At 40.0% G+C, this 57,377-nt stretch carries 61 protein-coding genes and 1 riboswitch (2 of these 62 cut by a window edge); of the genes, 39 read left to right on the top strand and 22 right to left on the bottom strand.

Annotated features, from left to right (window positions below; genetic code table 11):
• From J2S17_RS18160 to J2S17_RS18140, 5 genes are all read left to right on the top strand, one after another.
• On the top strand, positions 1-55 hold the 3' portion of the coding sequence (locus tag J2S17_RS18160) for a CitMHS family transporter (protein WP_307477188.1). It extends 1,268 nt beyond the left edge of the window; 55 of the gene's 1,323 nt are visible here — the last part of the coding sequence; its start codon lies beyond the left edge, outside the window; the stop codon is at positions 53-55.
• A 131-nt stretch (positions 56-186) separates the two neighbouring features.
• A riboswitch (Lysine riboswitch) is annotated at positions 187-371 on the top strand.
• Positions 372-500: 129 nt separating this feature from the next.
• Entirely contained in the window at positions 501-1,343 is an 843-nt protein-coding gene (locus J2S17_RS18155) for a transporter substrate-binding domain-containing protein (protein WP_307477187.1), read from the top strand.
• Positions 1,344-1,403: 60 nt separating this feature from the next.
• Positions 1,404-2,165: an amino acid ABC transporter permease gene (locus J2S17_RS18150; protein ID WP_307477186.1), complete on the top strand. Its 762-nt coding sequence runs from the start codon at positions 1,404-1,406 to the stop codon at positions 2,163-2,165.
• A 21-nt stretch (positions 2,166-2,186) separates the two neighbouring features.
• A complete protein-coding gene (locus J2S17_RS18145) occupies positions 2,187-2,924 on the top strand; it encodes an amino acid ABC transporter ATP-binding protein (RefSeq protein WP_307477185.1) in 738 nt (245 codons plus the stop codon).
• A 401-nt stretch (positions 2,925-3,325) separates the two neighbouring features.
• Positions 3,326-3,490, top strand: a complete 165-nt coding sequence (locus tag J2S17_RS18140; protein ID WP_307477184.1) for a hypothetical protein — start codon at positions 3,326-3,328, stop codon at positions 3,488-3,490.
• 151 nt (positions 3,491-3,641) lie between these two features.
• On the opposite strand, the gene J2S17_RS18135 is transcribed toward J2S17_RS18140, so the two are convergent.
• Positions 3,642-4,850: an iron-containing alcohol dehydrogenase family protein gene (locus J2S17_RS18135; RefSeq protein WP_307477183.1), complete on the bottom strand. Its 1,209-nt coding sequence runs from the start codon at positions 4,848-4,850 to the stop codon at positions 3,642-3,644.
• 240 nt (positions 4,851-5,090) lie between these two features.
• On the opposite strand from J2S17_RS18135, the gene J2S17_RS18130 reads away from it, so the two are divergent.
• From J2S17_RS18130 to J2S17_RS18110, 5 genes are all read left to right on the top strand, one after another.
• Positions 5,091-5,663, top strand: coding sequence for a bifunctional transcriptional activator/DNA repair enzyme AdaA (locus J2S17_RS18130; protein WP_307477182.1), 573 nt, complete (start codon positions 5,091-5,093; stop codon positions 5,661-5,663).
• The gene (locus J2S17_RS18125; protein ID WP_307477181.1) at positions 5,660-6,595 is read left to right on the top strand and encodes a DNA-3-methyladenine glycosylase family protein; all 936 of its coding nucleotides are present in this window, start codon (positions 5,660-5,662) and stop codon (positions 6,593-6,595) included. The genes J2S17_RS18130 and J2S17_RS18125 overlap by 4 nt, the downstream gene beginning before the upstream one ends.
• A complete protein-coding gene (locus tag J2S17_RS18120; RefSeq protein WP_307477180.1) occupies positions 6,570-7,046 on the top strand; it encodes a methylated-DNA--[protein]-cysteine S-methyltransferase in 477 nt (158 codons plus the stop codon). Before J2S17_RS18125 ends, J2S17_RS18120 begins: the two co-directional genes overlap by 26 nt.
• 102 nt (positions 7,047-7,148) lie before the next feature.
• Entirely contained in the window at positions 7,149-7,718 is a 570-nt protein-coding gene (locus J2S17_RS18115) for a nitroreductase family protein (protein WP_307477179.1), read from the top strand.
• 72 nt (positions 7,719-7,790) lie between these two features.
• On the top strand, positions 7,791-8,420 hold the full coding sequence (locus J2S17_RS18110) for a LysE family translocator (RefSeq protein WP_307477178.1): 630 nt from the start codon (positions 7,791-7,793) through the stop codon (positions 8,418-8,420).
• A gap of 237 nt (positions 8,421-8,657) precedes the next feature.
• Here the strand turns inward: J2S17_RS18110 and J2S17_RS18105 are convergent, their stop codons facing one another.
• The 6 genes from J2S17_RS18105 to J2S17_RS18080 form a co-directional block, all read right to left on the bottom strand.
• Positions 8,658-8,951, bottom strand: a complete 294-nt coding sequence (locus J2S17_RS18105) for a hypothetical protein (RefSeq protein WP_307477177.1) — start codon at positions 8,949-8,951, stop codon at positions 8,658-8,660.
• Between the two features lie 105 nt (positions 8,952-9,056).
• Positions 9,057-11,000, bottom strand: a complete 1,944-nt coding sequence (locus tag J2S17_RS18100; RefSeq protein WP_307477176.1) for an FtsX-like permease family protein — start codon at positions 10,998-11,000, stop codon at positions 9,057-9,059.
• Complete coding sequence (locus J2S17_RS18095; RefSeq protein ID WP_307477175.1) at positions 10,990-11,751, bottom strand: ABC transporter ATP-binding protein; 762 nt, start codon at positions 11,749-11,751, stop codon at positions 10,990-10,992. The genes J2S17_RS18100 and J2S17_RS18095 overlap by 11 nt, the downstream gene beginning before the upstream one ends.
• Positions 11,752-11,852: 101 nt before the next feature.
• Entirely contained in the window at positions 11,853-12,857 is a 1,005-nt protein-coding gene (locus J2S17_RS18090; protein WP_307477174.1) for a sensor histidine kinase, read from the bottom strand.
• Between the two features lie 4 nt (positions 12,858-12,861).
• Positions 12,862-13,545 (bottom strand): response regulator transcription factor, encoded by a 684-nt coding sequence (locus J2S17_RS18085; protein WP_307477173.1) that lies wholly within the window; start codon positions 13,543-13,545, stop codon positions 12,862-12,864.
• Between the two features lie 184 nt (positions 13,546-13,729).
• Positions 13,730-14,068: a heme oxygenase gene (locus tag J2S17_RS18080; protein WP_307477172.1), complete on the bottom strand. Its 339-nt coding sequence runs from the start codon at positions 14,066-14,068 to the stop codon at positions 13,730-13,732.
• Between the two features lie 277 nt (positions 14,069-14,345).
• Between J2S17_RS18080 and J2S17_RS18075 the strand changes: the two genes are divergently transcribed.
• On the top strand, positions 14,346-15,053 hold the full coding sequence (locus tag J2S17_RS18075) for a GntR family transcriptional regulator (protein ID WP_307477197.1): 708 nt from the start codon (positions 14,346-14,348) through the stop codon (positions 15,051-15,053).
• Positions 15,054-15,109: 56 nt separating this feature from the next.
• On the opposite strand, the gene J2S17_RS18070 is transcribed toward J2S17_RS18075, so the two are convergent.
• From J2S17_RS18070 to J2S17_RS18060, 3 genes are read right to left on the bottom strand one after another with little or no spacing between them, the layout of a single operon-like run.
• Positions 15,110-16,177, bottom strand: coding sequence for a Ger(x)C family spore germination protein (locus tag J2S17_RS18070; protein WP_307477171.1), 1,068 nt, complete (start codon positions 16,175-16,177; stop codon positions 15,110-15,112).
• Entirely contained in the window at positions 16,174-17,244 is a 1,071-nt protein-coding gene (locus J2S17_RS18065; RefSeq protein ID WP_307477170.1) for a GerAB/ArcD/ProY family transporter, read from the bottom strand. The genes J2S17_RS18070 and J2S17_RS18065 overlap by 4 nt, the downstream gene beginning before the upstream one ends.
• Positions 17,234-18,538: a spore germination protein gene (locus J2S17_RS18060; protein WP_307477169.1), complete on the bottom strand. Its 1,305-nt coding sequence runs from the start codon at positions 18,536-18,538 to the stop codon at positions 17,234-17,236. Before J2S17_RS18060 ends, J2S17_RS18065 begins: the two co-directional genes overlap by 11 nt.
• Positions 18,539-18,845: 307 nt before the next feature.
• Here J2S17_RS18060 and phnG point away from each other — a divergent pair, with 307 nt between their 5' ends.
• From phnG to J2S17_RS18000, 12 genes are all read left to right on the top strand, one after another.
• Complete coding sequence (gene phnG / locus J2S17_RS18055) at positions 18,846-19,268, top strand: phosphonate C-P lyase system protein PhnG (protein ID WP_307477168.1); 423 nt, start codon at positions 18,846-18,848, stop codon at positions 19,266-19,268.
• 22 nt (positions 19,269-19,290) lie between these two features.
• Positions 19,291-19,890: a phosphonate C-P lyase system protein PhnH gene (phnH, locus tag J2S17_RS18050; protein WP_307477167.1), complete on the top strand. Its 600-nt coding sequence runs from the start codon at positions 19,291-19,293 to the stop codon at positions 19,888-19,890.
• Complete coding sequence (locus J2S17_RS18045; protein WP_307477166.1) at positions 19,891-21,000, top strand: carbon-phosphorus lyase complex subunit PhnI; 1,110 nt, start codon at positions 19,891-19,893, stop codon at positions 20,998-21,000.
• Positions 20,997-21,863, top strand: coding sequence for an alpha-D-ribose 1-methylphosphonate 5-phosphate C-P-lyase PhnJ (locus J2S17_RS18040; RefSeq protein ID WP_307477165.1), 867 nt, complete (start codon positions 20,997-20,999; stop codon positions 21,861-21,863). The genes J2S17_RS18045 and J2S17_RS18040 overlap by 4 nt, the downstream gene beginning before the upstream one ends.
• Positions 21,856-22,695 (top strand): ATP-binding cassette domain-containing protein, encoded by an 840-nt coding sequence (locus tag J2S17_RS18035; protein ID WP_307477164.1) that lies wholly within the window; start codon positions 21,856-21,858, stop codon positions 22,693-22,695. Before J2S17_RS18040 ends, J2S17_RS18035 begins: the two co-directional genes overlap by 8 nt.
• A 13-nt stretch (positions 22,696-22,708) precedes the next feature.
• Positions 22,709-23,914: a phosphonate metabolism protein PhnM gene (phnM, locus tag J2S17_RS18030; protein ID WP_307477163.1), complete on the top strand. Its 1,206-nt coding sequence runs from the start codon at positions 22,709-22,711 to the stop codon at positions 23,912-23,914.
• On the top strand, positions 23,911-24,621 hold the full coding sequence (locus J2S17_RS18025; protein ID WP_307477162.1) for a phosphonate C-P lyase system protein PhnL: 711 nt from the start codon (positions 23,911-23,913) through the stop codon (positions 24,619-24,621). The genes phnM and J2S17_RS18025 overlap by 4 nt, the downstream gene beginning before the upstream one ends.
• Complete coding sequence (locus tag J2S17_RS18020; RefSeq protein ID WP_307477161.1) at positions 24,618-25,445, top strand: PHP domain-containing protein; 828 nt, start codon at positions 24,618-24,620, stop codon at positions 25,443-25,445. Before J2S17_RS18025 ends, J2S17_RS18020 begins: the two co-directional genes overlap by 4 nt.
• A 116-nt stretch (positions 25,446-25,561) precedes the next feature.
• Positions 25,562-26,596: a PhnD/SsuA/transferrin family substrate-binding protein gene (locus tag J2S17_RS18015; RefSeq protein ID WP_307477160.1), complete on the top strand. Its 1,035-nt coding sequence runs from the start codon at positions 25,562-25,564 to the stop codon at positions 26,594-26,596.
• A 32-nt stretch (positions 26,597-26,628) separates the two neighbouring features.
• Positions 26,629-27,393, top strand: a complete 765-nt coding sequence (gene phnC / locus J2S17_RS18010) for a phosphonate ABC transporter ATP-binding protein (protein ID WP_307477159.1) — start codon at positions 26,629-26,631, stop codon at positions 27,391-27,393.
• Positions 27,394-27,405: 12 nt separating this feature from the next.
• Complete coding sequence (locus J2S17_RS18005) at positions 27,406-28,191, top strand: ABC transporter permease subunit (RefSeq protein ID WP_307477158.1); 786 nt, start codon at positions 27,406-27,408, stop codon at positions 28,189-28,191.
• Positions 28,191-29,024, top strand: a complete 834-nt coding sequence (locus J2S17_RS18000; protein WP_307477157.1) for an ABC transporter permease subunit — start codon at positions 28,191-28,193, stop codon at positions 29,022-29,024. The genes J2S17_RS18005 and J2S17_RS18000 overlap by 1 nt, the downstream gene beginning before the upstream one ends.
• A gap of 283 nt (positions 29,025-29,307) precedes the next feature.
• Here J2S17_RS18000 and J2S17_RS17995 read toward each other — a convergent pair whose 3' ends face one another.
• Complete coding sequence (locus J2S17_RS17995; protein ID WP_307477156.1) at positions 29,308-30,477, bottom strand: MFS transporter; 1,170 nt, start codon at positions 30,475-30,477, stop codon at positions 29,308-29,310.
• Between the two features lie 331 nt (positions 30,478-30,808).
• On the opposite strand from J2S17_RS17995, the gene J2S17_RS17990 reads away from it, so the two are divergent.
• Both J2S17_RS17990 and J2S17_RS17985 read left to right on the top strand, forming a co-directional pair.
• Positions 30,809-32,098: an MFS transporter gene (locus J2S17_RS17990; protein WP_307477155.1), complete on the top strand. Its 1,290-nt coding sequence runs from the start codon at positions 30,809-30,811 to the stop codon at positions 32,096-32,098.
• 54 nt (positions 32,099-32,152) lie between these two features.
• On the top strand, positions 32,153-33,142 hold the full coding sequence (locus J2S17_RS17985; protein ID WP_307477154.1) for an ornithine cyclodeaminase family protein: 990 nt from the start codon (positions 32,153-32,155) through the stop codon (positions 33,140-33,142).
• Between the two features lie 221 nt (positions 33,143-33,363).
• Here the strand turns inward: J2S17_RS17985 and J2S17_RS17980 are convergent, their stop codons facing one another.
• Positions 33,364-34,851 carry a peptide MFS transporter gene (locus tag J2S17_RS17980; protein ID WP_307477153.1) on the bottom strand — a complete coding sequence of 496 codons (1,488 nt, stop codon included), beginning with the start codon at positions 34,849-34,851 and terminating at the stop codon, positions 33,364-33,366.
• A 603-nt stretch (positions 34,852-35,454) separates the two neighbouring features.
• On the opposite strand from J2S17_RS17980, the gene J2S17_RS17975 reads away from it, so the two are divergent.
• The 6 genes from J2S17_RS17975 to J2S17_RS17950 all read left to right on the top strand — a co-directional run bounded on the left by J2S17_RS17975 (position 35,455) and on the right by J2S17_RS17950 (position 41,237).
• A complete protein-coding gene (locus tag J2S17_RS17975) occupies positions 35,455-36,630 on the top strand; it encodes a ParM/StbA family protein (RefSeq protein WP_307477152.1) in 1,176 nt (391 codons plus the stop codon).
• A gap of 11 nt (positions 36,631-36,641) precedes the next feature.
• Positions 36,642-37,235 (top strand): hypothetical protein, encoded by a 594-nt coding sequence (locus tag J2S17_RS17970; protein ID WP_307477151.1) that lies wholly within the window; start codon positions 36,642-36,644, stop codon positions 37,233-37,235.
• Between the two features lie 357 nt (positions 37,236-37,592).
• The gene (locus J2S17_RS17965; protein WP_307477150.1) at positions 37,593-38,492 is read left to right on the top strand and encodes an NAD(P)/FAD-dependent oxidoreductase; all 900 of its coding nucleotides are present in this window, start codon (positions 37,593-37,595) and stop codon (positions 38,490-38,492) included.
• 77 nt (positions 38,493-38,569) lie between these two features.
• Complete coding sequence (locus J2S17_RS17960; RefSeq protein WP_307477149.1) at positions 38,570-40,231, top strand: glycoside hydrolase family 13 protein; 1,662 nt, start codon at positions 38,570-38,572, stop codon at positions 40,229-40,231.
• A 40-nt stretch (positions 40,232-40,271) separates the two neighbouring features.
• Positions 40,272-40,754 carry a Cys-tRNA(Pro) deacylase gene (ybaK, locus tag J2S17_RS17955; RefSeq protein ID WP_307477148.1) on the top strand — a complete coding sequence of 161 codons (483 nt, stop codon included), beginning with the start codon at positions 40,272-40,274 and terminating at the stop codon, positions 40,752-40,754.
• 129 nt (positions 40,755-40,883) lie between these two features.
• Positions 40,884-41,237, top strand: a complete 354-nt coding sequence (locus J2S17_RS17950) for a hypothetical protein (RefSeq protein ID WP_307477147.1) — start codon at positions 40,884-40,886, stop codon at positions 41,235-41,237.
• A gap of 84 nt (positions 41,238-41,321) precedes the next feature.
• Here the strand turns inward: J2S17_RS17950 and J2S17_RS17945 are convergent, their stop codons facing one another.
• Positions 41,322-42,641 (bottom strand): YjiH family protein, encoded by a 1,320-nt coding sequence (locus tag J2S17_RS17945; protein WP_307477196.1) that lies wholly within the window; start codon positions 42,639-42,641, stop codon positions 41,322-41,324.
• Between the two features lie 235 nt (positions 42,642-42,876).
• On the opposite strand from J2S17_RS17945, the gene J2S17_RS17940 reads away from it, so the two are divergent.
• From J2S17_RS17940 to J2S17_RS17925, 4 genes are all read left to right on the top strand, one after another.
• Positions 42,877-43,680: an ABC transporter permease gene (locus J2S17_RS17940; protein WP_307477146.1), complete on the top strand. Its 804-nt coding sequence runs from the start codon at positions 42,877-42,879 to the stop codon at positions 43,678-43,680.
• A 12-nt stretch (positions 43,681-43,692) separates the two neighbouring features.
• Complete coding sequence (locus tag J2S17_RS17935; RefSeq protein ID WP_307477145.1) at positions 43,693-44,490, top strand: ABC transporter permease; 798 nt, start codon at positions 43,693-43,695, stop codon at positions 44,488-44,490.
• Between the two features lie 17 nt (positions 44,491-44,507).
• Positions 44,508-45,515 (top strand): ABC transporter ATP-binding protein, encoded by a 1,008-nt coding sequence (locus J2S17_RS17930; protein WP_307477144.1) that lies wholly within the window; start codon positions 44,508-44,510, stop codon positions 45,513-45,515.
• 103 nt (positions 45,516-45,618) lie between these two features.
• Entirely contained in the window at positions 45,619-45,843 is a 225-nt protein-coding gene (locus tag J2S17_RS17925; protein WP_307477143.1) for a hypothetical protein, read from the top strand.
• Positions 45,844-45,893: 50 nt separating this feature from the next.
• Here the strand turns inward: J2S17_RS17925 and J2S17_RS17920 are convergent, their stop codons facing one another.
• Entirely contained in the window at positions 45,894-47,660 is a 1,767-nt protein-coding gene (locus tag J2S17_RS17920; RefSeq protein WP_307477142.1) for an ABC transporter ATP-binding protein, read from the bottom strand.
• Positions 47,620-48,426, bottom strand: a complete 807-nt coding sequence (locus tag J2S17_RS17915; RefSeq protein WP_307477141.1) for a MerR family transcriptional regulator — start codon at positions 48,424-48,426, stop codon at positions 47,620-47,622. Before J2S17_RS17915 ends, J2S17_RS17920 begins: the two co-directional genes overlap by 41 nt.
• Positions 48,427-48,639: 213 nt before the next feature.
• On the opposite strand from J2S17_RS17915, the gene J2S17_RS17910 reads away from it, so the two are divergent.
• Positions 48,640-49,233: a dienelactone hydrolase family protein gene (locus J2S17_RS17910; protein WP_307477140.1), complete on the top strand. Its 594-nt coding sequence runs from the start codon at positions 48,640-48,642 to the stop codon at positions 49,231-49,233.
• 152 nt (positions 49,234-49,385) lie between these two features.
• Here J2S17_RS17910 and J2S17_RS17905 read toward each other — a convergent pair whose 3' ends face one another.
• Complete coding sequence (locus J2S17_RS17905; protein ID WP_307477139.1) at positions 49,386-50,705, bottom strand: short-chain fatty acid transporter; 1,320 nt, start codon at positions 50,703-50,705, stop codon at positions 49,386-49,388.
• A gap of 88 nt (positions 50,706-50,793) precedes the next feature.
• Here J2S17_RS17905 and J2S17_RS17900 point away from each other — a divergent pair, with 88 nt between their 5' ends.
• Both J2S17_RS17900 and J2S17_RS17895 read left to right on the top strand, forming a co-directional pair.
• Complete coding sequence (locus J2S17_RS17900) at positions 50,794-51,450, top strand: DNA alkylation repair protein (protein WP_307477138.1); 657 nt, start codon at positions 50,794-50,796, stop codon at positions 51,448-51,450.
• 17 nt (positions 51,451-51,467) lie between these two features.
• Positions 51,468-52,562 carry a PQQ-dependent sugar dehydrogenase gene (locus tag J2S17_RS17895; protein ID WP_307477137.1) on the top strand — a complete coding sequence of 365 codons (1,095 nt, stop codon included), beginning with the start codon at positions 51,468-51,470 and terminating at the stop codon, positions 52,560-52,562.
• Positions 52,563-52,585: 23 nt separating this feature from the next.
• Here J2S17_RS17895 and J2S17_RS17890 read toward each other — a convergent pair whose 3' ends face one another.
• Genes J2S17_RS17890 through ccmA form a run of 3 tightly spaced genes read right to left on the bottom strand, consistent with a single transcriptional unit; the run spans position 52,586 to position 55,068 of the window.
• Positions 52,586-53,254, bottom strand: coding sequence for a TetR/AcrR family transcriptional regulator (locus tag J2S17_RS17890; RefSeq protein WP_307477136.1), 669 nt, complete (start codon positions 53,252-53,254; stop codon positions 52,586-52,588).
• A 55-nt stretch (positions 53,255-53,309) separates the two neighbouring features.
• Positions 53,310-54,341, bottom strand: a complete 1,032-nt coding sequence (locus J2S17_RS17885; protein WP_307477135.1) for an ABC transporter permease — start codon at positions 54,339-54,341, stop codon at positions 53,310-53,312.
• 1 nt (position 54,342) lies between these two features.
• Positions 54,343-55,068 (bottom strand): heme ABC exporter ATP-binding protein CcmA, encoded by a 726-nt coding sequence (gene ccmA, locus J2S17_RS17880; protein ID WP_307477134.1) that lies wholly within the window; start codon positions 55,066-55,068, stop codon positions 54,343-54,345.
• 187 nt (positions 55,069-55,255) lie between these two features.
• On the opposite strand from ccmA, the gene J2S17_RS17875 reads away from it, so the two are divergent.
• Complete coding sequence (locus tag J2S17_RS17875; RefSeq protein ID WP_307477133.1) at positions 55,256-55,780, top strand: SRPBCC family protein; 525 nt, start codon at positions 55,256-55,258, stop codon at positions 55,778-55,780.
• Between the two features lie 184 nt (positions 55,781-55,964).
• Here the strand turns inward: J2S17_RS17875 and bshB2 are convergent, their stop codons facing one another.
• The 3 genes from bshB2 to pdxK form a co-directional block, all read right to left on the bottom strand.
• On the bottom strand, positions 55,965-56,630 hold the full coding sequence (bshB2, locus tag J2S17_RS17870) for a bacillithiol biosynthesis deacetylase BshB2 (RefSeq protein WP_307477132.1): 666 nt from the start codon (positions 56,628-56,630) through the stop codon (positions 55,965-55,967).
• 23 nt (positions 56,631-56,653) lie between these two features.
• Positions 56,654-57,001, bottom strand: a complete 348-nt coding sequence (locus tag J2S17_RS17865) for a YojF family protein (RefSeq protein ID WP_307477131.1) — start codon at positions 56,999-57,001, stop codon at positions 56,654-56,656.
• Positions 57,002-57,249: 248 nt separating this feature from the next.
• Positions 57,250-57,377, bottom strand: the 3' portion of a protein-coding gene (pdxK, locus tag J2S17_RS17860; protein WP_307477130.1) for a pyridoxine/pyridoxal/pyridoxamine kinase. The gene runs 703 nt beyond the window's last position; only the last 128 of its 831 coding nucleotides appear in the window; the start codon falls outside the window, past its right edge; it ends in the stop codon at positions 57,250-57,252.

The following is a 57,377-nucleotide window of genomic DNA, read 5'->3' as shown; positions in this document are numbered from 1 at the left end:
GTGGGGACTTAGTATTGTTCTCGTTCTTACTGCTGTGTTAATTGGTGTTATTTAACAAGTTAGAATAATCCCTGTATTCTTCTTGGATATAAGAAGATTGAACTAAAACGTTTGCATTCTATATTGACAGATTGATTCATAGTATTGTAGCCTTATAGGTATAACTGAATAGAACCTCACTTTTTCTGGTGAGGTAGAGGCGCGGTATTTAATAGTCTTTAGTGGAGCTTTAAGGAGTGATGATGCTAAGGAGAAGGAAATGTCGCCGAAATATGTAATATTCCTTATCTATTGCATATTGGGTCTGCAGTTAAGAACTGCAGGACTGTCTCAATAAACTGCCCGGTTTATTGAGGGGAACTATCTCAAGCATGGGAAGAAGTAGAGGATTTAGGCTAACTTATAAGTAATAGACCTGAGTTCATCTCAGGTCTTTTTTGTATAATTTTATTTATTTTGAATAATCTTATAAATAAGAAGAATACTAGGGGGAAAATCATATGAAAAAAGGATTATCGATGTTTGCAGTAGTTACATTGGCATCCAGTTTATTTTTAGCTGCATGCGGGACAAGCGATTCAGCCGGGTCAGGAGACTCATCCGGTGAAAGTGATCAATTTAGAATAGGTCTTGAAGCAGGGTATGCACCATTTAACTGGACTCAAATGGATGATGCAAACGCAGGAGTGAAGATTGACGGAAATGCAGAATTCGCCGGCGGATACGATGTAGAGATCGCGAAGAAAATTGCTGAGGGGCTAGGCAAAGAATTAGTTATTGTCAAAACAGAGTGGGACGGTCTTGTACCATCATTAAACTCTGATAAAATTGATGCCATTGTTGCGGGAATGTCACCAACAGCAGAACGTAAAGAATCAATCGATTTCTCAGACAACTATTACAAATCTGACTTGGTCATGGTAGTTAAAAAAGGTGGAGACTTTGAAAATGCCACTTCCATTCAAGATTTCAATGGAGCAAAAGTGACGGCACAATTAAATACCTTCCACTATTCAGTGATTGAGCAGATCGACGGAGTATCGCAACAACCAGCAATGGATAGCTTCCCAGCTATGCGTGTGGCATTAGAATCAGGCATCATTGATGGCTATGTGTCAGAACGCCCTGAAGGTGTCAGTGCTTCAGCTGCCAATGAAAACTTTACAATGGTAGAATTCACAAAAGGATTTGAAACATCCGAAGATGATACAGCGATTGCTGTCGGCCTGAAAAAAGATAGCGATTTGACAGAGAAAATAAATGAAATTTTAGCAGGTATCTCAGAAGAAGAGCGAATCGAAATTATGGATGCTGCCATTGAGAATCAGCCAGCAGCAGAGTAATAATCGATGAGCCGGCTGCATGTCTATGTAGTCGGCTTTATTGTTTAAGGAGGAATAACAATGACCTTAGAATGGATCTTTAGGATCGTTGAACAATATTGGCCAATGTTCTTGCGAGGAGCGGGAGTGACTCTTCTCATCGCCTTGATAGGTACAGTTTTAGGAGGACTCATTGGTTTACTGGCAGGTATCGTTCGAACCATTCCTACTCCAGAGCGCGGATTAAAAAAGATAGGTCTAAAATTAATTAATATTGTTCTATCGATATATATTGAATTTTTCCGCGGCACGCCGATGATTGTGCAAGCAATGGTTATTTTTTATGGTGCGGCATTAGCCTTTGGATATCATATGAATCCGATTATTGCAGGTGTTGTGATTGTATCGATTAACACAGGTGCCTATATGGCGGAAATTGTTCGCGGTGGGATAATTTCAGTGGATAAGGGTCAATACGAAGCTTCACAGGCCATAGGCATGAATCATATTCAAACAATGATGAATGTGGTTTTACCACAAGTCATCCGCAATATCCTGCCGGCAACAGGCAATCAGTTTATTATCAATATCAAAGATACAGCAGTATTAAGTGTCATCTCTATCTCGGAATTATTCTTCGTCACCAAAACGATTGCCGGAAATAACTATCGATATTTTGAAGCCTTCTTCGTCGTGTGTATCCTCTACTTTATCATGACATACACGATCACGCTTATCTTACGTTATGTTGAAAGAAGATTAGATGGTCCTGATAACTATGTAATTGCGGCCAATCCAATGGATACAGCAGAAGACATTAAACGGAAAACTCAAGGGATGTAGCTGTGAATGGAGGGAATATGAATGGAAGCAGTAATTGATATTCAAGGTTTAAGTAAATCCTTTGGCAGCCATGAAGTATTAAAGGATATTAATTTTTCAGTGGATAAAGGGGAAGTTGTAACGATCATCGGTTCCTCTGGCTCAGGTAAATCGACGCTACTCCGTTGTGTCAATTTATTGGAAAAGCCCAGCGGCGGTAAAATCATTTTTAACGGAGAAAATATACTAGATAATAAGCATGATGTTCATCAATACCGCCGAAACCTAGGAATGGTTTTTCAGCAATTTAATTTATTCAATAATCATAATGTGCTGGGAAATTGTGTAGTTGGACAAATGAAAGTCTTAAAGCGTTCAAAGGAAGAAGCCGAAAAAATCGCTTTAAAATATTTGAAAGTTGTCGGTATGGACTCATTCGTAAATGCGAAGCCAAGACAGCTTTCCGGGGGACAGAAGCAACGGGTTGCCATTGCCAGAGCCCTTTCTATGGAGCCTGATGTCATGCTATTCGATGAACCGACTTCTGCACTTGATCCAGAAATGGTAGGCGAAGTACTAAGAGTCATGAAGGAGCTTGCTGGAACAGGGCTCACGATGATGATCGTCACACACGAAATGGAATTTGCCAAAGAAGTATCCGATCGTGTAGTCTTCATGGATAAAGGTGTTATTGCAGAAGAAGGTCCACCGGAGCGGATATTCAACGAGCCAACCCAAGAACGGACGAAGGAATTCTTGAAGAGAACATTAAAGCAATAATTGAAGGAAGCTATCAGCTGGGCTGTTAGCTTTTTTTGATTATTTAGGGTTCTGTGGTGAAACAGCGAAAACGCCGATAAAGTGAAGAAATCGCTGATAAAACGAAATTATCGCCGATATATTGAAAAAATCGCCGATAAAATAGGAAAATCGGCGATATATCAAAAAGGATGGCAATTGGATCGTGTGATTACTAAATAACAGAGGCAATATAAGAAGAAAAAGCGAAAACGCCGATAAAGTGAAGAAATCGCTGATAAAACGAAATTATCGCCGATATATTGAAAAAATCGCCGATAAAATAGGAAAATCGGCGATATCTCAAAAAGGATGGCAATTGGATCGTGTGATTACTAAAAAACAGAGGCAATATAAGAAGATAAAGCGAAGTCGCCGATAAAGTGAAGAAAACGCTGATAAAACGAAATTATCGCCGATATATTGAAAAAATCGCCGATAAAATGGGAAAATCGGCGATATATCAAAAGGGGTGGCAATTGGATCGTGTGATTACTAAAAAACAGAGGCAATATGAAGAAGAAAAAGCGAGAACGCCGATAAAGTGAAGAAAACGCTGATAAAATGAAATTATCGCCGATAAAACAAAAAAAACGCTGAAAAAAATAGAAGAGTCGCCGATATATCAGAATTTATTCCCTATCTTCCCCACAAACAAAAAAACTGTCGAACGCATCGACAGTCTACAGATACTTAAAATTAATTATAAACCTTAGCAGTCTTCATGGCAGGCAAAACCTTTTGATAAATCTTTACAATATCCTCTTTTACGGCTTTTTTAGGGTTGTTGTGCACCGTGCCATGATCATTCATGGCATCTTCAGCAAGCTGTTCAATTTGCTCTTCAGAGAAACCTCTATCCAAATAGCCAAATGAATCAGGAATATCGATAGATTGCAGGAATTCTTGGACAAGCGGGATAAGCGCTTTAGCAGCTTGATTGACGCTTTCAAAATGTAGTTCAGGATCAAGCATTCTTGCAATGTCTGCATATCTTTGAGGTGTGGCAGAGAGATTATGTTCAATGATGTGAGGTAAAAGAATCGCGTTAGCTAAACCATGAGGAACGTTATAGCGTGCTGACATCGGATGAGAGAGAGAATGGACGAGTCCTAGGCCGCCTAGGCTGAATGACATGCCAGCAAATGTGCTTGCCAAATGTACTTGTGCACGTGCTTCAAGATTTCCATCATGTCCATAAGTTTGTGGGAGATTATCCCAAATCATGCGAATCGCTTGAAGGGCAAGTGCATCGGTAAATGGATTGGCAGGTAATGATACATAGGATTCAACCGCATGAACGAAAGCATCCGAACCAGTGGCTGCTACATGCTGTCTAGGAAGCCCAAGAGTAAGAGATGGATCTACAAATACGCTTTTTGGAATGAGATAAGGTGAAGCAAGCACAAGTTTTCTTCCTGCATCTGTATCGGTTATAACGCTTGCAATCGTCACTTCTGATCCCGTACCAATAGTTGTTGGTATCGCAAATAGGAGTGGGAGGATATCTTCAATTGGTTTACCACCTAGACTATAACTTAGTACAAAGCCAGGATGTGTTGCCGCTACTGCCAGTGCTTTTGCATAATCCATCGCACTGCCGCCGCCAAGAGCAACAATCATATCAGCCTGCTCATGCTTAAAGCTTTCAACGCCTGTCATGACTGAATTAGCTGGCGGATTCGGAAGCACGTCAGAAAATACAGCGTAATCAATGCCAGCCTCATCCAAAGAAGATGTAACATTTTCCACTACTCCTGAATCAATTAATCCCTTATCAGTAATAATAAAAGCTTTCTTCTTTCCTGCCTTCTTAATACTGTTTGCCAGCTCTTGCTGAACAATTTGAAAGCCAAATTTCAAATCTGTATCAAGCTTTAAACTAAATGGCGTATTGATTAATGACATTACATACCACTCCCCTTTATTAAAATTTTTCGTACACTTCTAAAGTTAAACGCTTACATGGGAGTATCCTTCCTTTTCAAAAAACTTTTTAAAAATTAATATGAATGTAATCTATGATTATTTAAGATAGATAAAGTGCCAGACCATAACAACAAGAAAAAGGACGAATGAAAAACGGTGATATTGATAAAATGGTTGGTAAGCATGTGAAATAATGTGAGTAGAGAGGACCTGAGAATAATGGCTGATGTAAACCTTTCATTTGATGAAATGTGGGATAGAATCATTGCTTGCGACCGTTCATATGATGGGTTGTTTTTCACTGCAGTGAAAACGACTAAAATATTTTGCAGACCATCGTGCCGATCGCGAAAACCAAAGAAGGTTAATGTAGAATTCTATTTTGAAATGAATGAAGCGGAACAACGAGGCTACCGGCCATGTAAGAGGTGCCAGCCTGAGGTAGAACATTCTCCTAATGTCAGTCTTGTCAAAAGTGTAAAAGCATTTTTGATTAACCATTATAAGCAAAAGCTTATCTTGCAGGATATGGCTGATCACGTAGGTGTAAGCCCTCATTATCTTGACCGTCTCTTCAAAAAAGAAACGAAAGAAACACCGCGATCCTATTTAGAAAGAATAAGAGTGAATAAAGCCATTCAGCTCCTTATAACCACAGAAAGGACCAATCTGGAGATTTGCTATGACGTGGGATTTCAAAGTCCATCTAATTTTTATAAGGTGTTCCGGAGCTTAAAGAATTGCTCTCCAAGTGAATTCCGCAGGCAAAACAAGAATGGAGTATTGGAATGAACAGATATGGTAAGGATGGTGGCACAGTGATCGAATTAGCCGTTCCTTTGGAATTCAGCTTCACTGAGTGTTTAATATTTTTAGAACGATCGGATCAAGAACTGCTTCATCAAACGAGGCAGGGCTATTTATATAAACTGATAAAAATTGGGCAGGAATTAGTCTTACTTAAAATAGGAAGTACGGGTACATCTCTACAAATTGAATTCCCAATAAAGACTCCTTCAAAAGACGCACAAGCCACAGCAATAAAGTACGTAAAAGAGTGGTTTGATTTAGATAAAAATCTTAGGGCTTTTTATGAAACGGCTTCAAAGGATAAAATGTTAAAGAAAGTCGCAGAGGAATATGCCGGTTTGCGAGTGGTGGGCATCCCTGATCTATTTGAGGCTATTACTTGGGCCATAATGGGTCAGCAAATCAATTTGAAATTTGCTTACACTTTAAAACAGAGATTTGTTCAGGAATATGGAGAGCATGTTGATTATGATGGACAGAGCTTTTGGCTTTTCCCTGAATATGAAACGATCGCCGACCTTAGTGTAGAGCATTTAAGAAAGCTGCAGTTTACTACCAGGAAGGCGGAATATATAATTGGAATCGCCCACTCAATGAGGTCAGGTTCTTTATCTAAGAATAAGCTGATACAGATGGAGTCTATTGAGAAGATTCATCGCGGCTTAACCAGCTTAAGGGGAATAGGCGATTGGACAGCAGATTATGTGTTGATGAAATGCTTCCGCCATCAAGACGCCTTTCCTATTGCAGATGTAGGGCTTCATCTTGCTATGCAAAAACAATTAGGGCTTGACCGCAAACCAGCAATAGAGGAAATTAAAGATAGATCAAAAGATTGGATAGGGTGGAGAGGATATGCCACCTTTTATTTATGGAGGTCTTTATACGATGAGTCTAATAAAAGCAGATTATAAATCCCCGGTGGGTATGTTGGAAATTGAAGGGTCAGAAGAAGCAATCTGTTCCATTCTTTTTACGGACCGAGAAATCGTAGAAAATCAATTGACAGAAGATGCACCACAGGTGATGAAAGATTGTATTCAGCAGCTTGATGAATATTTTAAAGGGGAACGTCAGGAGTTTTCATTGCCATATGTACTAAATGGCACTGCATTTCAACAATCCGTGTGGCAAGCATTAACAGAAATTCCTTATGGACAAACAGGATCATATAAAGATATTGCAACAGCCATTAGCAATGAGAGGGCTGTGAGGGCAGTAGGCAGTGCAAACGGGAAAAATAAATTAACTATCATCATACCTTGTCACCGTATTATTGGCACGAATGGTACGTTAACAGGCTATGCAGGTGGCTTGGATAGAAAGAAGTGGCTGTTGGCCCATGAAGGTAAATTTAAAGGGTAAAAAGGAAGCACCTATTCTTTTTTCATAGTATAATATAGCCGTAATGAACCTCAAGAGAGTCAGTGAGACCATTATAAAAATGTACGATAAAGGATGATTGCAATGGGATTTGATTCAAACAGTATTGATGAACTAATCAAAAGTCGTCGTTCAATTAAAAAGTTTAAGCCCGATCCTGTCAGTGTAGATGAAATTGTTGAACTGTTGGAGGTAGCCAAATGGGCACCTAATCATAAGTTGACAGAGCCATGGCGCTTTTTACTATATAGTGGAGATGGTAAGGAGAAATTCATCCAAGCATATAGCCAATCACAAGCATTGAAGGATGGAAGCATACCTGATAAAGCAGAGAAGAAATCAGAATATTTCCGCTCCATTCCTTTGCATCTAGTTGTAGTGATGCCAGAGGATCCGCGTCAGAAAACTTGGGATGAAGATTATGGAGCAGTTAGTGCCCTCATTCAAAATTTCCAGCTTGCTGCATGGGCGCGTGGAATTGGGATGATATGGCGTACAAATGATTGGATTTACAATCCAGTATTTCGTGATGCCATCGGTGTGAAGCCGGGTGAAAAAGTAATAGCTACGCTAATGATTGGTTATGCGGAACATGTACCTGAAGCAAAATCACGTACATCGATTATGGATAAGTTAAAAATTATAAGTGAATAAGTGGGAGAAGAGCTGATTTAAAATGATTAGCTCTTTTCTTTAAACCAATATTGAACCAGGGTGGTGGATGAGATGTTTGGAATTACTAGCTTTTGGCTATTTGTACTGACGTCATTATTAATGAACATGACCCCTGGAACAGATACGATGTATATTGTCAGCAGGAGTATTTCTCAAGGGAAAAAAGCAGGAATATATTCGGTACTTGGAATTTCAAGTGGTTCTCTCATACATACATTTCTTGCTGCGATGGGTTTATCCCTCATTCTTACAACTTCAGTTGCCTTATTTACAACAGTTAAATTAATTGGCGCTGCCTATTTAATCTATCTGGGTGTGCGCATGCTGATACAAAAGAAGAGTAATTTAGAACAGATGGATACACAGTTTTTGTCTTTGAAAAAAATATATTTGCAAGGGCTCATCACAAATGTAACAAATCCAAAGGTAGCATTGTTTTACATTTCCTTTCTGCCGCAGTTTATTTCACTAGATAACGGCTACGGTCCAGTACCGTTTATTTTGTTGGGTCTTACTTTTGTGCTGACTGGGACCACTTGGTGTCTATTAGTTGCCGTTTTCTCATCACTTGCAACGAAAAAACTTAGAAACAATCCGAAAGTAGAATATATTTTAAATAAGGTTACTGGAATCATTTTCATCGGATTAGGAGTCAAGCTTATTCAAACAAAAACACCATAAGACTAATCATATAAACTGTTCCTATCATTTTTTAGCTCAAGTGCCTTCAAAAATTTCCTAGCTATCAGGGCTGCTAGTGATTATTTATAGCTTGCCGTTAGACTTCATTAGTCCGTTCCATTTGAGAGAGGTGGCACGGGACGCGCTGAACCCAATGCATTCACAGTTGCTCCATCCTCTAATATGCTCCATTTTGTGTTTTATACTGACTAGTTATCGTTTTGCTTCCCTCAATAATTATTTATCTATATCGAGGTATAGTTCTTCCAATTTTCCACTGTGATTGAGAAGTGTATTCCAGCCAAATTTAAAATGATGCCATTCACCAAGAACTACACTTTCGGATTGGTCTTTTGTCACTTTAACTTTCCTTCCGTCTAAAACAATGTAAAATTGTCCTTCTTCTTCTAGCAAATGATTTTCTTCTATGATTGTATATCCTTCTGTCTTCATGCCATTGAGATGGTAGTACCCAAATCCAAGAGCGGTTATGAATAGTAGTAATCCAATGAAAAATGTACTTTGTTTCATTCATCTTCTCCCTTTTAAATTGTAATAGAGTAAAAAAAAAGTGGATAATCATATTTGATTGTCCACTATTATTATAGTATAGTTCGCCTGATAGTTTTCTAAAAATTATAACGATTCTTTGATAACCTTCTTATAATACAGAACAGATAGAATCCCGAAGATAGAATATAGAACTGTATATAATACCATGACGATAACCATCGGAGTGAATAGTTCGTTGCCGAAGAAGAACCAGCCGGATTTAACGGCAAAGTAACTGTGAAGCAATCCAAGCAACAGGGGAATGCCAAAGTTGAATAATTGCTTAGCTTGAATCCCTTTTAATAAATCAAACTGGGTAAATCCTAGTTTGCGTAAGATCGTGTAATTGGCTTTTTCCTCTTCACTTTCATCCATTTGCTTGAAGTAAAGAATACAGCCGGAAGTGACAAGGAAGGTTAGGCCTAAGAAGCCTACGATAAACATGGTCAGACCGTAAATCATTTTTTGAGATTGAAGCATATCAATTAATGAATCAGCTTGCATCTTATAGGTTTGTTCATTGAATAGTTTGTTTGCTTTTTCTACTTCTTGTTTTTCTTTAATATCGATTCCGGTGTAAATCATCGATTCGAGCTGAAGTTCAGGGTCAAGATTCTCTTTAACCTTTTGAAATACAGTGTCGTCTACAATCGCTGTTGGTACACCACCTCCAGTGAAATAAAAGGGAATAACTGAGTCTTTATCGATGCCCAAAAAGGTGAGCGGAATCTCCTCGCTTGTTGTTTTGATGGAGATATTACCTGAATCTTTGAATCCCATGAACTGATTAAGCAGATCCGCTAAGCCCATATAAAAGGTTTCATTCGGTTGAAGGTCAATTCCTGGGACACTTTTGTCGCTAATAACAGGGGTTGGCATAGAGGCTGGGTCTAAATTCATTCCTTCTTCTAATTTAGCATCTATGATATCTGTCATATCCAAGTCCGCTTGTACGACCTCAATGGATTTTTCTTTAAAGGCAATCTCGTTTTCATCTAATGCTTGTTTGAATAGTGAACCATCTTCAGTATTTATGAATGAGAAATCAGCAAGAACGGCATCATATGCATTTTTTTCTGCTGAATAATAAGAGATATAGCTGAGTGACAATAACCCGATGGCAAGCGCCGATACGGTTGTGATAATCGTTAATAATAAGGCATTCGATTTCATGCGGAACATGATGGAGGACAGAGATAGTACCTCATTAATATTCAAGTAGCCGCCTTTACTTTTCCTAATCAAATTGGCGATAAAAGTAACTGAACCTCTATAAAATAAATAGGTTCCGATAATGACTGAAGCTAGAATAAAGATCATGGCAATAGACAGCTCTGTTATGGTGACAAAATCTCCGCCAAAGAGTTTGGATGAAACATAATAGCCTATGGCAATCAATAGCATCCCCAAAATCCCGACAAGAATCTCTGCAATCGAGACGCCTTTGACTCTTTCTTCCGAGCTGGATCTGACTCTAAATAATGAAAGAATACTTTGGCTTTTAATAAAGAAGTAGTTCATTGCCATGATCAATAGATAGATAGCTGCGAAAACAAAAAGCGTTTGAATCAGTGCCTCTGAAGAAAATTGCAGCGTAGCGATATCCTCGACACCCGTCACTTTAAACAAAATCATGAGAATTAATTTAGAGGCTGCAAAGCCAACGAAAACCCCGATAATCAAAGAAAAGAAATAAAGCAGGAAATTCTCCGCCGTTAAAATACGAAAGATTCTCCCTTTTGTCATTCCGATTAGTTGAAATAACCCTATTTCCTTACTGCGGCGTTTAATAAATATATTATTGGCGTAGACCAGAAAGACAGAAACAATTCCTACAAGTAGGACGGACGCAGCCTTCATTGCAGCTCCACCCTTAACTGTGCCCTTTGCGGCATCCATCGAAGGATCATATTGCAAGGTGACAAAAGCGAAATAAAGGGCAGCGCTAAAGGCAAGCGCAAAAACATAGAGATAGTAGCTCTTTATGTTTTTCTTTAAGTTGCGGAAAATAAGCTGATTAACGCTCATATTGCACACCGCCTAAGATTCCTTGGGTTTTCATGATGTCCTTAAAGAAATCCTGCCGCCCTTCGTCCCCTTTATTAATTTGCGTATAGATTTGTCCATCTTTAATGAAAATTACGCGGCTGCAATAGCTCGCAGCGACGGGGTCGTGCGTGACCATTATAATCGTTGCTTTTCTTTTTTTATTTAAATCACTGAGTTTATTTAATAAATCTGACGCTGATTTTGAATCGAGCGCACCGGTTGGTTCATCGGCAAAGATGATGCTTGGTTCATGGATGAATGCTCTCGCCGCAGATGTGCGCTGCTTTTGCCCGCCGGAAATCTCATTCGGGTATTTATCTTTTATATCCAAAATGCCTAATTCATTGGCAAGCGATTCGAATCGTTGATTGGCTTCTTTTTTCGATACCTTTGTAATCGACAAGGGCAATAGGATGTTTTCCTTCACAGTGAGTGTATCCAGCAGGTTATAATCTTGGAAAATAAACCCTAGGTAATGTTTGCGGAACTCGGCAAGCTGCTTCTCCTTCATGCCTGTCATTTCCTTGCCTTCTATCGTTATAGAACCTGTACTGACTTTATCAATAGAGGAAAGAACATTGAGCAAAGTTGTTTTCCCAGAGCCGGAAGCACCCATTATGCTCACAAATTCTCCTTGTTCGATTTGAATGTCCAGCCCTTTTAACACTTCTTGTTTATTAAATTTATTTCCATAGCTTTTATGAATTTTACTAGCTTCTAAAATGTTCATAATCAGCTCTCCTTTAAATGTTGATAGTCTAATTGTAAAAGGGTGGCGTTCTTTTATCCCTCGATTGTTCGAACAAATGAGAAGAGCATGTGACGTTTTTGTCACATGCATGTAATCCGTACGAATTCATTTTGCTCAGGAAAGGTTAATGAGAAAGTGGTTCCTCTTGCAAGCTCAGAATCAACGGAAATCTGTATATGAAGTGCATCTGCTGCCTTTTGTGCTAAGTATAAGCCCATCCCAGTTGCCGCATGACCTGTATGGTCTGTGGTCGAAGTAAAGCCGCGATCAAAAATACGCGGCAGGTCCTTGACTGCAATGCCTCGTCCATAATCATTGATGGTAAGGATATTTTTCCCTTCAACTATAGCGCTTTTCACTTCAATATCTGCTGAATCACTGTATTTCACAGCATTAGTCAGCAGTTGTCTGATGATAAATCCGAGCCACTTCGCATCACTTAAAAGCTCATTCTTTTTTAAATCGATGTCAAAGCCAATACCTTTTTCCATACACCAGGGCTGTAACTCGCGAATTTCTTTATAGATTAGTTTATCTAGTTGAATATCTTCTATGTACAAATCATTTTCAATCGAAGGAATTCGGCTTTGGTGAAGCTGCTGATCAAGCAGGAGGTGGACGCGCAGCCACTCGTAAGATAATTGCAATTTCAAAGTGTCTTCTTCTAAGCGCTCAATCTTCAATTGCATCGCAGTTAACGGCGTTTTAACCTCATGAATCCATGAAAGCAAATCGTCCTTTTCTTGTTCAAGTGCCGTTTGCTTTTGATCAATCATGTGGTTGAGCTTCGCCGTTTGGCTATCGAGACTGTCCTCGATGATCTTTTCAAACGGACTGTTTCCAGCTGCGATATTTGTTATATCTAAACTATTCTCCCAATCCTCCAAGCTTTTATAATAGCGTGTTTCCTTTTGATAACGGATGAAAACGAATATGAGAAAAATGATGACAAATAAAAAGGCAATGTACAAAATGGATGATAATGAAATGGTAGCATCAATATAAGCAATGAAGGTCATTAAAACGATCAGAAAGAGAAAGAGGAGAATCCAGCTTAATCTTTCCCTTAGATAGGCTAGCCACATCGCATTATACCTCTTCCAAGGCAATATAGCCTTGGCCAACCTTTGTTTGTATTTGTCCGCCCAAGCCGATATCATCCAGTCGTTTACGGAGGCGATTGACGTTCACTGTTAGGGTGTTGTCACTGACAAAGCGCTCATCATCCCATAAGCTTTTGATCAGTTCGTTCCTTCCGATGATTTTATTTTTCTGCTCCAGCAGCTTCTTTAAAATAAACATTTCATTTTTTGTTAGCTCAATCGATCCGTTAGCATTTGAAATCGTATATTTTTCATAATCTACGGTTGCCTCGCACCATGTCTGCAAATTTGGCTGTTCAGCACCGTAATTATAGACGCGCCGCAGTAATGCCTGCACCTTGGCGATGAGCACATCAAAGTGAAACGGCTTTTGGACAAAATCGTCTGCCCCAAGCTGCATCGACATGACCATATCGGTTGGATGATCCCTGGAGGAGAGAAAGATAATTGGAACATTCGAATGTGAGCGGATTAATCGGCACCAATGAAAACCGTCAAACTTCGGCAATTGAATATCAATAATCACTAAATCAGGCTTCACATCTGCAAATGTTTGCATAACTTGTGAGAAATCATCAATTCCGAATACTTCATAAGACCATTGTGATAGTCTTTCCTTTATTTCATTAAACAGGGTTACATCATCTTCGATTAAGAGAATTTTAAACAAAAGCTACACCACACTTGTATTAACTATTTTGTGATAATTGTATAGGAATTCCAATTTTTATGCCATAGGAGCTGAAATGCTATAATTTATTGTTTCCAATGAAGAGGGATCTTAAGAAGAATCTAAAAATAGGCTGTTTAGATGTCTGGAATATGATATCTAAACAGCCTATTTTGTTGTGCATTTATTTACTAGTTATCGCTTCCACCGTTGTAGCAACCTTTGCTACAACAATTTGGCTGCTGATCATTGGCGATTCTTTCTTTTCTTCACCTGGAGCAGGGTCAGGACGTTGATGCGCATGTTTGAAGATATCGCTGTTTTTCCATGCTTCGAAGCTATCTAAATCCTCCCAATACATGTTCACGCTTAGTTCATCATAGTCAGTGAGGTTTTGTGTAATCGCTGTTTCTACTTTTACAAACCCCTTCATTTCTTGGAGCGGGCCGGGCTTTGTGAAGTTTGGGGCCATTCTTTCTGCAAAGCCAGGTTTCATTTTGATTCTATTCGTAACAATATACATAGAAACTCCTCCTTTGTTTACTAACCTATCACTCGTTTTCATTTTTATTATATACTTTCTTAGCATTTTTCGAAGGTAATTTGCTTGTATTGTATGTTAACAGGTACAGTTGTTAACTGTGCTGGCGGAGAAATCTATATATAATACTTTAAAGGCAGGACAAAAAGCCGAGCATCATTTTTTGTTCTGCTTTTTTTTATTATGATCAAGCAATGTCATTTTACCAAAGCGAACCCCACCTTTTCTTTGGTAAAATGAAGATGGAGGTTGATCGGTGATGAAAGAAACAATTATTATAGATGAGATGATGCAGAAGTTGATGTCTAACCAGCTGACTCCCGGGGAAAAGCTTCCTTCTGAAAATGAGTTAGCTGAGAAATATGATGTTCCAAGAATGACTGTAAGGAAAGCATTGACGAAATTGGAGGAAAGAGGCTATGTCTATACAAAAAAAGGCAAGGGCCGCTATGTTCAGGATAAATCTGGGCAAATCCAGCTGCATTTAACAGGTAAGGAAAGCTTCACTGATAAAATGCTTGCTTCCGGATATGATTTAAGAACAGAAAACGTGTTTTGTCAAAAGGAGCCAAAGTCATCGCGTATGTATAAACGTCTTCATGCTGATGTGAATACTGCGGTTTATAAGATCTCCAGAGTTCGTTATATTGATGGTGCTCCCATCGCCATACATCATTCCTTCCTAAGCGAGTCAGTATTCCCCAAAATAGGGGTGGATGGACCAAATCTCACTTCGTTATTCGCCTATTATCGCGATAAAGGCTATCAGGATTTTACAAGCACTCAGGCGTTATTGAGCGTTGTTTTTCCGACACTGGAAGAACAGCAGCAGCTTGCATGCAATAATATGACACCGCTCATTATGGTTGAAAGTGATTGTGTCGATCAAGTTTCTGATAAAGTACTGGAATATACAAAAATTGTATATCGAAGTGATAAATTCAAATATGATATCACAATGAAATAAAGGCTGAAAAGACAGAGGAATGATTGCCTCTGCCTTTCGAATTGGTTATTTTGAGCTCACTTTATTTTTCCTCTATTCCTTATCTGAGTTTGAACGGAGACAGATATGTCTGTCATTGGATAGAGTTCATCACGCCAATGTTCTAATTCATGATAGGTATATTTTGCACGGAATTTTTGCCCAACTTCAAGTACGTCTGCATGCTCCTGTTGTAATTTTACAAATAGATTGAGCAATCGTCTTTCCATCAGATCATTGAATCTCCCAATGATTTCCACTTCTGATAAATGATCCTCGGACTCTTCTACAACAATAATAAATTCAATATTAAGATGATACACAGGGCGACCATTTATTACTTCAGCAGTAAATGTTGGTTTTACTTTTTGGGGGAAGACTGCTGTCTTTTTGTCAATTTCTACCCTGGCATTGCGCTGCGATTGATTGGTAACAAAGTTATAGATTAATACTTCAGGAGGTTCAAGCTGCAAGGCCACATCTCCTTGCTTTAACGCTACACCGCCAAGGTATTCGATGGTTGTGTTCGTGCTTGATTGAACGACAGGCAAAGTGACATCACGTGTGTGTGAATGAATGCTTTGGTACACTTCCCATACCCGCGATAACGGCTGGTAGCTAGTCCAGCCTGAGTTTTTTTCGAAAAAGTTAAATAAGGGATTCCCGCTTTGTTCAAAAGAATCCTTTGTATTAAAAAAGAAGTCGCTAATATCTTCATCGCAGATAGCGACAGTTGGGGTGCTCGAGAACTCATCCATCTGGATAATCGCTTCTATCTCATCAGCTATGCCTTTTTGGGCTGTCTTCATATCAAAAATAATTAATTCTAAATGCAATAAATCTAAACTATTTTCCATATTGACTCTTAAGGTATCAATTGCCCGAGTTAATGTTGGCGCCTTCTCTTCAACTACCTGAACAAGCCGGCGGTCTCCAGTTATAGCGATGGGAATAGAAAAAAGGACATGGTACTCGTCGTTCTCATCGATAGAAATCCCCATAACAACGGGGAGGGCTCGGTGATTAATATCTTTTGTATCCCAGCACCCGCTTAGTAATAGCGTGGAACACAGTATAAAGAATGTTAGTAAACGCATTTGCTTCATGCTGTTTTCCTCCTTATGCCCAGCCAATAAAGGGCAAGGGGAATGCTGACAAATGTATAGATGCGCAACGGTGTACTCCATGTTACCGCTCTTTCAACCTGATTCCAGTTAACAAGTAAATAAGCAAATATGTATAAGCAAATAGAGACAATAATTAAGAAGATAATAGAGTGGGTGGTTTGAGCTTTCACAAATGCCTGATACAGCAGGCGTATAGTCAAAAGAGTCATAGCCAAGAATAAAACAGCAAAAATAATTAAGATTAAACAGAAGACGACACTTAAGCGTTCGAATACAGACCATTCTATATGAACGGTATCAAGTGCAGCTGGAAAAGGAAATAAGAAAAGACTTATCGCTTCTTGAGAATAAATAGCCAAAGGAATGTAGACGGCTATAAAGGCAAAAAGAATCCCTAATAAACCAAAATAAAATACAGCTCCGGAATTATACTTTATTTTACTCGGGATAAACCCTAAATAAGTAAAAACTGGCGCCTGAATGAAGAGCCCATCAATAAATGATTTGTCGAATATAGCATCTAGGCCAGGTGGGCTGAGTGGCATGATATTTGTCCAATGTGTATTTTGCAATGAAAACAGCAAGATAATAAAAATAATAGGTGAAACAATGATTGATATTAAAAAGCCGGTCCGTAGAATAGATTCAAATGAACCACAGGCAATGTATAGTGATGGGATCAGAAAGACAGCCATTGCCATTGGTACCGGTGTTTCACTTAAGAGTAAGTTGGCTGTGAACTCCGAGTAAGTTCTTAGAGATAAGACTACTAAAATGAGCTGGAAGAAAAATAGTGGAAGAAGACCAATATACAACCAGCTTTTTCCTCGCTGGCTAAAGGTTTCAATAATTGAATGGGGGGCTGTTTTCTTCAAGCCAAAAACATAAAAGTAAAAGATTAGGTAGCTTAAAGAAGACCATAGTAAAATAACAAGCCAATGACCTTGGTCAACTGTATCCACAACCAGTGAAGGGAAAAATAGAGAAACTAAGCCAATATGGGAAAGCAGCAATGTCACTATGATATACATTGTATTAATCTTCAATCTTAACCCCTTCCTTCTCAAAGCGAATAAAAGGCACACCAAATGTTTCCGTTCGTCCTAAGTAAGCACAAACAAGGAGTAATCCGATTAAAAGCCCAAGCATACCAATGAAAGCAGAAGTTGCGATAAGCAAGTACTTAAAGAACCGCAAAGAAACAGAGTGCTGAAAACCAACAACGGTACCTGTAGCGATGGTTGTCGCTGCAATAATAATAATTAGAATGCTGGAAACAAGCTGTGCTTCAACAACTGCCTGTCCTAAGATAATTCCCCCAACGATACCTAACGTAGAAGCAATACTGCTTGGAAGCCTAACGCTGGCCTCAGTAATCAGCTCGATAAGAATCAGCATAATAGTGATTTCAACAAATGCGGGATATGGCACAAATAAACGACTTTCCATAATCGTTAAGGCCAGTTCAATTTTCATCATTTCCGGATTCACAGTAACTAACGCTACATATAAACCTGGTAGCAATAAGGCAATTAGGATGCCTAAAATGCGAATACCATAAATAGCATGGTAAAGAAAAGTGGGGTAGTTCAAATCGTTTGGCTGCTTAAAGGTATCGAATACCGTTTTAAACAGCATTAGAGCAAATGGATAGCCATCCATAAAGAATACGATTCTTCCCCTTTGCAGAAAGTCTACTGCGTTAGTAGGCAATTCAGTTGTGCTTATCCTTGGCAATAGCGTATGGCGGGGTATTTGAATCGCTGTATTAATATCATTCAGATGGTTTATTTCTCCCTGGTTCTTTTCCAGTCGTTTAATCAGTTTCTTTATAAACGGAATACTTGGATCATTACGCATCGCAAGGAAAACAAATTTGCGTTTCCGCGTTTGACCTGCAACAGCAGTATAGGTTTCCAGGTATTCGGTCTGGATTTTATTCCGGCAAATGCCGATGTTAATGTTTATATCCTCGGTAAAGGAGTCTAGAGGTCCTTGAACCACTTGTTCGTTTTGCGGCTGATCAATAAAACGCTTAATAGGCTGATGAACAGCGTTTAAGGTTGCAAAGGTATCCTCCTCTTTCAAGTAAAGCAGAATCTCGCCCTTAAATAAGTGCTGGATTACCTGAGGAACATCAGTAGATTGCCATTGTAAAGTAGGCAATTTATCAAACTCAAAATAGGAAGTTTCTAAATAACTCAAAGATAAAGCTGTCTCAACAATAGATTCCAAAAAAATGATAGCGAGAGACTGTTCTTCTACTGTTCGTTCAATTATTTTTATATCAGCATGGACTTCTTGAAGCTGTTTTATCGTTTTCATAAATGGCTGAGTCATAAATCATAATTCTCCTAAAAAAACTTAATATAGTTAGCATTTACTCCTCTATAGGATTTATTCAGTAAAGATAGGTGATTCAAATAATCTATCCCTTTAGTTTTTCTATATCCACTCGAAACTGCTCAAGCTCATGCATGGGCTATTTTTTTATCTTGTTATGATGATTCACACAAGCTTCAACAGAATACATCTTAAAGCGTCTTTGTGAAAATAAGGTAAATAACATTTACAGAAAATTAAAAATATCTTAAAACACAGCAGCTTGGCGCCAAGTTACGATGAGGAAGTAGAGGAGGTCTGGCTGATGAATAGACGAAGAAGGACAAAAATTCTCATCCAAGGGAGCCCTTCCTTGGCGAAGGAAATGGCCGCTGAGGTGATTCAGAAATACCAAGTTAGTGAAATCTTAGCACCTCAATATGGACTGACGATGGTAAAAATGCGTGAGACTGCGAAGAATTCTCTTTTTTACATCGGAGAGGTTTTAATAACTGAAGCGAAGGTGGAGATAAAAGGCGAGATTGGCATCGGGCTGGTCGTTGGTATGAAGGACGACCTTGCGCAGCATTTGGCAGTTATTGATGCAGCTTATCAAGTCAACCTTCCGATCTCCTTGAAATGGGACGAAAAGCTGATGAAATTGGAGAAAAAGCTGCTAGTTGACCAAGCAAAAGAACAAGCAGAGATTTTTAAAACAAAGGTTCAGTTTCACACAATGGATGTTTAACGGATGAAAGGGGAGAGAGCGCATGGGGATCGATCAAATACATCACACGCAGCATGTTTTCCGAAAGATATTGGATAGTATGGCAAAGCCCGGTACGATTTCAACAATTACAGTTAATGAAGAGTCAAAAAAACGGCAACTCTCTTGTTATGATACGACGTTATTAGCGGCTTTAACATTGCTTGATGCAGAGGTTACCTTTCATATCCTGCCAGCAGATCAAATAGAGCTGAAAGAAAAGATTTCACAATATACATTGGCACAGCATGCCCCTATAGAAGAAGCAGATTTTATCATAGCGGTTAAGGGATGCGCAGAGAGAGAGCTTGTTGACGCCATGCTTGTCTGTAAAAACGGGTCATTAATTGATCCGAATGGTTCAGCTACTTGGATTATTGAAGAGGAGCACCTTTCTAATCAAGGGGGATTGACGTTATCTGGTCCGGGCATTCGGAGTGAAGCAGAACTTCACATCAGCTTCACGCTAGCCATGACGGCAGCTAGACAAGAGAAAATCAAAGAGTACCCCACCGGCATTGATCTCCTCTTCACTGACGAGGTCGGCCAGCTCGCTTGCTTGCCGAGAACGACGACTGTCATACATGCGGAAGAGGTGAAATAAATGGGCTATGTGGCTGTAAAAGGTGGAACAGAAGCCATTGAAGCTTCAATAAACAGGCTCCAATACGAGCGACTGCAGGGCGGGAAAATCATTGAAGTGGAAAACATTCTCGCAACAATGAAGGCACTTGTTGATCAAGTGATGTCGGAAAGCAGCCTGTACGCACCTTACTTAGCGGCGCTTGCAATTAAGCAGGCAGGGGGAAGCATGGAGGAAGCTGTGTTTCTTATGAGAGCACATCGCTCGACATTGCCCCGTCTTTATTACAGCGAAACGGTTGAGACAGAAGCGATGTTCACGAAAAGGCGAATATCAGCGAGCTTTAAGGACATTCCTGGCGGCCAGCTATTAGGCGCGACAACTGACTATACACATAGGTTACTCGATTTCAATTTATTGGATGAGGATTCTGATGAAAATGAGAAGTGGCTCCTGGACTATAAGGATCAATTGAGTAAAATCGAGCAGGGCAGGCAGCCAGAATTTTTTCCAAAGGTAGTCGATTACCTTCGCGAAGAAGGGCTGTTTAAGACGTATGAAAAAGATGAAAAGGTTCCATTTGATATTACTAAGCAAAGTATTCAATTTCCTGCTCCTAGAAGTGCAAAGCTGCAAACATTGACTCGTGGACAAACAGGGGCTGTGACTGCTTTGGGCTATGCTTCATTACGCGGCTATGGCCAGGTGCATCCAACTGTCGGTGAGGTGCGAGTCGGCAATGTTCCTATATATGTCGGTCACCCGTATGAAGACATGGATATTGAAGAGAATCATTATTATATTGGTGAAATGGAAGTGACGGAAGTTGAATCCTTCGTTCCCGTTAAAGTGAAGAATGAAGAAAATGAAGATGAAATGGAATTTGAGATAGGATACGGCGTCTGTTATGGACAAAATGAGACGAAGGCGATTGCGATGAGTATTCTTGATCAATGTTTAGAGCATCCGGGTTCTCCTTTTCCAACACATGATGAAGAATTTGTCCTGCTTCATATTGATTCGGTGGAGGCAACTGGCTTTATTTCGCACCTAAAGCTCCCTCACTATGTCACTTTCCAATCAAAGCTGGATAGCGTTCGGCAAGTTAGGAATGGAGGGGCAAGCCAATGAAGACAAATCATCACTTTGCGTTTTTTGATGAAGGATCTAAAAAAGAAATCCGCCGCGCAATTTTAAAGGCAGTTGCTATACCTGGGTATCAAGTGCCGTTTTCTTCAAGGGAGATGCCAATTGCCCGTGGTTGGGGGACTGGCGGTTTGCAAATCACGCTCTCCATCATTGGCTGTGAGGATGTATTAAAGGTGATTGATCAAGGATCGGATGAATCAGTCAATGCAGTAAGTATTAAGAAGCTTGTGCAGACGACAACAGGTGTGGAGGTAACAGATCTGACACAGGAAGCAACAATCATTCAGTCAAGGCATCGGATTCCTGAGGTTCCTCTGGATTCTAATCAAATCCTCGTCCTGCAAGTTCCGGCACCAGAGCCGCTTCGCGATGTGGAGGCAAGAGAATATATGACGAAAATCCTCCATTCTGAAGAGGAATATAGCGGTGCGTGGTTACAGCTTTTTGAACAGATTATGAAGTTTGGAAGAACGACTACGGGAGCGGACCACCCTGTTTATGTGAATCATCGTTATGTGATGGCGCCCAGCCCCATTCCAAGGTTTGATAATCCCAAAATGCATCAGTCTGAGGCTCTGATCCTTCTTGGAGCAGGCAGAGAGAAGAAGATCTATGCGGTTCCGCCTTTTACAGATGTGCGTTCACTTGCTTTCGATGATTATCCATTTAAAGTCGAGTCCTTCTCAGGCAAGCAATGTCGTCTTTGCGGTACGAGTGATGTGTTCCTGGATGAAGTGCTTGCGGCAGATACCGGTGAAGTAAGCTATCAATGCAATGACACCAGCTATTGCATGGAAAGACTGAATCAAGCTGAGAAGGCAGAGGTGGAGAATAACTATGCATGAACAACCAATGTTATCCGTTAGAAATTTAGAGAAGCAGTTTGGTCCTGGCTGCAGAATGTGCAAGAATCCTATCGGTAGACAGTTGGAAAAAAACTATTGCCCGCATTGCCGTACGGTCTATGCTTGTCAAAATATATCGTTTGATTTATTTCCTGGGGAAATATTGGGGATTGTAGGCGAAAGCGGCAGTGGTAAATCGACTTTGATGCAATGTCTTTATTTTGATGAAGAATTGACTGCCGGGGAGGCATCCATCAATATTTCAGACCTTGATGGAGAAAATGTATTCACTTTATCCAATCAGCAAAAGCGATATATTCGTAATCACTATTTCGGCATGGTCTATCAAAACCCGATGAAAGGTTTGAAAATGGATTTTTCAGCGATTGGGAATATTGCTGAGAAGCTCATTGCTGCGGGGGGCCGCAATGTTGCAGAAATGGAAGTAATCGGAAAAACCTTGCTTGAGAAGGTTCATATCCCGCTTTTTCGCATGAAAGAAGAGCCGAGACGCTTTTCGGGCGGAATGCAGCAGCGTGTACAAATTGCCAAGGCACTCTCCAATCAAGCGCCAGTCCTCTTTTTAGATGAAGTAACGACAGGGCTTGATTTATCTGTCCAAGCGAGTGTTCTAGATTTAATTAAAAAGATTCAGAGGGAACTAGGCATTAGCATGATTGTTGTATCGCATGATCTGGCGGTCATTCGGATGCTTGCCGACCGTACACTTGTCATGCTGAATGGTGCGGTAGTTGAAGAAGGCTTAACCGATCAAATATTAGAAGATCCGCAAAGCCCATATACACAGCAGTTAGTTTATTCACTGCTTTAGGAGGAGGGATAGAATGTTTGTCATCCATAATGGTCAAATAGTGATGGAAAAAGAGATTGTAAAAGGCTATGCGGTGGTTATTGAAGGAGAATCGATTCAAGCCATTATAAGAGAGAATGAGATCAATCAATACCCGCTGGCCGAATTAATTGATGCCAAGGGAGGGTATATTTCTCCAGGCTTTATTGATATTCATTCAGACTATATTGAAACCATTGTCTCCCCGAGGCCTACAAGTATGATGGACGTCGATATGAGCTTGCGAGAAGCGGAAAAAATATTAATCGGCAATGGAATTACTACAATGTTTCACTCGCTATCATTCTATCGCGAGGATATTTTTACCCATAAACCGATGCGTTATCCCAAAAATGTGCAACGGCTAGTGGACGCCATTCATGCAACCCATCATCAGCCCCATTTAATTCGTCACAGACTGCATGCCAGGTTTGAGATAGATAACCTTGGTGAAATTGACCGTCTTGTTTCCAATATTGAGGAGGGGAAAGTCCATTTGCTTTCATTTATGGACCATACACCAGGTCAAGGGCAGTATCGCGACTTAGAAATTTATCGCGATACACTGCGGGGCTATCGTGATTTAACTGAGGAAGAGCTGGATCACATTATTAGTGATCGAGTCAATAGTCCCACTATGAACATGGAGAAAATGAAAGAGGTTGCCGAGCTTGCGTTATCTCATGGCATTGCTGTCGCTTCCCATGATGATGATCATGTGCGAAAAATCGATTTGGTGAAATCAATTGGTACGACCATCAGTGAATTCCCGATTACATTAGAGGTGGCTGAAAAAGCGAAGAAATGTGGGCTTCAGACAATCGTCGGTGCACCGAACATTTTATTAGGGGGTTCTCATTCTGGTAATTTATCTGCAGCAGAAGCGATTGAACATAAAAGCGCAGATATTCTATGCAGTGACTATTATCCTCCGGCATTGCTGCATGCTGTATTTGCCCTTCATGAAAAATACGGGCATGATCTTCACCAGATGTTTATGATGGTGACGCTAAATCCTGCAAAAGCGGTAAAGCTGGATCAAGAAATAGGCTCCATCAAGCCCGGAAAAAAAGCGGATATTCTCATTATCGAGAGACTAGGTGATGGTTACCCAATGCTCACTGCCACAATGGTAAACGGTGATCTCCTTACGCAAACAAACTATCGCAGAATACCAGCGGGAATGGAGGTATTAGGATGACATTTTTGAGAATCGAGGGTTTTGGAAAGAAGTTTAACATCGCTCATCTACATCAAACCATCCAAGCGGTTGAGGAGATTAACTTTTCGGTAGATAAGGGTGAATTCATTGGAATTACTGGTAAAAGCGGAAGCGGAAAATCTACGATCTTAAAAAGCATTTACCGTACCTATCTTCCGGATGAAGGGCGCATCCTGTTCGATTCCGAGAAGTATGGTGAAGTGGATCTTTTAAAAGCCGAAGAGCGGCAAATCCTTTACTTAAGGAAATATGAAATTGGTTATGTCTCTCAATTTTTAAATGTGATGCCGAGGACGACCTCGAGGCAGCTCGTTGAACAATCTGTGTTAGAGATGGGGAAGGAGCCATCGATAGCGAAAGAGGAAGCAGAGCATGTCCTGTCACATTTTGAACTTGATAGAAAGCTATGGGATACCTATCCTACTACATTTTCAGGAGGAGAAAAGCTGCGGTTAAATATTGCGATGGCAGCAGTGAAGAAGCCGCGTCTCTTACTGTTGGATGAACCCACAGCGAGCTTAGATCATCAGTCAAAGCTAAAGGTGCGTGAAGTGATTGAAAAACTAAAAGCTGATGGTACGACGCTTGCAGGTGTGTTTCATGATATCGAGTTTATGGATGGTCTTTGCGACAAGGTGTTTGATATGAAGCTAAGAAAATATACAAATGCTGGAGCATTCATATGATTGCTGATTTGCATGTGCATAGTCACTATTCTGACGGTGCGGATAGTATGGAGGAAGTGCTGAAAAAGGCAAGAGAACAACATGTGACACATCTCAGCTTTGTCGATCATGATACAGTGGCTGGATTGGCAGAAGCTAAGGTGTTGGGTGAAGCCTATGACATGACAATTATTCCAGGAATTGAAATCTCGGCTTTCGATTTTAAAAGAAATCGCAAAGTCCATGTGCTGGGATATGACTATGTTCTGCAATCCTCACATATACAGGAACTTTGCCAGCCAGTGCTTGAAAGAAGACATGCCCATTCCTTATGGCAAATCGATCAAATAAGGAAAAGTGGAATTGAGCTTAATCCTGATGAAATTCTTGCGTCTGTTATGCCTGGCAAGGTTATTTATAAGCAGCATATTATGAGGCAGTTAACAGATGCACCCTATCATTCTAGTGAATATAAGAATTTATACCAGTCACTATTTAAAGGGGATGGTGTGGCAGCAGGTGACATCATATACGCTGACGTCTTCGATGCCATTCGTGCCATCAAGGCCGATGGCGGGCTCGCCGTCATTGCCCACCCAGGTCAGCTAGACTCCTATGATCTAATCCCTGAACTTGTTCCTATTGGCCTGGACGGAATTGAACTGTACCATCCAGACCACACCCAAACCGATCACCAAAAAATACAAACCCTAAGCCAGCATCACAACCTAATCACAACAGGCGGAACCGACTACCACGGCGCATTCGGTCCCCCCAGCCAACCAGGGGATTTGTCGAAATTTGTAGGTGACAGGCACCCATTCTGTCCGCCATTTGTGAAGTAGGTTTTGTTCTTGTAAAAAGACTGTAAATTCAAACATCTGGCGGGAGTTCTGTGTTTAAATGAAACTGCCAAAGGGATGCTTTAGAGTATAAAAATAGCTTTTAGGGAGTGATTAGGATGAGAAGGAAGAGCCCGGTTTTTATTTTAGTTTTGATGTTGATGTTGTTATTGGCAGCCTGTTCAGAAAGCAGTGGTACAGGGGGAAAGAATACAGAGGCAGCTGATGGGGAAATTGATATTGTTTGGTATCCCAATGAGTCTGGATCTGATATGAAATCTTCACGTGATGAAATTGGTGCATTAATCACAGATGCGACTGGTCAAGAAGTTAAGCATCATCTTACAACCGATTATGCAATCGCGATAGAGACGCTCGTGAATAATAACGCGGAGCTTGCCTTCATGGGTGCTCAAGGCTATATAGAAGCAAACAACAGAAACGAGGCCATCAAGCCCTTAGTCGTTCCAACAGGCAGCTCAGGCACGCTGGATGATGCCGTCTACTACAGCTGGTTAGCAGTCAATAAAGATGATCAAGAAGACTTCAAAGAAGCAGGAGAGTTCTCGCTAGATAAGATCGCTGAGAAAAAAATGTCATTCGTTTCAAATAGCTCCACTTCAGGCTTTAAAGTACCCTCATCAGGGATTATCTCGCACTTCTCCGATGAAAATTTAGCAGAGACTGATCTCATGGAGGGCGGTCCGTTATTCTCACAAGTACTTTTCGGAAACTCCCATCAAGGATCAGCGGTTAATCTACTTAATGGAAATGCTGATGTAGCAGCATTCTGTGATACATGTGTAGAGAATTATGTTGAGATTGTAGAAGGTGAACCGAACCGCCCTGGTTCAGTCTATCGGGTAAAAGACGATGCAGCAGAACCCTTTAATACGGTTACAGGGAAGGAGTTCATCCTAATCAGTGTGACACCAGTGTTAAATGCACCATTTGTTGGAAACATGGACCTCTTAGGTGAAGAAGGATTTAAGAAGCTGCAGGACTATTTCTCAGCTGATGAAGTCGCCAATAATGAAAAAATCTTTGTTCCTGAGGACTCAGGAGAATCCGCTCTATTTTTCAAAACAGGCGATGAAAGATTTGCACCTGTGGAAGATAAATGGTTTGATCCAATCCGTGAGCTATCCAAATAGTTATATGAAAAAAGATGAAGGAGTCGATTGCGATGTCTTTACTCCAAGTGAAAGACTTGAATAAATCTTACCAAACAGATACGAAAGTCTTAAAAAACATCAACTTTTCTGCTGGAACTGGCGAGTTTCTCTCAGTTATTGGTCCATCAGGTGCAGGGAAATCAACACTATTACGTTGTATCAATCGTCTCGTTCAGGCTGACAAGGGAGAAATCCTGTTTGGTGGACAGGATCTACTGAAGCTCAGGAAAAAGGAACTGAGAGCTGCAAGAACAAACATTGGAATGATTTTTCAGCATTATAATCTCGTTCCCCGTTTAACTGTGATAGAAAACGTCCTTCATGGAAGATTTGGTTATAAATCAACGCTTCAAGGAGTATTAGGACGGTTTTCCGAAGAGGAGAAGGAGCGGGCCTTCTATCTGCTTGAAAAGCTGGGTATCGAAGCGCATGCTTATAAACGATGTGATCAGTTAAGCGGCGGACAGCAGCAGCGTGTCGGCATTTGCCGGGCGCTCATCCAGAATCCCAAGCTGATTCTATGTGACGAGCCGATCGCATCACTTGATCCACATTCATCAAAGGTGATTATGGACCATTTAAAATCGATTTCTGAAGAGATGGGAATTACTTGTATTGTGAACTTGCATCAAGTAGAAGTAGCTCAATCGTATTCTGATCGCATCATTGGTTTGAATAATGGCAGCATCGTGTTCGATGGATCAAATTTCCAGTTGGATCAGTTATATATAAAAAGAGTTTATGGGATGGAAACAAGAGAGCTAATTACAGTTTAAGGGGCTATTGCGATGAATGAGAAGGCTTTTAAGCGAAGGAAACTACACTCAATTCTCTTTTTCCTATTAATCATCGGTGTGGCATTCATTTCTGCCTATATGACAGATTTCAATCTAGTTGAAGGGATGGCAACGATACCGACGGCACTAATATGGATGGCTGAGAACCTAATTATTACAACCGACACGCTAGCGAAGCTTCCGAAAATACTTGAAAAACTAAATGAAACAATCTTTATGTCGATTGCAGCAACCACAATAGCCGCCGCTATTTCTCTTTTCCTGGGAATAGCGGGCTCCACAACAACTGCAGTTAACGGCTTTTTTAGTACTTTAGCCCGTTTAATTGCTTCATTCGCCAGAAATATTCCTGTAGTTGCTTGGGCACTCATCTTATTACTGTCATTTGGACAAAACTCTATCACAGGATTTTTAGCCCTGTTTGTAGGGACGGTAGGGTTTCTAACAAGAGCATTCATTGAATCGATCGATGAAGCCGGCAGCAGTGCCTATGAAGCCCTCACAGCCACAGGCGCCACCTACTTTCAGGTCGTCGGAAAAGCAATTATCCCCCAATGCTTGCCACAAATGATTAGCTGGATCCTGTTTATGATCGAGACGAATATAAGAAGTGCGACATTGGTCGGCATATTAACGGGTACAGGAATTGGCTATGCATTTGACCTATATTATAAAATGCTGGATTATCAAGCCGTCGCATTAATTACTCTGCTTATCGTGGCAGCGGTTATCATTATAGAGCTGGCTTCTAATCATATAAGAAGGGTGATCTTATAATGGACTCGGTTTATTTGAAAAGGGATAAAGCAGGCCGTATCAACATTAAAGCAGGTAATAGGGTGAATAGTGTTATTAATTGGACAGTGCTTAGCCTGACCTTATTAACCGTCACCGCCTTTCTCTTCTTCGATTATACTGGCTTGGAAATCGGACGGGCAATAATGGAAACGGCTGTTAATTTAAGAACCATGTTTTTACAACCGTCACTTAATCACTTTAGCTGGGGAGAAGCCCTTTTCCAGGTAGGTGTTACGATCTCCCTTGCTGTGATTGCGACGATTTTAGGAGCTGTGATTGCGTTCTTCCTTGCCTTATGGTCTGCGGTGAATTTAGCAAATAAATGGGTGTCAAAATCAATTAAAATATTCGTTGCGTTTATCCGTGCGGTTCCAACCGTCCTATGGGTGCTAATCTTTGCCATTGCAGCTGGGTTAGGAAGTGAAGCAGCCATTCTTGGGATGTTGTTTCACTCGATTGCCTATTTAGTTAAGGCGTTTTCGGAGGCTTTTGAAGAAGTAGACAAGGGGATGCTTGAAGCACTAAGATCAACAGGGTCAGGCTGGTGGCATACCATCGTGCATGCAGTCCTGCCATCGACCTCGACTTATTTATTATCATGGACATTTTTAAGGTTTGAAATCAATTTTTCAGTGGCCGTAGCAATGGGAGCAGCTGCAGGCGCAGGCGGAATCGGCTTCGAGCTATTTATGGCATCAGGCTTTTACTTCGATCTGCGTGAGGTCGGCTTCATCACTTACGCTATTTTACTAGTAGCAATCGTGTTAGAAGTAGCATCGACTCACTTAAAAAAACGCTATTTCTCTTCATAATAAGAAAAGCGCTGGGCGGCTTGCTCTATCAATGATCGCAGACTAAGGGCGCAACGTCCTGTGGCAACGTCTGCATGAACCATATCCTGTGGGCCTCAAACTGGTAGGGCTTGTTCTTTCGATAAAGGAAACACGCTGAGCGATAGCGAACCGATGCTGACTTATCGTAGGGAGGAGACCGGAAGTTTGATGGGCGGTAGGAACTGGACATTTTTCTAATTGGGAATTTTATACTTTTTTATCTAATGAAAAAGATGAAAGCAAGAGCGCTTTCATCTTTTTATTATACTTCAAGACTTTTACTAGGCGATTTAGCTTTATATACTTGAAAAAGGAGCAGTGCAAACACGGACAAAATGATTCCAGAGATATAAGGAAAACCGATGGAAATGCTGAAAAGATACCCGCCAAGCGGTGGTCCAATAATTCTTCCTAAAGAATCAAATGATGATAACAATCCAGTTATATTTCCATGTCCTGTCTGCGAAGATTTTGTTAGTAAGGATGAGACTGCTGGCCGAATTGCACCATTCCCCATACCGAAAATCGTTAAGAAGATGGCAGCTGTAGTAAAGCTGCTAATTGTAAGAATAAGTGCCATCCCAATAATTGAAACAATCATCCCGCCTTGAATGACCGTACCCTCACCATATTTCTTTGACAGTCTGCCGACAAGTCCGCCTTGCACAAGTGCAGATCCAAATCCCATAATCATGAAAATTAGTCCGAGCTGAGCGATACCAAGCCCTGCTTTTTGTGAAGCAAAGTATGCGAAAGTTGCTTCAAGCCCTGCGAGTGAGAGGGATACGAATAAATTCAGTATAAATAACACTGAAGTCGTTCCTTGGAAGGCATTAAGTATGGAAGGTCTTTTGGCGCCTTGCTTAGTCCTCGCTTCTTCTGTAAGTGATTCTTTTAAAACAAATAGGACAAATAAGCTCGTAATGAAGGATAAAATACCTGCAACATAGAAGGGTGCACTCATGCTTGTTTGCGAAAATAGACCGCCGATAGCCGGACCGAAAATGAAGCCAAGTCCAGTCGCCGCACCGATCATGCCCATTCCTTTTGCACGGTCTTCCTCTGTTGTTATATCTGCTACATAAGCCATAGCAGTTGGCATGTTCGCTGCTGAAAGTGTTCCGCCAATAATTCTAGCAACAAATAACATCCATAAGTCATTAGATAACGCCATTAAGAAGAAGGAGAGTGATAATCCTAAAATCCCAATCATAATGACTGGTTTTCTCCCGTAACGATCGGAAATACGCCCCCACATGGGTGCGAAAATAAACTGCATCAAAGAATAAATCGCCATCAATAAACCAAGCTGTGCTGGTGTGGCACCAATTTCCTCTGCGTAAAACGGGATGACTGGAATGATGATTCCAAACCCTGACATCACAAGGAACATCACCGCAAAGAGTATAGGTAATGCCTTTTTCTTTTCCACTATGTAGTCACTCCAATATTCAAATAAAAACATAATTCAGTTACATAAATATCATAAGGAAAAAATATGAAAAAAGAAAGGCAAAGAAACAAATTGATATAATTCTGCCTTATTTAACTTAGTATTCCCATTAATAATCAATTAATAGCCCTGATTGCAAATCGGTTGTTAATATATCAATATATATTTTTTATCATTTATTATCTGATTTTATCTATATTTTCCCTTTTTTAAAAATAATGAAAAAAATATAGATTTTTTTGTATAATTATACTAAGATATTTAAAAGTCATAATTTTTTATTATTTCATTTATAGGGGGTACGACCTGGATGTCGAAGAAACAAAACAGAAAAGTGTTGATTGCCAGTCTTGTTGGCAGTTCAATCGAATGGTTTGATTATTTTCTATATGGAACTGTTGCCGCACTTGTATTCAACCAATATTTCTTCCACAGTGACGATCCGACGGTAGGTTTGATGTTAGCTTATGCATCTTTTGCATTGGCATTCTTCATTCGCCCGCTTGGAGGCGTGATTTTCAGCCATATTGGTGACAGAATTGGCAGGAAAAAGACACTAGTTATAACATTGACAATAATGGGTGGTTCAACGGTTTTAATGGGTTTTCTGCCTACGTACGAATCGATTGGGGTAATGGCACCTATTCTATTAATCATCTTGCGTTTAATTCAAGGGATTGGTCTTGGCGGAGAATGGGGTGGAGCTATTCTTCTTGCAGTTGAATATGCGCCAAAAGAAAAACGTGGATTATTCGGAAGTATTCCGCAAATGGGTGTTACAATCGGTATGCTTTTAGGTACCATCGCATTATCAATTATGACGCTTTTACCCGAAGACCAATTTATTTCTTGGGGATGGCGCGTACCGTTTATCATGAGTGCGTTGCTAGTATTCTTCGGTTTATGGATCCGTAAAGGGATCGATGAAACACCATCGTTTAAAAAAGCAAAAGAGAGTGGCGAAATCGCAAAGGTTCCTCTTGTGGAGACAATGCGTACTCATTGGAAAGAAGTAATTATTTCAGTAGGGGCGAAAGTCGTTGAAACAGCGCCTTTCTATATCTTTGGAACATTTATCGTTTCCTATGCCACGACACAATTAGGATTCTCGCGAACGGCTACCTTAGGGGCCGTGACAATTGGTACGATTGTCACAACCATCTTAATCCCGATCATGGGAAGCTTATCGGATAAGATTGGTCGCAAAAAGCTGTATGTAGGTGGTACAGTATTAATGGCACTGTTTGCGTTCCCGTATTTCTGGATGCTGCATCAGGGCACAGTAGCTTGGTTAATTGTAGCAACTGTCATTGGGCTAGGTATCATTTGGGCGCCGATTACAGCCGTACTCGGTACGATGTTCTCAGAAATCTTTAAATCCAATGTCCGTTATACTGGGATTACTTTAGGTTATCAAATTGGAGCTGCTTTAGCAGGTGGTACAGCTCCACTAATTGCCACAGCACTGTTAGCAGCCTTCGATAATTCTTATGTACCTGTTGCACTATATATCATCTTATGTTCAGTGATTTCACTTGTTGCCATTGTTGCGGTACGTGAACGCAGCAACAAGGAGCTTGATGAAGAGGAAGTAGCTTAAGCTTTTATAAGGGGATTCGCCTATGCGATTCCCTTTTCAAGATTGGAGGATTTTATGCTTATTTTATCAGAGAAGCAAATTCGTTCTTTATATTCAATGAAGGACGCGATTCAAGACATGGAAGCTGCATTAATTGCGTATGCAGAAGGGGAAATCCTAAATCCGCATCGTACTGTATTAGATTTTCCTTCTAAAAAGGCGTCTGCTTTATATATGCCGAGTGCAATGGAGCCCATTGGAAAATCCGCAGTAAAAGTCGTGACAATTTTTCCGGAAAATCCAAATCAAGGGATGAAAACCACTCAGGGTGTCATTTTATTGAGTGATTCTAATAATGGGGAGCATGTTGCCTGTATCAATGCGTCTTATTTAACAAGGTTAAGGACAGGGGCAATCAGCGGTGTGGCGACAAAGCGTTTAGCCAAGGAGAATGCTACAACGGTTGCAGTCATTGGCTGTGGGGCAATGGCAGAGGAACAGCTTCAAGCTGTTTGTGAGGTCAGATCTATCAAGCATGTCATTTTGTATAATCGTACGGTAGATAAAGCAGAAGCATTTGGCAACAGGATTTCAGATATTGTGCCTGGATTTGAGGGGAGCGTGGCGATTGCTGAGAACGCCGATGAAGCGGTTGCTAGAGCCGATATTGTCATTTGTAGCACCAGATCTGAGCAGCCGGTTTTTTCAGGAGCTTCTTTGAAACCAGGTACACATATTAATGGTGTGGGGTCTTATCTTCCTCATATGCAGGAAGTTGATTTAGAAACACTGCAAAGGTGTTCGAAAATAGTTGCTGATACGATTGAAGGAGTGAAGGATGAAGCTGGAGACTTTATCATCCCAGTTAATGCAGGGAAGTGGAGCTTTTCCGTTCTTCATGGCGAGCTGACAGAATTGGCTGCTGGCACTATTGCAGGAAGAGAAGCAGATGACGAAATCACTTTCTTTAAATCTGTAGGTGCAGCTTACTTTGATCTTGCTGCAGCAGCTTCCGTTTATGAGAAAGCGATTAAAGCTGGAGTGGGAACGGAAGTAGAGGTATAGAATAATGATGAAACACTGCGCCTAGCTCGCTATTATGAGCTAGCGTTTTTTATTTTATTAAGAAAATGAATATTGATTAATCGCAGGCTTAGGAAGCTAGAGGATGAGATTGCCATTTTGAAAAAGCATCATTGTTAGTTGTTTCCTCTTAGTAATCTTCTACCAACCATTTCAATCATCAAAAAAGGGTGATCCATATTATTGGACCACCCTGTACTATTTTATTTAATACCCTTCATAAATCCTTGGATCTTCGGTGCTAACATGAATAGCACGATGGATAGTACGATGGAAATACCACCGATGATCCCGAAGTAAGCCATTTCAGTTGCTGCTGAGTAGAACTTAACGACTTGGGCATTAATGGCCTGTGCAGCTGCACTTGCTAAGAACCAAAGGCTCATAGTTTGAGCAGAGAATGCCATAGGTGCTAATTTTGTTGTTGCTGATAAGCCAACAGGAGATAGACATAATTCTCCAAGCACTACAATGAAGTAGCTTAGTACAAGCCATAGTGGGCTTACTAGAGAATCAGATCCACCAAAGTATGCAGGTAGTAAGATTACTAAGAATGATAGCCCTGCAAATAATAGTGCCAATGAGAACTTTTGCGGAATAGTAGGCTGACGTTTACCTAATTTCATCCACAGCCATGCAAAAATAGGTGCCAATGTAATGATGAATAATGGGTTCAATGATTGGAACCATGCTGGTGAAATCGTAAAGCCCATAAATTGAAGGTTTGTTCGATTATCAGCATAACTTGCCAAAATGGTTGAACCTTGTTCTTGAATGGCCCAGAACATTACTGCTGCAATGAATAATGGTATGTAGGCGATGAGTCTAGAACGCTCTACATCTGTTGTCTTCTTACTGCGATACATCACAATAAAGTAGGCAGTAGGAATCCCTATACCTAATATCCCAACAAGAGCAATAAAGCTATCGAAAGTTAACATGCCTGTAGGGATCCCGACTGCAACTAGAATCGCAACTACAGCAATACCGATACCAATTCTTGTGTATACTTTGCCTTTTTCATCTGGCGCGAGTGGGTTTGGTACGTTGGTTCCTGCAAGGCCAAGATATTTTTTCTTTGTTACTAGAAATACGATTAAACCAATGAACATCCCGACTGCTGCTACACCGAATCCTAAATGGAAGCTGTAGATCATCATCTGTCCAACGATTAGTGGGGAAATGAATGCCCCAAGGTTAATACCCATGTAGAAAATACTGAATCCAGAATCGCGGCGATCATCATTTTCACTATAAACATCACCTACGATACTTGATACATTTGGCTTCAATAAGCCTGTACCTAGTACGATTAATACCATTGAAACAAAGAATAAAGCAATGCTTCCAGGTATAGCTAGCGCGATATGACCAAGCATGATAAGCACGCCGCCATAGAATACGGCCTTTGATGTACCAAATATTCGGTCTGCAAACCAGCCGCCAATGATACCGGACATATATACAAGTGAACCATATATGGACATAATCGATAGAGCAGTTGTTTGATCGAGTCCTAGTCCACCTTTAGATACTTCGTAATACATGTAATAAACTAGGATGGCTCTCATTCCATAATATGAGAAGCGCTCCCAGAATTCTGTGAAGAAAAGTGTAAATAGCCCTTTTGGATGTCCAAAGAATCCTTTTTGGGGCACACTATCCACAATTTTCTGTCTTTCATCTGTCATAGTTGGGCCTCCTTTTATACTTATACTATAATAACGATTTACTTAATTTTGGTCAAAAAGAAATTATGTGTTTTTCTAGCATTGTCACGTATATTTATTGATATAACAGTCTTTTTAGAATTAAATTAAGTTTTTTTAAAATAGTATTTCAATTATTTCGTTTTGAAATATTCATTTATTTTATTTTCGATAGAAATGGCTACGCATCTACCTCTGTATAGGTGGAAATGACTTAATATAAGTATTCTATATGAGGGATATTTTTATTCTGTTTTGTAGTGGAGAGAGAGAAAGAGGCGTGTGTATACATCAATGTTTACTTAAATACAAAAAAGAATACAAGTATGCATATTTGCACACAATTGCATACAATAATGTAAACATGTATGCAATTGTGTATAGTTATTATTAAATCAGTATGTATGCAAATATAAAACAAATGTATACATGAAGCGAATACAAGTATACGGAAGTTTGCTATTTGTTTGCGTTTTTACGGTTTGGTAACTTTTATCATCGATTCATTGCTAATTCTATTAATCTGATTTACTCTTAAAATATTACCTCTTCCTATGTGAAGAGCTTGAAAGGGTTGGATATTGTATGACGAGTTCTAGAATTGCAGCTGTCGATGTAGGAAACGACTCTCTGAAAGCCATTTTTGGGAAATTAGAAGCCGAAATAAATCTGCCGAATGTAATCGCAAGAGATATAGAAGACAGGCCGGTAATCGGAATTGAGGAACTGGACAGTAAAAACCCTCTAGATGGAATACATATTAGAGTCCATTCCCCTGCTCTAAAAGAAAATAATGTTATCTACCGTGTAGGGAATCTAGCGACTAAGAGCGATAATGCGTCTGAATTAGATCCTGGAAGCAGTAAGTCAGAAGAAGATCAGACATTGGTTATGCTATTCACAGCTCTAGCGTTAGACGCAGTAGGTGAAAATAATACAGCAGAGTTTAAAAAATCGGGCAATGTAGTAGATGCGAGCTATACGCTTGGGACAGGCCTGCCCCTCCGTGAAGTTAAAGAAGGAAAAGATTCAGGATATCGTTCAAAGCTAATGGGCTCTGTACATCAGGTTGAATTTTTAATCACCCCCAAATACCAAGGGATGAAGGTGAATATAAAGTTTGAAGAAGTAAAAGTATATCCTGAAGGTTTTGCAGCCTACATTAACCTTGTGATGGATAATCATCTAAATATCATTAATAAAGATTTAATTGATAAGCGTATTTTAATCCAGGATATCGGCGGACTTTCTACAGATATCGCAGTAATTAAAGACCGCAATGTTGATGATGATAAAGCGCAGGGCTTTAACCTTGGCGTATCAGAGTCATTAGAGGCCATTAGAGAAGAGATTAGAACGAAGCATGGTGTGGAAATGGACAGCCGTAGAGACGTGGTTGAGATCATTACGAGAAAGAATAACCGCAATCATATAATGGTGAAAGGCAGCCGGACAAGCGTCCACGACATTACTGACCGGATTCTGCTTGATCTTGCAAAGAAACAATATCGTCTTTTGCGTAATGTTTGGCAAAAAAATTCTCAAACAGAAATCTGCTACTTTGTTGGTGGAGGATCGATCGTATTGAAGGATTATATTAAAACCTTGAATAATAATTTAGATGGTTTTAATATTGATTTCTTTGAAGATGAAAAGGAAAGTATCTGGATGATGGCCAATGCATATTATAAATTAGTTGCTGACCATAGCAGGAGATTAAATAAAGATAAACAGGATAAAAAACCTGTAAAAACGAACTAAGGTGACGTTCGATGAATAAATCTACTTCATATGAAGTGAAAAGAGGGCAATCGATTTCCTTTCGCCTCCCCTCTGATACACCCGATCATATTTTGAAACAGATGCAGAAATTGAAAGAAATAGAGAGACGAAATTTCTCAAGTAAAATAGCTGAGTTTGTCATGCAAGGCGTGAATCAATCACATTCGAAGGATCGTGAAACGATTACCATTCCCTTGCCGAGGAATTTAAGTAAAGTTCAAAAGGATTGGCTGAAGCATGAGCATTCTGAAGCTTTATTGGGCAGCATCGTTTACAATTTGATTGCAGATCCCATGAGGGCAACCGCACTGCTGGCTTCTTTAAATAGCAGTTCATCCAATATTGATGAGGCTCTCTATCTGCAGGAGGAGCTCCCTTCAGGAGTCGTTGGCAATGATGATGATGCTCAGGAAGATATCGCGGCTAGCCTCGATAGTGATATGGAAGTGAGTTCTGAAGACGACTTGCTTGATTTTGATTGGGAAATGGCAAAGAAGGAAGCCGAGAATAATCAAGAGCAACAAGAGGAAGAAGAAGATCTTGATGACCTATTAGGTGGATTTTTGGCACATATGAATAAGTAAAACAGAGAAGGTTCATTCACAATTGCTGAATGAACCTTTTTTTAATCAAATCCATGGATTATTGCAAGAATATTTACACTTATCAACAATTATCCACAAGGTATTGTGGATAATTAGACATTGTGAAATAGGTATAAATTGAATATTGTTGTTATATCAGTAATTAATGGATGAATTTGTGAAGAATATCCTTGGTTGTTCGTATGTGGATAAGATTGTTGATAACCGCTTATATCCACAGTTGATAACCAAATCTGTGGATAATGCATTTTCGGTAATGAGAATGCAGATAGATCATCATGATTCCTTCCTTTTGTGGACAAAATAGTATCATACAAAATAGAGAGGGGATTTATAATGATTTATGATTGTGTGATTATTGGAGGTGGAATCGCTGGCCTTCAAGCAGCCATTCAATTAGGAAGATATAAACATCGGGTTCTTGTGATTGATGCGAATGATGGGAGATCAACGATATGTAATAGCTATCATAATATATTAGGTTATCCGGATGGAGTGAGTGGTAAAGAGCTGCGAAGGATTGGTAAGCTGCATGCAAAACAATTGAATGTAAGTTTTATGGATAAGAAGATAGTGAGTGCAGAGAAGAGCCAAGAACTCTTTGTTTTAAAAACAGAGGGTGGAGAAGGGTTTGTAGCGAGGAGAGTGCTGCTGGCAACAGGTGTAATGGATCGCCTTCCATCTTTCGAAGAAATTATGCCCTGTTTAGGAATTACAGTGTATGTATGCCCAGATTGTGATGGCTACGAGGTCGAAGGCAAGCGCACGATTGTGATGGGAGCAGGAAATACGGGGGCTCATATGGCATTAACGATTTCCTACTGGGCAAGTGATATCATTTATATAAATGACGAACAAAAACCAGTAGATGAAGTCTTGATTAGTCAGTTAAATGAAAAAAACATTCAATATATGAGTGAGCCGATTGCACAAGTGTTAGCGACGGGAACGAACTTCTATGGGGTGCGTTTGAAAAATGGGGCTGAAATGAAGGCTGAACGCGGCTTTATCGCCTACGGTGGAAACAAAGTAAAATCAGAGCTAGCCAAGCAGCTTGGAGTGGAAAGATTAGAAAATCAGCATATAAATGTGGATGCACGCACAAAAATGACTAATGTACCCCATGTCTGGGCAGCAGGAGACGTTTCAGCTCACTCCGAACAAGTAACAATCGCCATGGGAGAAGGCTCACAAGCAGCCATCTGGATTCATAAATCAATAATAAACACAAACTAAACAAAAACATGTCGAAATTCGTCATATTTTGTAGGTGACAGGCACCTATTTTGACACGTTATTTAGGGGGGTATTTTATGGTTTGGTGGAAGGAGGCCGTGGGGTATCAGGTGTATCCGCGGAGTTTTCAGGATTCGAATGGGGATGGGATTGGGGATTTGCTGGGGATTGTGGGGCGGTTGGATTATTTGCATGACTTAGGGGTGGATGTGATTTGGATTTGTCCGATGTATCGTTCTCCTAATGATGATAATGGTTATGATATATCTGATTATCAAGATATCATGGAGGATTTCGGAACCATGGATGATTTTGATTTGCTTCTGAATGAGATTCATAAACGCGGGATGAGGATGATTATTGATCTCGTGCTTAATCATACAAGTGATGAACATCAATGGTTTATCGAAGCGAAATCAAGCGTCAGTCACCCAAAACGCGATTGGTATATATGGCGGGATGCAAAGGATGGAAAGGAACCGAATAACTGGGAAAGTATATTTGGCGGCTCCGCTTGGAGGTATGAGCGTCAAACGAATCAATATTATCTTCACGTTTTTTCGGAAAAGCAGCCTGACCTAAATTGGGAGAACAAAGAAGTGCGTGAGGCGCTTTACGACACGGTAAACTGGTGGATGGAAAAAGGGATTGATGGATTCAGAATTGATGCGGTCAGCCATATAAAAAAACGGCCAGGGCTGCCGGACATAGAGAACCCACACCAGCTTGATTATGTTTCCTCCTTTGAAATGCACATGAATCAGGATGGAATTCATGATTATTTAAAGGAATTTAAAGACAGAACGTATGGAAACTATGATGTCATGACAGTAGGGGAGGCAAATGGCGTAGGTGTCGATCAAGCTCATCTTTGGGTTGGAAAAGAGGAAGGGAAAATGAATATGGTCTTCCAATTTGAACACCTCGGACTTTGGGATGCAGAGAAAAACCCGTTCTTAAATATTGTCGCTTTGAAAGAAGTTTTAACCCGGTGGCAAAAGGGTCTTGAACATGACGGCTGGAATGCTCTCTTCCTAGAAAATCATGATAAACCACGAATTATATCCACCTGGGGAAATGACAAGGAATATTGGTATGAGAGTGCAACGGCACTTGCTGCAATGTATTTCTTCATGCAAGGTACACCGTTTATCTACCAAGGTCAAGAAATTGGAATGACCAATGTGCATTATTCGTCCATTGATGATTATAACGACATAATAACCAAAAATCTGTATGAAAAGAAACGAGCAGAAGGATTGTCCAACAATGAAATCATGGCTATCATCTGGGCCTCTTCCAGGGACAACAGTCGTACGCCAATGCAATGGTCTGCAACTAAGAATGCGGGCTTTACAACGGGAGAGCCATGGATGAAGGTAAATGAAAACTATACAAGAATTAATGTTGAGACCCAGCTGCAATCCGAAACATCGGTTCTAGCCTTTTATAAAAAAATGATACGTCTAAAAAAAGAACATCCAGTTTTCACTTATGGCCAATATGATTTGCTGCTGGAACACCATCCGCAAATATATGTCTATACAAGGAAAGATGAAAACGATCAAATCATCGTTTTGACCAATCTATCGGGTGATAAGGCGGGCTTTACAGTCGAAAATCTGCAATTGGACGATCAGAATCTCTTATTAAGTAATTATAAAACTGATCCTGTCAACAGAGATTCAAAGCTTACCTTCCAACCGTATGAAGCAAGAGTATACCGTCTAAAGCCTTAAGATGATAAAATAAAGAAAATATTCGATTAGGAGATTCACAATGGCAAAAGGCAAAACTAATGCAATGCGCATTCTTGATGCAAATAAAATCCATTATGAACTTATTACTTACGATGTGAATGATGGCAAAGTGGACGGTGTGTCAGTTGCAGAAAAAATTAATAAAGAGCCGGCAAGCGTATTTAAAACTTTAGTGACCGTTGGAACCAGTAAACAGCACTATGTGTTTATCATCCCGGTACAGGAAGAGCTGGATTTAAAAAAGGCGGCAAAGGCAGCGAATGAGAAAAAGGTAGAAATGATTGCAGTCAAAGATATTCAAAAACTAACCGGCTATATTCGCGGAGGCTGCTCACCTATTGGTATGAAAAAGCTCTTTCCAACCATCATAGATGAAAGGGCAGAGAGGATAGGGACTCTGGTGGTAAGCGGCGGAAAAATCGGCATGCAAGTTGAAATAAGTACGGCAAATTTATTACAAACCACTCGAGGTACATTGGCTGATATCACACAAAGTCACTAACCAGGCTGAGGCAAATTGCTTCAGTCTTTTTTCATACTTAATATGCTTCTATCATCGCTTTATCTTAGAGCATAATACTAAGCAAAGCATATATTAAAAAGAAAAACCAAGAGGAAGGTATGCTTCAAAATGAGCCATTATAATGTCCGTTTGCCTTTAATAGAACAAATGAAACGATTTAGACCTCACAATGAACCTGGGGTTTTAAATTGCAGATTCCCAGCGAATCCTCCGCCGTCCTTCGTTCCAGTGCCAATCGCAGAGCAATCCTCGCATATCATTGCACAAACTGCATATAGAAGTTTAGATTGCAACACATTTATCTGTATGAAAAACGGAGCAAGCTTCTGGTTCTTCCCTAAAGACCACAATGGTCAGACAATCTCAGGCTGGCGCTGGACAAAGTCCAAGTGGATTTATTTTTACACGAATATAAAAAAAGTAAAGTCGATTCAATGCATGTCGAAAAAGCTCAAAGATTAATGGTTGGACCTACTTTCGATATAAATAGTAAAAAGGCCTATCATTTTTGATAGGCCTTTTTACTATTTCCCGGAAAACAATTCATTAAAATAATATATGCGCTGCTAAAACAATAATCGGTAAAGTAATAATTGTTCTTAGTAAGAAAATCATAACTAGATCCCAGAAGGAAACGGGGATTTTAGAGCCGAGCAGCAAGCCGCCGACTTCAGACATATAAATAAGCTGTGATACAGAGAGAGTAGCGATAACAAACCTGGTCATTTCGCTTTCTATCCCAGCTGCCATAACTGATGGGAGGAACATATCTGCAAAGCCAACGAAAATCGTTTCGGAAGCAGCTGCTGCCTCTGGAATTCCCATAAATTCGAGTATAGGAATAAAAGGCATACCCAACCATGTGAAAATCGGTGTATATTCGGCTAAGACTAGTGCCAAGGTTCCGAGAGCCATGACAACAGGTGCAACACCCATCCACATATCAAGAATGTTTTTCATACCGTGCTCGAAGAACTCTTTAATTCCTTTATTGCTTTTAGCCTTTGCAACGGCTTGAGTAAGGCCCCAGCTTACAGCTGAATAACCGTTCGGAATCGTTTCATCAGCTTCTTTCGCTTTTTTATCATTATAGTAAGAATCCGCTTTTCTAGAAAGTGGAGGAATTCTTGGCATAATAAGTGCTGCAACGACTCCAGATACTAAAACGGTAAGATAAAATGGCACAAAAAGGCGTTCTAAACCAACTTGTGAAATGATAACTAAGCTAAATGTGATGGAAACGACAGAGAATGTTGTCCCAATAATCGCTGCTTCTTTTCTTGTATAATATCCTTGTTCGTATTGTTTGCTAGTCAGCAGCACACCGATTGTTCCATCGCCAATCCATGACGTCACAGCGTCAACAGATGAACGGCCTGGCAATTTAAATAACGGGCGCATAACCTTTGTTAGTAAGGAGCCGAAAAACTCCAAAAGTCCGAAATTTACTAGTAATGGCAATAACAACCCTGCAAATAAAAATACCGCAAATAGTACTGGCAGGAGATCAAATAATAGAAGTCCGCCTGTATCGCCTGACCAAATAGCTTCAGGTCCAACTTCAAAATACACAGAAACTGCAAATAGTCCACCCAGCACTCTGACCATCACCCATGCAGGAGTGACATCAAATAAGTTTTTGAAAAAAGGGCTATTCATAATGAAGCTAGGCTTAGCCAACTTTGTCATTAGCGTACCAGCTAAAGTTAATATGATGATGATCATCATCATTAAGGGTAAGTAATCTGCGAGAAGATCCTGTATCCATCCAGACAATATTGCAATCGGTATTGTGACTTCACCATTGAAGCTTAATGGCGTCATAAAGAGAAGTATACCGAGAATGGAAGGAATCAAAAATTTCATTATATCAATTAATTTTAATTTCTTTTTTGTGGGACTTACCAAACCTTTTCACCTTTTCCTTAATATTTATAAGCAAAAACTAATTTTAATGCATAATGGTAAAAAAACCAACTCCTTTCACAAAAATGCCACATTTTTCCTATATTCAAAATAATCATTCATTTCATCTTTTTTACAGTCAAATTATGTTAAAATATGAAAAAGTCAAATAATTTACAATAAAGCAGGTGGACGGATGTTCAATTATCGGGTTTATTGGACCTTTACTAAAAAGTCTTTCCTACGCTCAAGTGTTTATCGGTTTGATGTGTGGTCGAGGCTAGGATCCAATATTATTTTCCTTCTGATGTGGGGCTCGATTTGGACGGCTCTTTATGCAGGTCGTGAGGAAGCTGGAGGAGTAGGCTTTGAGGCAATGCTTACATATATCGTTGTGAGTCAATTTTTGACCGGTGTCAATGGGGCAGGAACTCCATTGTGGGAAATTCAAGAAAAAGTAAGAACGGGAGATATCGCTCTGGAGCTTATGCGTCCTTTCGATATCCCATTAAGATATTTATTTGCAGATATTGGCAGTGTTGCTTTTTATATTGTAACAGCACTTCTGCCCTTATATACAGTACTTTTTATTTTTATGGATTTAGCACTGCCTACAGATTGGCTCACATGGCTTTATTTTGTTGTAGCCTCGATTATCGGCTTTATGATTAGGTATTGTATTGAAATGTCATTTGGACTTTTAACATTTTTTTTAGTTGAAACTGGGGGAATTGAGGATATTTTTTATTTTGCAATGTCCCTTTTATCAGGTTCTGTCATTCCTCTTTGGTTTTTCCCTGATTGGTTAGCAACCATTGCACTTTATTTGCCATTCCAAGGAATCTATTATATCCCGAATGCGATTTTTATCGGGGAAATAGCTGGTGCAGAGATCCTGGTCTCCATCGGAATTCAGCTTTTCTGGGTGGCAGTGACGTATATGACCTTAAGGTTAATCTGGAACCGGGCTTCCCGGAAAGTCGTCGTACAAGGGGGGTAAGGAGTAACCTTGTTGAGATATGTAGAGTTATACTTCAAGCTTGTCGGAGCAGGCATACGTGCACAGCTTCAATATCGTTTCGCATTTGTGATGAGAATCGTTGGCATGATTACTGCTTACTCTGGAACAGCGATTACGATGTGGGTGATGCTTTATCAATTTCAAGAGTTAGGTTCATGGAACTTTTATGAGATGCTGTTTTTATTTGCAATTGCCATTCTTTCATGGGGTTTTTGCATCATCTTGTTTTTCCATTTCCGCAGCTTGGATACATATATATTGAACGGAACCTTCGACCGCTTCTTAGTAAGGCCAATTAATCCATTTTTTCACTTTATGGCGATGAAATTTGATGTGGCTGCTTTCGGACAATTTATATTTAGTATTTTTATTTTTATATGGGTAAGCATTGAGCTAGGTATTGATTGGTCATTTGGTAAATTCTTATTCCTGCTGGCATCGATAGTAGGCGGAGTGCTTATACAGGGAGGGCTGCTCGTCATTATTTCGGCCCTTGCTTTTTGGACGACAAAATCTGAACAATTTTATTGGGTCGTTATGTATCCAGCACGCAATTTAACAAACTATCCGCTTGTGATTTATCCAAAGTTTGTCCAATGGTTCACTGCGTTTGTGATTCCATTTGGTTTCGTCAACTATTTTCCTGCCGCTGTTATTTTAGGAAAAGAAACACCGTTTTTCCCAGAGAATATCGGCTATCTTGCACCGATCGTCGGTATAGTGTTCTTCGTGATTGCCTATTATATTTGGATGCTGGGGTTGAGCCGTTATAAGAGCACGGGATCGTAAATGAGGGGGTTAGCATGGTGCCTATTATTGAAGTCGAGCATTTGATGAAGGACTTTAAAATTGCGAAGCGGGAAACAGGCTTTGCTGGAGCGATCAGAAGTCTGGTAAAACGTGAATTTATCACGAAGGAAGCAGTGAAGGATATTAGTTTTACAATTGAAGAAGGGGAAATGGTCGGCTATATTGGGCCGAATGGTGCCGGGAAATCGACTACGATTAAGATGCTCACAGGGATTCTGGTTCCGAGTGGTGGGAGTGTACGCGTTAACGGCATCATACCCTATGAGAACCGTCAAAAAAATGCAAAGAATATCGGAGTCGTATTCGGGCAAAGAACACAGCTTTGGTGGGATCTGCCTACAATTGAATCATTTGAGTTATTGAAAGAAATCTACCAGGTTTCCAATGAAAGATATGAGGAAAATATGGCTACCTTCACTGATATTCTCGGTCTGGATGAATTCTTAGATACACCGGTTCGTCAGCTCTCCCTTGGCCAAAGAATGAGGGCTGATATCGCTGCATCCCTCCTTCATGATCCGCCTATTCTATTCCTTGATGAACCAACGATTGGCCTTGATGTCGTAGCAAAGGAAAAAATGCGTACATTTATTAAAGAAATCAACAAAGAACGGAATATCACGGTGATATTAACAACCCATGATATGGAGGATATTGAGAAGCTTTGCAAACGGATGGTTTTAATAGATCATGGTCAGAAGGTCTACGATGGGGAAATCTCAGTCGTTAAAGATCGCTTCGGAAAAATTCGTACTTTAGTTGTTGATTTGGAGGAATCAGATTGCATCCTCCAACTTTCAGGTGGAAAGGTTTTTAAGGAAGAGGGTAATCGTTACTGGATTCATTTTAACCGTGATGAAGTATCCGCCTCAGAGCTAATTGCGCAAATAACAAGCACACATAACATCAAAGATTTAACCGTAGAAGAGCCTGAGATTGAGTCGATCATTAGCCGAATCTATCAAGAGGGTTTTCAGGACCTGCCTAATCCTGTGAAGGTGTGACAGGAATAAGCACTTGTGGAAAATAATAAAACAACTTTACTTTATTAAAGAATGACTGCAGGATTCACTGTAGGAAATAAGGAATATTAATGATCATATGGATATGATTGAATATACTAGTATTGAGGTGATGAACATGTGGCTTTTCCTTGTTTTTTGTGCAGGGTTGTTGGGGTTGGGCTTTTTTATAGATTGGGTCGCTAAGAGAAAAGGGCTTGATAACTACAATTCGGAAGAGAATGTGAAGCATGTGTCAGAATCAGAGAGAATCTATACCGAGACATATATGGATCATGTGAGGAATGAGCAGCATCATGGTCCATTGTAAAAGGCATGTCGCAGATTGCTGCGGTCATGCCTTTTACAATGGATGTAATCTTATGAGATTGGGAAACTTTCTTTTTTAAATTGTTGGCTGGCAAGCTTTGCATATAACGAATGCGAATGAAACAGCTCATCATGTGTTCCAGTTCCGGTTATTTCTCCACCTTCAATCACGGCAATTTGATCGGCATCTACGATGGTGGAAAGTCGATGTGCAATGACCAAGGTTGTTCTGCCACGCATAATATTTTGCAAGGCTATTTGAACGAGATGTTCTGAAGAACTGTCCAAATTTGAAGTAGCTTCATCCAATAAGAGTATTTTTGGGTCGCGTATGACGGCTCTTGCAATCGCAATTCTTTGCCGTTGTCCGCCAGATAGCCTCATTCCTCTTTCTCCAACCTCTGTTTCATAACCATTGGGGAGTTTGTTGATGAACTCATCTGCATGAGAGAGTGCAGCAGCTGTTTTGATTTCCTGATCCGATACGTCGCGTTCGATTCCATATTTGATATTGTCTCTAATTGATCCTGTCATTAAAGGACTTTCTTGAGAGACATAGCCAATTTGATCTCTCCATGAATGAAGGTTGAAGTCATCAATAGCCGTGTCCCCTAGAAGGATTTTACCTGAAGAAGGCTGGTAAAATCGCTCTAATAGGGAAAATAAAGTGGTTTTACCGCTTCCGCTTGGGCCAACAAAGGCAGTCGTTTTTCCTGCTGGAATTCTGAGATTGATATTGTTAATAATGGTTTGCTCTTTATAACCAAATGAAAGGTTATGGAGCAGTAGATCTTGTGTAGGGTTCTCTACTTTCTTTGTGTTTGCAGAGGTTTCCTTTTCAAGGTTCAAGATACTTTGAATCCTTTCGGTTGCTCCAATTGCCTTCTGGAACGCTGTGAAGAAAGCGGCCATTTGTGTAAAGGGAACAACAATTTGAAACATGTAAATAATAATCGCTACAAGGGAGCCTGCAGATAATGCACCTGACGCGACCTGAACACCTCCGTAGCCAATAAGAATGACAAGGACGAGCATCATAATAAAAGTCATAAATGGAGATACAACTGCTTGAATTTTAGCCTCTTTCAGTCCAAAGTTAAAAAGGTGCTGAATCCCCTTTCCTCCACGGGCCTTTTCTGTTTCTTCTGCATGATATGACTTTACTAATCTAATATCTGAAAGCACCCTCCCGAGGTTGCCGGAGAAGTCTGCCATTTCATCCTGAGTGGAGAGGGAAACCTTGTAAATCTTTTGGCCAAGCGGCAAAATAACAAGAATGGCAAGAGGTACTGCAATAATCATAATCAGCGTCATTTTCCAATCAATCAAAAGTAAGATAATAATAGAACCAATAATCGATATTAGGCCAGTTAGAAAGGTAATCATATGTTGTGTAATCAAGCTTTTTACAATATTAGTATCTTGTGTGATTCTGCTCATCGTTTCTCCGGACTGATGCTGATCAAAAAAAGGAATAGGCAGAAACATCACATGATCCCATAGCTTTCTTCTTAAGGAGGCCACGATTGCTTCACCAATATAAGTCATAAAGTAAAAGGAAAACCCGGAAGAAACCGTCTGTACAACAAATGCAGCAGCAAGCAATATAATCAGGGATGTCTCAAGCGCGGAAACAGCCAGCTGATCAACGAGTGATTTAGTAAAGAGCGGTACAATCAGGCCTGCCCCTGTTTCGACCAGGCTCAGAAGAATGGCTAATATAAATATCCATTTTGGTGGATTCGAGTCTTTTAGCAGGTTCCAAAAGCTCTTCCAATTAGGAGGGGGCACCCTCATTTCCGTTTGCTTGTTCTTCATCTGGAATCAGACCTTTCCCTTTAAAATATATTTCCATCGCTTTACCTAACCATTTTTCTTCTTCTGAAGTGAAAGGAGAAGGGAAAATAGCTGGTTCACTTTCAAGGTAATTCTCTAATTCATCCTGTTTTTCCAATAGCTTTTTGAAAAGGGTGGTGCTGTCGGGGTATAGTTCATTAATGATTCCCCAGAGTTCATCTATGAGAGATTGGACATGAGGGCTTGAAGGTTCTTGTTTATAAGTTTGCTTCAAATTCGAGAAAAGTGTGGCTGTTTTTTTGCTCATACTCAGCTGTTTGTCTTCAGGAATATTGAATAAATCTTCCACTATATCTTCAGAAACTAGCTCCTTCAACCATTCCTTTTGTTCATTCTCCATCTGAATTGAATGAATCAGTGAGATGAAAATGGATGAATCTACTTTTTCTTTGTCTTCTATAATCTGAAGAGCATGATCCAACGTGCGAATGACGCGCTCAATATGTTCTTTTTTCCTGTTCATTTCCTGTTTTTGAAATAGAATCGATTCTTTTAAATCCCAATCACTCAAATGGATAAACTCACGAATATCCTCTAATGAGTAGCCTAGGTATTTCAATGATACAATCTTTTGGAGTCTGATGATTTCATCATCAGAGTAATACCTTCGCCCGGCAGAAGTAATGAAGGCGGGTTTTAATACGTCTATTTCATCGTAGTAATGAAGTGTTCTTATGGTGGTTTTAGTTTTCTTGGAAAACTCACCTATTGAATATTGTCCAATCATATGTGAATGACCTCCTCAATCTCTTTCTAGATTTATCATAAGTCCTAACGTAGCGTTAGATACAAGAGAAAAAATAAATCTTTTTAAAAAAAGGCTCTGTTAAACGTCATTGTTGATTTTCTTGCTTAACTTACGGGCAGTTTAACGAAAGAAGCAAAGATAGAGTTTAGTATTAATTGTATAATGAGAGTAGATAATCGGGGGAGGTGAAAAATGATTAACAAACAGAAAAATTCCGATACTGCAATCATTGTAATTCATGAAATCTATGGAATTAACCAGCATATGAAGGATATTTGTCAATCATTATCGGCATATGATTTTGATGTCATTTGCCCGAATTTATTAGAACAAAAAGCACCTTTTGATTATTCTCAAGAGGAAATTGCTTATCGTAATTTTATGGGGAATATAGGTTTTATTAATGCTTTACATAAAATTAGAGATTTGATATCAGATATTAAAAATGAATATCAAAAGGTATTTGTTGTCGGGTTTAGTGTAGGAGCAACGGTTGCTTGGTTGTGTAGTGAGGAAAAATGTGTTGATGGAATCGTTGGATACTATGGTTCACGCATTAGGGATTATGTAAAAATATCACCTCAGTGTCCTGCACTGCTGTTCTTTCCGCAAGAAGAAAAATCATTTAATATTGACCAGTTAATTTCAACTTTAGATAAAAAGAATGTCGAGATACATAAATGTAGAGGACAACATGGATTTACTGACTCGTACTCCTCTAAGCATAATAGAGAATCAGCAGATAAAACATTTAACGAGATGGTAAACTTTTTTCTGAAACATTAATTAATCTAATTCAATTATTCAGCTAACGGGAATCGTTAGTTCAATCAACGAGTGGTTTTTCTTTTGGTTAAAAATCAACAACAAACGATAACAGAGCCAAAAAAAAATAAAAAGGCATGCTGCATGCGAATGCGGTCACACCTTTCTTTGTCCTATAAAAACAAAAATCCGAGTGAGATAATTACACCGCTGACAAAGAGTGTCAGCACGCAGAACCCCATAATGTCCTTTGCCTTCAGACCAGCAATGGCAAGCGCCGGCAAGGCCCAGAATGGCTGAATTAAGTTCGTCCAAGCATCTCCCCAGGCAACTGCCATGGCAGCTTTTGGAATGGATACGTCAAGCGCGATTGCTGCATCCAGGATGACTGGAGCTTGAACTGCCCATTGTCCACCTCCAGAAGGAATGAACACGTTTATTAATCCTGCACTAAGGAAGGTAAGTAATGCAAAGGTCTGTTCGTTGGCAACCGATATGAAAGCGCTAGAGATGACGGCTGCTAGGCCAGAAGCAGTCATCATGCCGATAATCCCTGCATAAAAAGGGAATTGAATGATGATCCCGCTTGCTCCTTTTACTGCATTGCCAATGGCGTTGAGAAAATTTTTAGGGGTGCCATGGAACAGAATCCCTAAAAATAAGAATAGGAAGTTGACGATATCCAAGTTTAATTGAAAGCCGTTGTTAGCGAAATAGTAGAATAGAAAAACTAACCCGAATATTCCTATCAATAAAGAGATGATTCTGCTATTTTCTAAACGTTCAGCCGGTGTCATCGCTTCTTGTTCTAGCGCTGCTGCTGACATATCCTCTTTTAACAAGGCAGGATCGATTGTAACAGTCTCTTTTTTTGATGGAAGCATTAAACGGTTAACGATTGGAAGAGCCAAAAATAAAGCAATGATAATAATGAGGTTAAACCCAGCAAAGATCGTTTCACTTGTTGGTATGATTCCAATCAAATCTTCCGAAAAGTGCCCTGGAGTGGCAATTGTTAAAGGGGTTGATCCTGAGATTCCCCCATGCCAGATGACAAATCCAGAGTAAGCGCTTGCAATTAATAGCCGATAATCAACATTTCGAACTTGCCTGGCTAATTCTTTAGCAAATAAAGCCCCAATAACAAGTCCAAATCCCCAGTTTATCCAACTCGCTAGGAGTGAAATAACGGTGACGATAACGACTGCCTGCCCAGGTGTTTTGGCCTTTGAGGCAAGCGCAGCAAGACCCTTTTTAAAGATATAACTACTGGCTAAAACATGTCCTGTGACAAGCACAAGCACCATCTGCATGGTGAAAACAAGCAATCCCCAGAATCCCTCTCCCCAATATTGGACCATTTGATAGGGACCGCTATCTGTGAAGAAAACACCTAATCCGAATACGACAAATGTTAAAATAATGACTAATAGAAAAGGATCAGGCAGGTAACGCTGCATTAGGCGATTAAAGAATGATACAATTATTTTCATAGATTTTCCCCTCCCATTTTACATAATATCACAATATTGTTATTTTAATTAATATTCAGTCTATTTTTACCGAGAGAAGGAGATACTTATGCATAATGAAATCATGCGATTATTTGCGCCCCACCGCAACTCAGAAAATGCGTCATCTATGGAAAGGTATATGAAGAATCAGTTTCCCTTTTTAGGAATAAAAACGCCAAAACGAAGGGAGCTTGTTAAACAGTTTTTTAAGGAATCTGAGATTCTGACTAAAGAATTTCAGCCTGACTTAATCAGACGTTTATGGGCACTGCAAGAAAGGGAATATCAATATACAGCGCTTGATTATTTGAATGCTTTCATGAAAAAACTCGATGCTGAACATATGCCTTTTTTAGAGGAACTGATTAGAGCAAAACCTTGGTGGGATACCGTTGATTCAATTGCGCCCAATCCGCTTGCTGCTATTGCCGCAAGTTATCCTGAAGTAAGAGAGCAAACGATAGATGGTTGGGCAAAAGGAGACCATCTATGGCTGCGCCGATCAGCGATTCTATTTCAGTTGAAATATAAAGAGAAAACGGATGACGCACTTCTCTATCATTATATTTCATATAATCAGGGTGATAAGGAATTTTTCATCCAAAAAGCCATAGGTTGGGCATTAAGAGAGTATTCGAAAACGAATAAGGAGTCAGTTAAGCAGTTTATTGAGTCAAGTGACCTTTCTCGATTAAGTGTGAGAGAAGGGAGTAAATACATATAATACGAGGAGTGGATAGAGTGAAGAAAATCATGATAGCTTTGTTAGGGTCGTTGCTTATTATAGCTGGTTGTTCGGAAAATAATGGGGCTAAAGAGCCAAATGAGGATGCGGTAGAGGAGACTGATAGGGAAACAGGTGGCCTTCCTGCTGCTGAGCCGGAAGTAATCGCAGAAGAGTTAAATACTCCGTGGTCAATTGACAGATTAGGAGAAACTTTTTATTTATCTGAAAGGCCAGGGAAGATTGTCATCATTGAGAATGGAGAAAAAGAGAGGCAGGAAGTCGAGTTAGAAAAGGAATTGTCCACAGTTGCGGAAGCAGGACTGTTAGGATTTGTGCTTTCCCCGGACTATGAAAACTCTAAAGAGGCTTATGCCTATTACACATTTGAAGAAGACGGCAATCAATATAATCGTGTCGTCGTTTTACAGCAGGATAATAGCGTGTGGCGCGAGGACCGCGTACTGTTAGATGACATTCCAAGCGGTGAATATCATCATGGCGGCAGACTTAAAATCGGCCCAGATGAAAAGCTTTATATTACGACGGGAGATGCAACAGACCCAGACCTGGCACAGGACCTTGATTCATTAGCAGGAAAAGTGTTGAGAATGAACTTAGATGGCTCTATTCCAGAGGATAACCCTTACGAAGAATCATACGTGTATAGTTATGGACATAGAAACCCTCAAGGCCTTGCTTGGTCAGAAGACGGTAAAATGTATGAAAGTGAACATGGCCCGACAGCTAACGATGAGATCAACATAATCGAGGTAGGTAAGAACTATGGCTGGCCTGAAATCACCGGTGAGGAAGAAAAGGAAGGCATGGAGTCACCATTGTTTACCTCAGGTGATAAATCGACATGGGCTCCATCCGGAATTGCTTATACAGATGAAAAAATTTATGCGGCCGCTTTAAGAGGCACTGCCGTCCTGGAATTTGATTTGCAAACAGGGGAAAAGAGGGAAGTGGTCACCGAGTTAGGCAGAATTCGCGATCTATACATTGAGGATGGGGTGCTTTACTTTATCAGCAATAATACCGATGGTCGCGGCAACCCACTCGATAATGATGACCACCTTTATCAAATTGATTTAAATGAAATGTAATTAAAAAAGAAGACGGTCTCATTTCAAGGTGAGTCGTCTTCTTTTTTAGCTAAAGGGGATAGTCCATGAAGGAGAAATTGGATAGTTATTTCAATTTCTTCGTCATCATTCCAATCAGCATCAGGAAAGAATAAATATCTTGTGAAAAAGTAACCCATTATCGTCGTTATATTGAATCTAATCACGCTTGCTGGCGGGATATTGATAATTTGCTCCTTTTCTTGAAAGTAAACCACTAAGCTTTCGAAGCGTGTATATACCTTTTTGGCGATATGCTCCATGAACTGTTCCTTTAGTTCTGGATGAAAAGGGATTTCTTGAATCAAAATTTTAAATAACGGTAAATTATGCTTCAAAAACACATATCGATTAGCAATCATTGCTCTGAGAAATCCCTCATAGCTATCATATTTAGTATCCAGTATTTTGTATAAGTCTTTTATGACAAAAGGAGCAATGGATTTGGCAAGCATGGGTGCGATAATGCTGAGCAGTAAATCTTTTTTTGTTTTATAATGCCGGAAGATTGTTCCTTCAGCTACACCGGCCTTTTTAGCAATTTCACTGGTTGATGTTCCTGAATAGCCTTTTTCTGAGAATGAATCGATAGCTGCTTCAATAATCTTCTTTTGCTTATCTGTCAGTTTTTCATCTTCGAATAAATGATCAATAATAGAGTCTGATTCTTGCATAACGAACCCCTTTTTCAAAACTTACTTACAATAATGGTAAAAATGAACGGATGAGTTATATTTTTCGGTATTTTTTTAAAGCTAGGATGTTCAATAAAATGAAAAGAAGTGAAAATCCTGCTAATATGAAAATATCTTTAGAAATCATACTCCAGCCCATTCCGCTTACCATGACACTTTTTAGCGCATCTGCGGCATAGTACAACGGTGTAAGCGGGCCGATCCAGCTAAGCCAGTCTGGGATGGTTTCTAGGTTGAAAAGACCGGAAAAGAAGATTTGCGGAACAATGATGATCGGAATAAATTGCATCATTTGCAATTCATTATTGGCAAACGACGATAGCAATATTCCTAGAGTTAATGCTGTTAATGCAGTGAATAAAGCGATCAGCATAACATAGCCAAATGCGCCTTCCATATACATCCCAAGTACATAAATGGTATAAATGGCAATAATGAATGTTTGAATGATTGTAAAGATGCCGAATCCAATTACGTAACCAAATACGATTTCCGATTTCTTTATAGGAGTGCTAAGCAGTCTTTCCAGCGTGCCTGTTGTCCGTTCCCGCAGGAATGAAACGCCGGCGATTAGGAAGACGAAGAAAAAAACAAAGAATCCAAGCAGAAGAGGACCGATATAATCAAACTGTCCGAGCTCACTTCCCCCGTGTAAAAAGTGAATCTTGATATCATTGTTTGTTTGTTCGTTACCACCCATAGATTGAAAAGCATCTTGCATTCGTTTCATCACAGTGCTGTTGACAGTCGGGTCACTTCCTTCTAAAAAGAGGGAAAGATGATTGTTGGCGATAAAAAGGTAGGCATCGATTGATTGATCGGATAAGTCAGCTTTGGCTGTGTTCAAGTTTTTGTAATGCTGTATATGTGTATTTTTGATATTTAGTTGATTTTCCATTGTTTCCGGGATGCTAACAAAGCCTATTTTTGGCTCATAATCGTTGCCGTTAAAAACAAAATGAAGTAATGTGAGCACAAGAATCGGCGCAAAAATAAGCAGGGCCATCGTTCGTTTATCTCTGATAATTTGTCGTAATATTCGTAAGGAGAGAGCTGAGATTCTCAATTTAAGCACCTCCATATACAAGGAAGGCTTCTTCTAGCGACTCGGTCCTTGTTTCTTCTATTAGATCAGATGGTGTACCAATGGCAGTCAGCCTGCCATCACGCAACAGACCGAGGCGATCGCATTTTTCGGCCTCATCCATAACATGTGTTGTCACGATAATCGTCGTCCCGCTGTCTCTAAGCTGCTCAAAAGTTTTCCAGATGCTTTTTCTTAATACCGGGTCAATCCCGACAGTTGGTTCATCCAGAATAAGCAGCTGAGGCTTGTGCAATAGGGAGATGGCAAGTGAAAGGCGGCGTTTCATACCGCCAGAATAGCTTGATACAAGCTTATTTTCGTGATCCGCTAGATTTACAATTGCTAGGACATCCTTGATTCTGATCTGCCTCTGTTTTCGCTTTAGCCCATAAATGGCAGCAAAGAATTCGAGGTTTTCCTTTGCAGTTAATTCCCCGTATAAAGCATCCGATTGCCCCATATATCCAATTTGCTCCATGGTCTTTAAACTGGGCATTGGCTTCTGGAATATCCGATTTTCCCCTTCACTAGGCAACTCAAGCCCAGCCAGCTGCTTTACTAAAGTCGTCTTTCCAGCTCCAGAAGGACCCAGAAGACCAAAAATCTCCCCTCTCTCTATTTCAAAGTGAATATCCTTTAGCACATCATGTTTTCCATAACGCTTTGAAACATGGTCAACAGACAATATAATCCGATCTACACTCAACAATTCACCCCCGACCTCTCTAAAAGTGAGTAATCACTCACTAATGTATGCACATCCATCATAAACAATTACCTAAAAATTGTAAAAAGTCTCACATGTCGAAATTTGTCAAACTATGGAGGTGACAGGCACCCACTTTTGTGGTAAGTATTATTTAAGGATTTAAATTGGATGGGGTGTGTGGTGTATGGCGGATTTTCGTTCGAGTGTGATGATTAATAAGCCTTTGGATGAGGTTTTTGAGTATATGTTGAATGTGGATAATATTCATGAGATTATGCCGATTGTTGCGAAGCGGGAGCAGGAGACTGAGGGGCAGATTGGTAAAGGGACGAGGTTCCTGGAAACGCGCAGCATACGCGGGAAGAATATTACTTCAACAATTGAAGTACTTGCTTTTGAGCAGAATCGAACCTTTACTACGAAGTCGGATTCCAGTGGATTAATCGTCGAGTATAAGTATGACTTTCATGAAATTGAAGAGGGGACTCAAGTCGAACTGGAAGCAAACCTGCAAACGACGGGCTTAAGAATGAAATTAACCAAGCCACTACTTGTAAAAATGATCAAGCGTGAAGACGGGAATCAACTTACAAATTTGAAAGATATGCTCGAAGGGAATAATCCTCTTGCCTCAGCAGAATCAGAGCTTGAAAAAACACAAGTAGAAGAACAGCGAGGACAAACCGAACAGCACGAGAAAAAAGAATAATACAGTATAAAAAAGGATCCTGCAACCAACCTGGTACAGGGTCCTTTTTAGGCTGAATCGCCTTGCGCAGCAAGCTCTGCATAAATGACATCAGAAATCAAAAATCAAAATCAAAGAACGTTTTAATCCATCGCATGCTGGCTCACAGAAAGTATTCATTTGCGTGGCTTTTCGATTTTGCCTATTAGAACGTATAAGTCCAAAACCGCTCATTATTTATACGCGCCATGACTTGAGGTTCGCTGTTTTGCAACTGCTCCTCCATCTCTTTCACCATCAGTTGTGTTTGTGAAATATGCGCCTTGATTGTAGCAATCTTTATATCAGCGACTGTGCTAACATCATGCACAGTATCCGCTTGTCCAATTTCTTCCTCACAGTTATTGGAGAAAGCGACACAATGGACCTTTGGACGTTGTTCAGCAGGCATATTTTCAACCGCTTTAATCACTGCTGCACCTGTAGCATCATGGTCTGGGTGAACTGCGTAGCCTGGATAGAACGTGATGATCAATGAAGGATTTAATTCATCAATTAATTCACTCATGTGATTTGCCAAAGCTGTTTCTTGCTCAAATTCAACGGTTTTATCGCGATAGCCAAGCATTCTTAAATCCTTGATACCAATGACATTCGCTGCATCTTGCAATTCTTTTCTACGTATATATGGAAGAGACTCGCGGGTAGCAAATGGCGGATTCCCCATATTCCTTCCCATTTCACCAAGTGTGAGGCAAGCATAAGTCACAGGCGTTCCATTTTTAATATGTAAAGCAAGTGTTCCTGACACACCAAACGCTTCATCGTCAGGATGTGGGAAAACAACCAGAACTTGTCTTTCCTTTTCCATCGTTTATTCCTCCCTTCAACAGGTTATTCAAAAGGTGTTTCACTAATTTCCAAAGCAACAGCAAGCTTACCATTGAAGTCATGTCCTGCTAAAAGCAGTCTGTTTTGGCTATCGACCTCAAAATGTGTAATGCCTTCAGCATAAACCCAGCCGATTGTCGTCTTCAATCCGATTCGAAAAGGACCATCTCCTGCAATTTTGCTATGCTCAAATTTTAAATGGGCGTTTCTAATATAAGCGCCTGAAGAGAAAAAAGTTTCATCAAAATGGGAAGCATAGGCTCCATTTGTTGTTTCCAAATGGATATACACATCTTTGTTTGTTAATTTGGTTAGTTCCTTTTGAACTTGTTCTTTTACTACTAGTTCCATTTCATATGCCTCCCTTCAAAAATCACCATGTATATAATTTGTCTGAATGAAATTGTCTTATACTGCGATACTACATTTCAATATTACTAAAAAAAATCGGTAAAAGCTAAAAAGGCGCATCCCTAAATAGAATAAACAGGTACGGAAAGCGTTTTTCTATCCAAAGAAAAACGCAACCTTACACAAAGAAGTCTAAAGTTGCGTTCATTCATATCAAGCTGTGCCCTAGGATGCTCAGCTATAGTGATTTATTGCTCTAATTTTACACGGTCTGTACCAAACGTGCGGTAAGCGCCATGCATAGTAGGACCAACATATTCATTTAGCTTGAATCCGTGAGCTATCGCTGCAGTGATAAAATCCTTAGCCGTGTGAA

The sequence above is a fragment of the Cytobacillus purgationiresistens genome (assembly GCF_030813235.1).
In the GTDB taxonomy this organism is placed as follows: Bacteria; Bacillota; Bacilli; order Bacillales; family Cytobacillaceae; genus Cytobacillus; species Cytobacillus purgationiresistens.
This window is presented reverse-complemented; position numbering and strand designations above follow the sequence as displayed.

What these genes read in the sequence shown, in the direction of transcription:
- J2S17_RS18000 (WP_307477157.1), top strand. Translation starts at nt 28,191, where the DNA reads ATGGACTCGGTTTATTTGAAAAGGGATAAAGCAGGCCGTATCAACATT.
- phnH (WP_307477167.1), top strand. Translation starts at nt 19,291, where the DNA reads ATGGGGATCGATCAAATACATCACACGCAGCATGTTTTCCGAAAGATA.
- J2S17_RS18015 (WP_307477160.1), top strand. Translation starts at nt 25,562, where the DNA reads ATGAGAAGGAAGAGCCCGGTTTTTATTTTAGTTTTGATGTTGATGTTG.
- J2S17_RS17865 (WP_307477131.1), bottom strand. Translation starts at nt 57,001, where the DNA reads ATGGAACTAGTAGTAAAAGAACAAGTTCAAAAGGAACTAACCAAATTA.
- J2S17_RS18115 (WP_307477179.1), top strand. Translation starts at nt 7,149, where the DNA reads ATGGGATTTGATTCAAACAGTATTGATGAACTAATCAAAAGTCGTCGT.
- J2S17_RS18100 (WP_307477176.1), bottom strand. Translation starts at nt 11,000, where the DNA reads ATGAGCGTTAATCAGCTTATTTTCCGCAACTTAAAGAAAAACATAAAG.
- J2S17_RS17990 (WP_307477155.1), top strand. Translation starts at nt 30,809, where the DNA reads ATGTCGAAGAAACAAAACAGAAAAGTGTTGATTGCCAGTCTTGTTGGC.
- J2S17_RS18070 (WP_307477171.1), bottom strand. Translation starts at nt 16,177, where the DNA reads ATGAAGCAAATGCGTTTACTAACATTCTTTATACTGTGTTCCACGCTA.
- J2S17_RS18145 (WP_307477185.1), top strand. Translation starts at nt 2,187, where the DNA reads ATGGAAGCAGTAATTGATATTCAAGGTTTAAGTAAATCCTTTGGCAGC.
- J2S17_RS17970 (WP_307477151.1), top strand. Translation starts at nt 36,642, where the DNA reads ATGAATAAATCTACTTCATATGAAGTGAAAAGAGGGCAATCGATTTCC.
- J2S17_RS18120 (WP_307477180.1), top strand. Translation starts at nt 6,570, where the DNA reads ATGAGTCTAATAAAAGCAGATTATAAATCCCCGGTGGGTATGTTGGAA.
- J2S17_RS18125 (WP_307477181.1), top strand. Translation starts at nt 5,660, where the DNA reads ATGAACAGATATGGTAAGGATGGTGGCACAGTGATCGAATTAGCCGTT.
- J2S17_RS17945 (WP_307477196.1), bottom strand. Translation starts at nt 42,641, where the DNA reads ATGAAATTTTTGATTCCTTCCATTCTCGGTATACTTCTCTTTATGACG.
- J2S17_RS18110 (WP_307477178.1), top strand. Translation starts at nt 7,791, where the DNA reads ATGTTTGGAATTACTAGCTTTTGGCTATTTGTACTGACGTCATTATTA.
- J2S17_RS17910 (WP_307477140.1), top strand. Translation starts at nt 48,640, where the DNA reads ATGATTAACAAACAGAAAAATTCCGATACTGCAATCATTGTAATTCAT.
- J2S17_RS17985 (WP_307477154.1), top strand. Translation starts at nt 32,153, where the DNA reads ATGCTTATTTTATCAGAGAAGCAAATTCGTTCTTTATATTCAATGAAG.
- phnG (WP_307477168.1), top strand. Translation starts at nt 18,846, where the DNA reads ATGAATAGACGAAGAAGGACAAAAATTCTCATCCAAGGGAGCCCTTCC.
- J2S17_RS18045 (WP_307477166.1), top strand. Translation starts at nt 19,891, where the DNA reads ATGGGCTATGTGGCTGTAAAAGGTGGAACAGAAGCCATTGAAGCTTCA.
- J2S17_RS18130 (WP_307477182.1), top strand. Translation starts at nt 5,091, where the DNA reads ATGGCTGATGTAAACCTTTCATTTGATGAAATGTGGGATAGAATCATT.
- J2S17_RS18060 (WP_307477169.1), bottom strand. Translation starts at nt 18,538, where the DNA reads ATGACTCAGCCATTTATGAAAACGATAAAACAGCTTCAAGAAGTCCAT.
- J2S17_RS18075 (WP_307477197.1), top strand. Translation starts at nt 14,346, where the DNA reads ATGAAAGAAACAATTATTATAGATGAGATGATGCAGAAGTTGATGTCT.
- J2S17_RS18040 (WP_307477165.1), top strand. Translation starts at nt 20,997, where the DNA reads ATGAAGACAAATCATCACTTTGCGTTTTTTGATGAAGGATCTAAAAAA.
- J2S17_RS18080 (WP_307477172.1), bottom strand. Translation starts at nt 14,068, where the DNA reads ATGTATATTGTTACGAATAGAATCAAAATGAAACCTGGCTTTGCAGAA.
- J2S17_RS17920 (WP_307477142.1), bottom strand. Translation starts at nt 47,660, where the DNA reads ATGAAGAACAAGCAAACGGAAATGAGGGTGCCCCCTCCTAATTGGAAG.
- J2S17_RS17900 (WP_307477138.1), top strand. Translation starts at nt 50,794, where the DNA reads ATGCATAATGAAATCATGCGATTATTTGCGCCCCACCGCAACTCAGAA.
- J2S17_RS18135 (WP_307477183.1), bottom strand. Translation starts at nt 4,850, where the DNA reads ATGTCATTAATCAATACGCCATTTAGTTTAAAGCTTGATACAGATTTG.
- J2S17_RS17925 (WP_307477143.1), top strand. Translation starts at nt 45,619, where the DNA reads ATGATTGAATATACTAGTATTGAGGTGATGAACATGTGGCTTTTCCTT.
- J2S17_RS17905 (WP_307477139.1), bottom strand. Translation starts at nt 50,705, where the DNA reads ATGAAAATAATTGTATCATTCTTTAATCGCCTAATGCAGCGTTACCTG.
- J2S17_RS17915 (WP_307477141.1), bottom strand. Translation starts at nt 48,426, where the DNA reads ATGATTGGACAATATTCAATAGGTGAGTTTTCCAAGAAAACTAAAACC.
- J2S17_RS18105 (WP_307477177.1), bottom strand. Translation starts at nt 8,951, where the DNA reads ATGAAACAAAGTACATTTTTCATTGGATTACTACTATTCATAACCGCT.
- J2S17_RS17960 (WP_307477149.1), top strand. Translation starts at nt 38,570, where the DNA reads ATGGTTTGGTGGAAGGAGGCCGTGGGGTATCAGGTGTATCCGCGGAGT.
- J2S17_RS17965 (WP_307477150.1), top strand. Translation starts at nt 37,593, where the DNA reads ATGATTTATGATTGTGTGATTATTGGAGGTGGAATCGCTGGCCTTCAA.
- J2S17_RS17875 (WP_307477133.1), top strand. Translation starts at nt 55,256, where the DNA reads ATGGCGGATTTTCGTTCGAGTGTGATGATTAATAAGCCTTTGGATGAG.
- ybaK (WP_307477148.1), top strand. Translation starts at nt 40,272, where the DNA reads ATGGCAAAAGGCAAAACTAATGCAATGCGCATTCTTGATGCAAATAAA.
- J2S17_RS18090 (WP_307477174.1), bottom strand. Translation starts at nt 12,857, where the DNA reads ATGTGGCTAGCCTATCTAAGGGAAAGATTAAGCTGGATTCTCCTCTTT.
- phnC (WP_307477159.1), top strand. Translation starts at nt 26,629, where the DNA reads ATGTCTTTACTCCAAGTGAAAGACTTGAATAAATCTTACCAAACAGAT.
- J2S17_RS18025 (WP_307477162.1), top strand. Translation starts at nt 23,911, where the DNA reads ATGACATTTTTGAGAATCGAGGGTTTTGGAAAGAAGTTTAACATCGCT.
- J2S17_RS18035 (WP_307477164.1), top strand. Translation starts at nt 21,856, where the DNA reads ATGCATGAACAACCAATGTTATCCGTTAGAAATTTAGAGAAGCAGTTT.
- J2S17_RS17975 (WP_307477152.1), top strand. Translation starts at nt 35,455, where the DNA reads ATGACGAGTTCTAGAATTGCAGCTGTCGATGTAGGAAACGACTCTCTG.
- J2S17_RS17950 (WP_307477147.1), top strand. Translation starts at nt 40,884, where the DNA reads ATGAGCCATTATAATGTCCGTTTGCCTTTAATAGAACAAATGAAACGA.
- J2S17_RS18150 (WP_307477186.1), top strand. Translation starts at nt 1,404, where the DNA reads ATGACCTTAGAATGGATCTTTAGGATCGTTGAACAATATTGGCCAATG.
- J2S17_RS18155 (WP_307477187.1), top strand. Translation starts at nt 501, where the DNA reads ATGAAAAAAGGATTATCGATGTTTGCAGTAGTTACATTGGCATCCAGT.
- J2S17_RS18020 (WP_307477161.1), top strand. Translation starts at nt 24,618, where the DNA reads ATGATTGCTGATTTGCATGTGCATAGTCACTATTCTGACGGTGCGGAT.
- J2S17_RS18005 (WP_307477158.1), top strand. Translation starts at nt 27,406, where the DNA reads ATGAATGAGAAGGCTTTTAAGCGAAGGAAACTACACTCAATTCTCTTT.
- bshB2 (WP_307477132.1), bottom strand. Translation starts at nt 56,630, where the DNA reads ATGGAAAAGGAAAGACAAGTTCTGGTTGTTTTCCCACATCCTGACGAT.
- phnM (WP_307477163.1), top strand. Translation starts at nt 22,709, where the DNA reads ATGTTTGTCATCCATAATGGTCAAATAGTGATGGAAAAAGAGATTGTA.
- J2S17_RS18095 (WP_307477175.1), bottom strand. Translation starts at nt 11,751, where the DNA reads ATGAACATTTTAGAAGCTAGTAAAATTCATAAAAGCTATGGAAATAAA.
- J2S17_RS17940 (WP_307477146.1), top strand. Translation starts at nt 42,877, where the DNA reads ATGTTCAATTATCGGGTTTATTGGACCTTTACTAAAAAGTCTTTCCTA.
- J2S17_RS17890 (WP_307477136.1), bottom strand. Translation starts at nt 53,254, where the DNA reads ATGCAAGAATCAGACTCTATTATTGATCATTTATTCGAAGATGAAAAA.
- J2S17_RS17980 (WP_307477153.1), bottom strand. Translation starts at nt 34,851, where the DNA reads ATGACAGATGAAAGACAGAAAATTGTGGATAGTGTGCCCCAAAAAGGA.